This window comes from Humibacter antri, from assembly GCF_054777235.1.
In genome coordinates, this window is record NZ_BAAHAW010000002.1 from 1 (window position 1) to 56,789 (window position 56,789).

Below are 56,789 nucleotides of genomic sequence, written 5' to 3' on the forward strand. Positions count from 1 at the left end.
CGAACGCCGCCAGCTCACACTGGCAGCCTGACCAACCAACCACCTGTCCGGGAACAGGGGTCAACCTCAGGGGTCTGGAGGCGATTCGCGGTGCCCGACCAGGCATCCGCCGACACGATCAAGCCGATGGCGTACAACCAGGGCTTCTACAACCTGTTCCTCGCAATCGGCGCGCTCGTCGGCATCATCGCCTACGGGGTCGGACAGCACGTGATCGGGCTGACCCTCGTGTTCTTCACCCTCACCTGCATGGTGCTCGCCGCGGTGGTGCTGGTGACCACGGGAGCACGGTACATCCGTGCGGCGATCATTCAGGGCATCCTGCCGCTGGCCGGCATCGTGCTGATCTTTCTGAGCGACCCGATCACGGTGTGATGCCGGCGCCCATCCGCACCCACCGCGCACGCATCCGCTCGACCACGCTCGACCAATTGCGCCACTTCGTAGCGACAGCGCCAGGATTAGTGGCGCAATTGCCGAGACCTGGCGCAATAAGCGGGCGCAGGGCAGCGCACGGGCACAAGCGGCGAGCGGCGAGTGGCGAGTGGGCGCAGGGCAGCGCACGGAGCGGGCACGAGCAGACGCACAGAGCGGGCGGAAGCAGACGCACAGAGCGGGCGGAAGCAGACGCACAGAGCGGGCGGAAGCAGACGCACGGTAGGAACGCAGGCGAGCGCGAGCGTAGGCCGGGCGCGTCAGGCGAGCGGCCTCGTGGTGGCGCCGCGCACCTGCGGTGCGACGTGCTCCGGGCGGAAGCCGCGGCCGATCATCCGTGCCGCCACACGCTGCACCACAGGGAGCACCGCGGACAGCACGATGCGCCGCGGCTCGCCGAGCGGCGACGGCAGCAGTTGCACACCGGCACCATTGATCACGTGGTGCGCGGCCAGCTGCACGGCCTGCATAGCGCGAGTGGGTGGCATCCGTCTGCGCTGCACCCTGTCACACCCCGCATCGAGAGCGGATGCCCGTGGGCCGGCCACCGCGCCCGCCCCGCGCAGCAGCGGCGCGAGTCGGTTCGCGGTGGCGACGGCATCCTGCACGGCGAAGTTCACACCCACGCCGAACGCGGGCGACATCGCGTGCGCCGCGTCGCCGATGCACAGCAGTCCCGGTCGCCACCACGTCTCGAGCCGGTTGATCTGCACCGACAACAGCTTGAGCTGATCGAACGACTTCAGCTCGCCGACGACCGGCGCCAGGAACGGCGCCGTGTCGACGATCGAGGCGCGCACGGCATCGAGCCCCTTGCTGTGCAGCTCGTCGAAGCCGCCTTTCGGAATGACGAGACCCATCTGGTAGTAGCCCTCCCGCGGAATGGTCAGCACGAGGCGGTGCTCGTCGATGTAGCCCAGGGTGTCGGGCGGAGGCTCGGCGGGTTGCGGCAGACGGAACCAGACGACGTCGATCGGCGCGCCGAAGTCGGTGGACGGCAGTCCGGATGCCGCCCGCAGCACCGAATCCCGCCCGTCCGCCGCCACGGTGAGGGCGGCGTGCACCTCGACAGGGCCGTCTGGTCCGATCGCCCGCACCCCGGTCACGCGCCGCGCACCAGCGCCGGCCGCTGCGTCGGTGCGCGGTGCGTAGTCTCCGGGAGCCCCGTCTGTGACGAGCTCGGTGGCATCCGTGCGCATGAGCATCCGGAATCCCGGATACGCCCGCGCGTGCTCGGCGAGAAAGCCGAGAAAGTCCCACTGCGGCATCAGCACCAGGAAGTCATTTCGCCCACCAAGGCTGTCGAAGTCGACGGGCGTGATGCGGGTGCCGTCGACCACGGCGTCGAGCGTGGAGACGGAGGTGTGCGGCAGCGTGAGGAACGCGTCACGCAGGCCCAGCTCGTCGAGCACCTGCAGCGTGGACGGGTGGATGGTGTCGCCGCGAAAGTCCCGCAGGAAGTCGCCGTGCTTCTCGAGAACGGCCACCTCGACGCCCGCGCGAGCCAGGAGCATCCCGAGCATGACCCCGGCGGGGCCGCCGCCGACGATGCAGCAGTCGACGTCGATGCGGGCCGGCTCCGTCTCGGTTTGCTTCGACTTCGGCTGCTTGGACTTGGGCTGCTTCGCGTTCGGCTGCTTCGCCCGAGCGGAAGGCATCGCTACGAGATCACTTCGTCGGTCGGGCCGTCGGATCCGGGATGGATGTCGCGCAACGCCTCGACCAGCTCCGCGGCGTGCTGGGTCGAGACGATGACGCGCGAGAATCCGTCAGCGACCTCGCCCGAGTCGGGCAGGCGCTCCGGTGCCTCATCGCCGGAAGCGGCGGCGGCGGCGGAAGCGGCGGGGTCGTCCGCGACACCGGCATCCGGCTGGTCGATGTCGATCACCACGGCCGAGCGCTGCTTGCCCTTGAGCACGAGAAAGTCCTTGCCCCCGTGGAACTTCCACGTGCCGACGGCGAGCGTCAGCGGGATGCTGTTGCCCGGCGCGCGCACCCCGCGAATCCAGATCCACGGGTCGGCGGTGATGGCCACCGAGCGGATGTTGTCTCGCGGCACCACGAGGTCGTCGCGTCGCAGCGCGAGCACCTTCTCCGCACGGGTGAGGCGGATCTCGAGGCGATCGCGGTACACGTGAAAGTCGGCCATGCCCCTAGTCTGCCGGGTCGCGTTGACCCGGTCCGGTATGTGCTGGCAGCGACGCGAGACGTTACAGAACTGACGCCTCGAAGGGCACGGGGCTCTCTCACGGGTGGACGTCACTGAGGCGGAGCCGCAACGGTTCAGCGCCAAGGCCTCGACGAAATCCGGCCCGTGTTACAAGATGTGGGTCCTCGGCCGCCAACGTCGCCGGATCTGAGACATGCGGTTGCCGGCATGTCACAGAAGTTGCGGGTTGCCCGCAGGGAACCCTCATGTTCCGTGACACGGATGCCATCCTCGTGAAGCTCCGGCACACGGTGGTCGCGCGCCATAGGCTTCGGGACGTGGATATGAGGTTGCGTGCCGGCCTCGACAGCGACATCGAGTGGCTTGTGGAGTTGCGCGCCGAGGTGCTGCGCGAGGATCTGGAGCGCCTCGGCGCCTACGACGCGGTGCGCGTGCGCCAGCGGATGCGTGACGCATTCGTCCCGGCGAACACGCAGGTGATCGTCGTGGACGGTGCGGATGCCGGCTCGATCACGGTGCGCGCCGAAGACGACGTGCAGTGGATCGAGCACTTCTACCTGACGCCTTCAGCCCAGGGCAAAGGGCTTGGAACCGTCGTTCTACGCACTGTTCTGGCCTCCGATGATCCGCGGCCCTTCCGGCTGAACGTCTTGCAGGGAAGCCCCGCCCGTCGGCTCTACGAGCGCCACGGCTTCACTGTCGACACCGAGGACGCGGTCGATGTGTTCATGACGCGATCGCACGTTGCAAGGGATCAGGGCGCCCGTAAGACTCGCTAGCCAGTTCCGGCAAGCTGCCCTGCGACAAAGTTTCCATGACACTGAACATTCGGACGCTTCTGAACTAGTCGTTTCGACATACCCCTACCAGTCGTTTGGACCTACTCGTACCAAGTGTTTGGACGCATGTCCGCGCGGCTCATCCGGCGCGCACCGACATCCACCCTGCCGCCGCATAGCCCGCATCACGTAGGGTGAATCCGTGGTAGCCGCCCGTCGAACGCCGGGGTCGCAGACTTCACTCCGTGAAGCCAATCGCGGCCGCATCGTCGACGCCGTCAAGAAGTACGGAGGGCTCAGCCAGATCGAGCTCTCCGGACTCACCGGGCTCTCCCCCGCGACGGTCTCCAACATCGTCAAGGAGCTCAGCGGCGCGGGCGTGCTGAACACCGCGCCTGGCACACGCAGCGGTCGACGCGCGCAGCACGTCACACTGGCGCACGCCCTCGGGCTCGTCGCCGGCGTGCACTTCTCCACGCGCCACCTGCGCATCTCCATCTCCGATGTCGCGTACACGACCGTCGCCGAGTCGCACATGCCGCTCGCCAAAGACCATCGCGCCGACAACGAGCTCGACCGCGTCATGCTGCTGCTGGCCGACCTGCTCGACTCGGCCGGCGCAGGCATGCTCGACCTGCTCGCCGTCGGTGTGGCGCTGCCCGCACCGATCGACAAGCGCACCGGGCGCATCGCGCGGCGGGGCATCCTGCGCGGATGGGACGGCGTCGAGGTCGCCGACGTGCTGCAGCAACGGCTCAAGCGACCGGTGTTCGTCGACACGGATGCCAACGCCGCCGCACTGGGAGAGCTGCGGCTGGGTGCCGCCCGCGGCAAGGAAGACGTCGTCTTCATCGACGTGGGCGACCGCATCGGCGCGGGGCTCGTGCTCGGCGGGCGCGTCTACTCCGGTCACGGCGGCATGGCGGGCGATCTCGGGCACACGGTCATCCAGGAAGACGGCCCGGTGTGCGAGTGCGGCAACCGTGGATGCGTTCAAGCCATCGCCGGAGGCGACGCCTTGATCCAGAGGCTGCAGACCGGTGCCCGCGGCATCAAGCTCCAAGACGTGATCGTGCGGGCCATGTCGGGCGACGCGGATGCCATCCGCGCGATCGCCGACGCCGGCACCGCCATCGGGGTGGCCACCGCGAATCTGTGCAATCTGCTCGATCCGGAACGTGTCGTCGTCGGCGGCGAGCTCGGCCGGTCGGGCGAGCTGCTGCTGGGGCCCATGCGCCGCGAGGTCGAACGCGCCGTGCTGGCCGGCACCACGTTGGCACCTGAGATCGTGCAGGGTCAGCTCGGCGCAGGCGCGGCGGCGATGGGCGCTGTCGCGATGGCGGTCGACCGTGTCTCCATACAGCCCGAAGATTCCACGCCCATGGAGGACGCCGGGGAATGAAGGCGATCCGCGCGGGTTCGCTGCTCGCGGTCGCCGCCTGCGTATTCGCCCTCGTCGGGTGTTCCAACGCGGTGGCGCCCGGGGATACGTCGCATGCCGCCGTCGATCCGGCGCACGCGACGATCGGCTTGCTGCTGCCCGACTCCACGAACACGCGCTACGAGTCGGCCGACCGGCCGGCGTTCGAGGCGCGCATCCACGAGAAGTGCCCCGGCTGCAGCGTCGCGTACCAGAACGCGTCCGCCGACGCGGCTCGCCAGCAGCAGCAGGCCGAGTCGATGCTCGCGCAGGGGGTCGCCGTTCTGGTGCTGGATGCCGTCGACGGCGAGGCTGCGGCATCCATCGTCAACGAGGCTGTCGCCAAGGGTGTGCCGGTCATCGCCTACGACCGCATCATCGACAGCCCCGACCTGTCGTTCTTCGTCTCCGCCGACAACGAGCGGGTCGGCGTGCTCCAGGCGCAGTCGCTCGTGGACCGGCTGCACGAACTGAAGGTGCCGGCCGGATCGGGAATCCTCATGGTCGACGGAGCACCGACGGACAACAACGCCGGCGCCTACAAGGACGGCGCGCACTCGGTGCTCGACTCGTCGGGCTACACCGTGCTGGCCGAGTACGAGACCCCGGACTGGGCCGGATCGGAAGCGCAGACCTGGGTCGCCGGCCAGATCACCCAGTTCGGATCCCGCATCTCCGGCGTGTACGCGGCGAACGACGGCCTCGCCCAGGGCGCCATCGCGGCGCTGCAGGCGGCAGGCGTGGAACCGGTTCCACCTACCACTGGTCAGGATGCCGAGGTGGCCGCCGTGCAGCGCATCATCGCCGGAACGCAGTACATGACCGTATACAAACCGATCAGAGAGCAGGCGCGGATCGCGGCGGATGCCGCACTCACGATCGTGCGCGGCGGGCATCCTGAGGGCACGGCCACCACGAAGGTGTCGGGCAAGACTGTGCCGACCGTGACGCTCAAGCCGGTCACCGTGACGGTGCAGAACGTGAAGAAGGTCGTGATCGACAGCGGATTCCACACCGTCGCCGAGATCTGCACGCCCGCGTACGAAACCTATTGCAAGGAGCACGGCATCTCATGAGTGTGGGAGACGCTGCCCCGAGTGCTGACGCAGCCGGCCCGGCCGACGTGCTCGAACCCGTCGTCAGCATGCGCGGCGTCAGCAAGTCGTTCGGGCACATCCAAGCGCTGCGCAACGTGGACCTCGACCTCTACGGCGGCGAAGTCGTCGCGCTCGTTGGCGACAACGGCGCCGGCAAGTCGACGCTGGTGAAGATCCTGGCGGGAGTGCACCCGCCGGACGCCGGCACCATCGCCTACGAGGGGCGGCACGTCACCATCCCGTCGCCCGCGGCATCCCGCGAGCTCGGGATCGCCACCGTGTTCCAGGACCTCGCCCTCTGCGACAACCTCGACGTGGTCGCGAACCTCTTCCTCGGGCAGGAGCTCGGCAACGGGCCGCTCGACGAGGAGGCCATGGAACAGCGGTCATGGGAGCTGCTCCGTCAGCTCTCGGCGCGCATTCCCTCGGTGCGGATGCCCGTGGCCACGCTCTCCGGTGGCCAACGTCAGACCGTGGCCATCGCGCGCTCGCTGATCGGGGAGCCGAGCGTGGTCATGCTCGACGAACCGACCGCCGCGCTCGGCGTCGCCCAGACCGCCGAGGTGCTCAACCTCATCGAACTGCTGCGCGATCGCGGGCACTGCGTCGTGCTGATCAGCCACAACATGGCCGACGTACAGGCCGTCGCAGACCGGGTGATCGTGCTGCGCCTGGGGCGCGTGAACGGCCGGTTCCGGGCGCCCGACCTCAGCTACGAAGACATCATCGCGTCGATCACCGGCGTGCTGAACCTCGAGGAGGGCACGCCGGAGGACGACCCGCTCGACCGCTTCGGTCACCGGCCCGGGCCGACCGGTTCCGGTGGCGCACGGTCGGGCGATGCGCGGTCGGGCGGCGATCCCATCGGGGGCCCGTTCGGCGGCGCCTTCGGCGGTGCAGGTTCGGGCGGCGGCCCTCTCGACGGCCCCTTGGGCGGGCGCGACGACGGCAGAGGTGCCCGATGAACGCGGTCGATCGCGCAGCGGCCGCGCGCGGGTCGGCCCGAGACCGCACGGAGCCGAGTGGCGCCTACACTCTGCGCGACGTGGCATCCGGATTCGCGGCGCGGCTGCGCGACGGTGAACTCGGCTCGCTGCCCGTCGTGCTCGGCCTGATCGTCATAGCCGTGCTGTTCGAAGCGCTCAATCCGCGGTTCCTCGCACCAGGCAACCTCGTGAACCTCACGCTGCAGGCGACGCCGCTCGGGGTCATCGCGCTGGGAACCGTCGTCGTTCTGCTTGTCGCGCAGATCGACCTCTCGGTCGGATCGGTCAGCGGCCTGGCGAGCGCCGTGGTCGGCGTGTGCGCCATGCGGCTGCAGTGGCCCATGTTCATCGGAGTCGTCGCCGCCATCGCGGCTGGTGCGGCGATCGGGGCGTTCTACGGCTTTCTGCTCACCCGGTTCGGGGTGCCGAGCTTTCTGATCACGATCGCCGGTCTGCTCTCGTTCCTCGGCGTTCAGCTGGCGCTGCTTGGGCCGAACGGATCCATCAACATCCCGTTCACCGACCCGCTGGTGCAGTTCGCGAACACGTGGTTCCTGCCGCCGTGGGTGGCGTACATCATCGTCGGCATCGCCGCACTGGCCGTGCTCGGCACCGGGCTGGCGCGCAGGCGCAGACGGATGCTCGCACAACTGCCGGCGGAGCATCCGTCGGTCACGATCCTGAAGGCCGCAGCCCTGCTGGTCGCCCTCTGCATCGTCGTCTGGTACCTCTCGCTCGATCGCGGCACCGCGATCATGCCCGTGCTGTTCCTGCTGCTGGTCGTGGTCTTCTCTTACCTGCTGCGGCGCACGCGCTGGGGCCGCTCGGTCTTCGCGGTCGGCGGAAACGTGGATGCGGCGCGCCGGGCCGGACTGCCCGTCACCCGCACCCTGGTCACGGCCTTCATGATCTGCTCGGCCTTGGCGGCGCTGGGCGGAGTGCTCTCAGCTGCGCGGCTCGGGTCGGCGACGACGCTCACGGGCTCCGCCGACACGAACCTCAACGCCATCGCCGCGGCCATCATCGGTGGCACCAGCCTGTTCGGCGGCAGGGGCAGCGCGTGGTCCGCCGTGCTCGGCGTACTGGTGATCTCCGTGATCTCCAGCGGGCTGACGCTGCTGAACCTCGACGCGTCCGTGCGGTACATCATCACCGGCGCCGTGCTGCTGCTGGCCGTCATCGTGGATTCACTTTCCAGACGCTCTCGCGCGAGCCACGGGCGCGCGTAGGCGGCACCGCCCCGCCGTCCATGCGGAGGCCCAGTGTCCCGGCGGGGCCCGGCGTCCCGGCGGGGCCCGGCGTCCCGGCGGGGCCCGGCGTCCCGGCGAACGTCCAACGTCTCGGCGGAAGGCCGAGCCCAGCGAGACTGCACACCCACGCCGAAACAGCGGGGCTTACCCGACGTCTCGGGGTGGCTGTGCAGTCTCGTGGGTGGATGTGCGGTCTCGGGGTGGCCGTCCAGTCCCGCGGATGGCCGTGCGGTCTCGCAAGAGGTTCTGCCACTCGTCGACGGGTGGAGCCATTACCACCTTGCGCTCGATTCTCGAGGCTCCGCCCACCAGATTCCGGATGCCTGGATCGCGGCGATCGCGGCGGCACACGCGTGCCCGTTCCCACACTCGGCGGCGACTTCCGTCGAATCGACTGCGTCGGGTCGCAGCGCGGTTGGGAAGCCGCGGCGCTATCCGATGATTTCGACCGGTCCGGTGACCGTCACGTGAGTCGGGCAGTCGGCGGATGATCCGGGGATCTGGAACGTCAGCGTGATCGTCCCACCCGAGGCCAGGTCGTCGTTGTACGCCGAGGCCGCGACAGCGAGAGCCACGCCAGCACCGTCCGCACTCGCGGTGAAGGTCACAGGACCGTCGAAGACGGTCGCGCCCCTGACGACCAAGACGACGTGACCGTTGTAAGTCGTGCCGCCCGCCAACGCCGCGCGGAGCGCACTGTCGGTGACGACACCGTCGACCACGACGCCGCCGTCACCCTCGTTGGGCGACCAGCGCTGGACCGTGTCGTTCAACTCGGCGGGTGTGCACGTGGGCGTAGGAACGCTCGTCGGTGTGGGAGTCGTGGTCGGCGTCGGCGTCTGGGTCGGTGTCTGCACGGGAGCGGCGGCCTGTCCGCACTGGTTGCCCACGGGGTCTGCGTGAGCGGGCGCTGATGGCATGCCGCCGAGCATCAGTGCGCCGAACAGAACGAGAGTCAGCGTCGTCGTACCGGCCGCGCTCTTCTTCTTGCGACGTGCCGCGAGGTAGAGGGCCGCACCGGCGAGAACCACAACCACGGCGACGACGATCAGCGGTACCGACACGGTGGATCCGGTGTCTGCCAGGCACGGGTTCATGGACTGCTCCTGCTCGATTCCTGCTCGATTCGCGCCGCAGAAGCGGACGCCCCACAGTAGCGAGAGAACGAGTGGACAGCATCCACCCCGTTCGGGGGCGCGACCTGACAGCGCTCAGGGTGCGCGCGCATCCGCTCCCGGGTGGTCGAAGACGTCCGGCTCTGCCGTCGAACCGCCCGCGCCGCCGCCGCAGCAGCACCCGTCACCGCGGCAGCCCCCGACGCCACGACAGCACCCGCCACCGCGATGTGGAGCATCCGCGGGCAAGCACGGCTGACACTGCTCGATCTCGACGCCTCGGTGCGTCACATCATCACAGGCGCCGCGCTGCTGCTCGCCGTCATCGTGGATTCACTTCCCAGACGCTCACGCACGAGTCACGGCCGCATGGGTCGCGCTTCCCAGCCGCCCTGGCGAAGGTTCAAGGTCCCGATGGCGCGCAGCGTCCGCGGCGAAGGCTCGGTGTCTCGCCGGGACGCCCAGCGTCCCGGCGAAGGCCCAGCGTCCCGGCGAAGGCCCAGGTCGGCGAGACTGCACAGCCACTCCGAAACAGTGGGGTTTACCCCACGTCTCGGGGTGGCTGTGCAGTCTCGAGCACGGTTCCGCCACTCGTCGACGAGTGGAGCGTCCCCGCCTTGCGGCGGGCGGAGGTCGGGCAGGCAGGTGCACGGCGGGCGGGCGAACGCACGGAGGGCAGCCGGCTCACGGCGGGCGGGCGGGCGCTGCACGGCGGGCGGGCGGACGCACGGCGGGTTGCGGGCAGGCGGACGGACGGCCGCGGGCAGGAGCCCGTCCGACGGACGGCGGGCGGGCGGACGCACGGCGGGCGACGGGGCCCACGGCAGGCAGGAGGGCGGGCAGGCGCACGACGCACGGCAGGCAGGCGCGGACGCACGGTGGGCGGAGGTCGGGCGGGCGGGCCTGCGGACGAACCGCGGACGAGCGAACGAGCGAACCGCGGGCGAACGCGAGCGGACGGACGCACCGCGGACCGCGGCACGCCGCTTCAGCAGTCGACGAAGTCGGTTACTGAATTTCTCGATTGTGTTCAACATCTGAACGCAGTTGTGTTAGCGTGGCGTTTCGTTGCCGCACCCGAGGCAACACACGCGGCCCGGGCGGCCGCAGCACCACGGGACGAGGGCGTTCGAACCCACACGTGAAGAGCCTTGAGCAGCTCGAACGACGGATGCCTCGCCCCGCACAGCGAGAGGATCATCCGTGGCGAACGCCCCCCTTCTGGAAATGCGCGAGATCACCAAGCGCTTCCCCGGCGTGATCGCACTCTCCGACGTGTCGATGACCGTGGCACGCGGCGAGATCCACGCGATCTGCGGCGAGAACGGCGCGGGAAAGTCGACCCTGATGAAGGTCTTGTCGGGCGTCTACCCCTACGGCACGTACGAGGGTCAGATCGTCTTCGAAGGCGACGAGGTTCGCTTCTCGAACACGAAGCAGAGCGAGAGTGCCGGAATCGCGATCATCCATCAAGAGCTGGCGCTCATTCCCGAGCTCTCGATCACCGAGAACCTGTTCCTCGGCAACGAGATCACCCGGTTCGGCCGCATCGACTGGGTCGCGTCGCAGAAGCGTGCTCGCGAGCTGCTCGACCTCGTCGGGCTTCGCGAAGACCCCGACACGCCCATCAAAACACTCGGCGTCGGCAAGCAGCAGCTCGTGGAGATCGCGAAGGCCCTGCACAAAGACGTCAAGCTGCTCATTCTCGACGAGCCGACCGCGGCCCTCAACGAGAGGGAGTCTCAGCACCTGCTCGACCTGATCCTGGGCTTCAAGAAGTCGGGCATGACGTCGATCATGATCAGCCACAAGCTGAACGAGATCGAGCGGGTCGCCGACTCGATCACGATCATCCGTGACGGCAAGACGATCGAGACCCTGGATGTCGCTGCAGGCGGCGTGGACGAGGACCGCATCATCCGCGGCATGGTCGGGCGCTCTCTGGAGAGCCGTTTCCCGGAGCGCACGCCGAACATCGGCGAGACGTTCTTCGAGGTGCGCAACTGGAGCGTGCAGCACCCCGTGGACCCGGAGCGCCTCGTCTGCAAGAACGAGAGCTTCTTCGTGCGCCGCGGCGAGATCGTCGGGTTCGCAGGGCTCATGGGCGCCGGCCGCACCGAGCTCGCGATGAGCGTGTTCGGGCGTAGCTACGGCACGTACCTCGACGGTGAGATCTACAAGGACGGCCGCCGCATCAAGATCGCGAATGTGCACGACGCCATCCAGCACGGCATGGGCTACGTCAGCGAAGACCGCAAGACGCTCGGCCTGAACCTGCTCGACACCATCAAGCGGGCGACTGTCTCGGCCAGGCTCGACAAGATCTCTCGTGGCGGCGTCGTCGACGACCTGCTCGAGTACAAGGTGGCCGAGGAGTACCGGCAGGCGCTGCGCACCAAGGCGAACTCCGTCGACGAGGGCGTGAGCAAGCTCTCCGGCGGCAACCAGCAGAAGGTCGTGCTGGCCAAGTGGATGTTCACCGACCCCGACCTCCTCATCCTCGACGAGCCCACCCGCGGAATCGACGTGGGCGCCAAGTACGAGATCTACAACATCATCAACCAGCTGGCCGCACAGGGTAAGGGGATCGTGCTGATCTCCTCCGAGCTGCCGGAACTGCTCGGCATGTCGGATCGCATCTACACGATCTTCGAAGGCCAGATCACGAACGTGCTGCCGGCAGGCCAGGCCAATCCCGAATCCCTCATGGTCAGCATGACCTCCACCCGAAAGACCGGACAAGCAGCATGAGCAAGTTCTCCCAAGGCCTGCGCACCCTGACCGGGGGCCGCGGAATCAGCCAGTACAGCATGATCATCGCGCTGGTCGCGATCGTCGTCGTGTTCGAGATCTGGACAGGCGGCTACACGCTCGACCCCACGAACGTGATCAACATGGTGCAGCAGTACTCCTACATCCTGATCCTCGCGATCGGGATGGTCATGCTCATCATCGCCGGCCACATCGATCTCTCCGTCGGCTCGGTCGCCGCGTTCGTCGGCGTGGTCGTCGCGCAGTCGATGGCGATCTGGCACCTGCCCGCGGGCCTCGCGATGCTGCTCGGAATCGTGGTCGGCGCTCTCGTGGGCGCCTGGCAGGGCTTCTGGGTGGCATACGTTCGGGTGCCCGCGTTCATCGTGACGCTGGCCGGCCAGCTGATCTTCCGCGGCGCCAACCAGGTGGTCGGCAACTCGACCGCCGTGCCCACCCCGGCCTCGTACAACTGGATCGGCAACGGATTCCTGCCCGACTTCGGACCGGACTTCGGCTACAGCAATCCCACGCTCATCCTCGGCCTCATCGTCGTCGTGGCGCTGATCTGGAAGGAGCTGCACGACCGGCGCAAGCGCGTCAGGATGGGCGCTCAGACGCAGCCGGTGTGGGTGAGCGTCGTCAAGCTCGTGTTGCTCTGCGGCGTCACCATCTTCGCCACCTACCTGTTCGCCACCGGACGCGTCGGCACGAGCTTCCCGATCGTCGGCATCATCGCCGGGCTGCTCATCCTGCTCTACAGCTTCCTCACCTCCAGCACCGTGTTCGGCCGCCACATCTACGCCGTCGGCGGCAACCCCAGCGCGGCCGTGCTCTCCGGCGTGAAGTCCCGGCGTGTGAACTTCCTGCTCATGATGAACATGTCGGTGCTCGCCGCCGTCGCCGGCATGGTCTTCATCGGCAACGCACAGGCATCCGGACCGTTCGACGGCACCGGCTGGGAGTTGGATGCCATCGCCGCGGTCTTCGTCGGCGGCGCCGCGATCTTCGGCGGTGTCGGCACCGTCGCGGGGTCGATCATCGGCGCGTTCGTCATGGCCTTCCTCTCCAACGGCCTCTCGCTTCTCGGCCTCGACAGCTCGTGGGTGTCGATCATCCGCGGTCTCGTGCTCGTCGCCGCCGTCGCGTTCGACGTCTACAACAAGACGCAGGGCCGCCCGTCGATCATCGGCCTGCTGCTGCGCGGAGTCGGCATCGGCCGCAAGACGAAGTCGACCGTCACCGAAGAGGAGTTGGATGCCCAGCCGCAGGGCATCGACAAGCCCGCCGGCGAGCAGGTCGAGAAGGTCGACACCCTGTCGTAGTCCGCACACCGGCGGCGACCCGTCGGCGCGGGTCGGTCATCCACTCCCCATCCCCACCCGCTGTCCAGAGGCATCGGACGGCTCACGAGAAGGCGCGGCCCACTGGTCGCCCTGCAATCCACAAGAAGAAGGAACAACATGCGCAAGAAACTGCTCATCGGCCTCACGGCCGTGGCCATTGCCGGCCTGGCGCTGACCGGATGCTCGTCACGCGCCAGCTCCGACACGGCCAGCACCACGGTGAAGAAGGGCGACACCATCGGCGTCGCGCTGCCCCAGAAGACCTCGCAGAACTGGGTGCTCGCGAAGGCGTCGTTCGAGAAGGCGCTGAAGGATGCCGGCTTCAAGTCGGACGTTCAGTACTCGTCGAGCGTCGCCGACCAGCAGAACGTGATCCAGTCCATGGTCACCAAGGGCGACAAGGTCATCGTCATCGCCGCACAGGACGGCAGCCAGCTGGGCACGCAGGTCGCTCAGGCGAAGAAGGCCGGCGCGACGGTCATCGCGTGGGACCGCAACATCATGAACACGAAGAACGTCGACTACTACGCGGCCTTCAACAACTACAAGGTCGGCCAGCTGCAGGCTCAGGCGCTGCTTGACGGCATGAAGGCCAAGAAGCCGAACGGTCCCTACAACATCGAGATCTTCGCCGGCGCGAACACCGACGCGAACGCCACCGTGTTCTACAACGGTGCGATGAGCGTGCTCAAGCCGCTGATCGACAAGGGCGAGCTGAAGGTGCCGTCGGGCCAGACGACCTTCCAGCAGGTGCAGACGGACAACTGGGACCCGAAGAACTCCCAGGTGCGTATGACCAACATCATCACCAAGACGTACTCCAACGGCACGGTTCTCGACGGCGTGCTCTCCCCGAACGACACCCTCGGCCGTTCGATCATCACGGCCGCGCAGCAGGCCGGTCTTCCGGTGCCGGTGGTGACCGGTCAGGACTCCGAGACCGCGTCGATCCCGCTCATCATGAAGGGCGTGCAGTACTCGACCATCTACAAGAACACCGACGAGGAGGCGAAGGCGGCGGTCGACCTGATCGACGACCTCGCCAGCGGCAAGAAGAAGCCGGCCGGCGTCGTGTACAACGACAAGACGAACGCGTACAACGGCACGATCACCGTTCCGTACAAGGCGCTCACGCCGATCCTGGTCACCAAGGCGAACGCCGTCACGGCATACGCCAACAACCCGACCCTCGAGCAGCTGGCCACGGCCAACCAGTAGTCTCGCGCGTCACCTCGGGGCCGTCCGCGTTCGCGCGGGCGGCCCTTATGTGTGTGGGGTCGGCCCGCGTGCTCCGGCCCGCGTGCTCCGGATCGGCCCGCGTGCTCCGGATCGGCCCGCGTGTGCGGCGTCGGCCCGCGTCCTCCGGTCGACCCGCGTGCCCCGAGGTGATGAACCGAGGCCGCCCGCGCGGCCCGCCGACACTACAGACAGGTCAGGGAGACCACGATCGCCGCCGACACTACGAAACGGCCGTCGACACTACCAATTCTCCGGCCAGACTACGGTCAACGACCGTAGTGTCAGTGCGAAATCCCTAGTGTCGGCGGAGCATCGCGCTGCTCGCGCCGGGAGCCGCTCTGGCCGGCCGGCTACTCGGGACGGGCAGCTGCTGCGGCGCGGGCGGCCGCGGGGAGGGCGTCGAGCACTCGGTTCAGCGCGGCGTCGTCGTGCGCTGCGGTGACGAACCAGGCCTCGTAGACGCTCGGCGGCAAGGACACGCCCCTCTCGAGCATCGCGTGGAAGAACGGGCCGTAACGGTAGGCATCCTGTGCCTGCACCCCGGCATAGTCGACGGCCGGCGTCTCGCGGAACTGGATGCTGAACAGGTTGCCCGCGCGCGAGACGAAATGCGGAACACCGGATACCGTCAACGCGGCATCCACCGCCGCGGAGATCACTGCGGCAGCCCGGTCGAGGTGCGCGTAGACCTCCGCATCGGCAAGTCGGAGCGTGGCGAGCCCTGCCGCCACCGCGACCGGGTTTCCGGAGAGGGTGCCCGCCTGGTACACCGGGCCGACGGGTGCGAGCCGCTCCATGATCTCGCGCCGAGCGCCGAGTGCTGCCAGGGGCATCCCGCCGCCGATGACCTTGCCGAACGTCACGATGTCGGGCAGGTAGGTCGGCGACACGAGATGGCGCGACCCGTCGTCCTCTTCGCGGATCGTGAACGCGTCGAGCGCCCAGTACCCCGCAGGACCGACGCGGAAGCCGGTGAGCACCTCGTCGAGGATGAGCAGCGCGCCGTGGTCGTGGGCCGTGTCGGCGAGAAACCGGTTGAAGCCAGGAGCGGGTGGAACGACGCCCATGTTGGCCGGGGCCGCCTCGGCGATGATCGCAGCGACGCGGTCGCCGTGCTCTTCGAAAACCTCGCGCACGGCGCCGCGATCGTTGTACGGGATCGCGACGGTCTGCGCCGCGATCGGCGCGGGAACGCCTGCAGACGCGGGCAGGGCGAGGGTCGCGAGACCGCTGCCGGCATCCGCGAGCAGACCGTCAGAGTGGCCGTGGTACAGGCCGGAGAACTTGACGACGAGGTCGCGGCCGGTGAAGCCGCGTGCGAGCCGGATGGCCGTCATCGTCGCCTCGGTGCCCGTCGAGACCAGCCGCAGCTCCTCGATGAGGCGTGTCGTCACGAGCGACCGGCCGGGCAGCAGGTCCGCACCGGGCGTGACCGAGAGCCGGCCGATCACGAGTTCGGCGAGGTCGGACTCGGCCGGGGTCGACGCCCCGAAGCTCAGGCCGCTGGCCGCCGCATTCTGCACGGCCGCCACGACCTCCGGATGCGCGTGCCCGAGAATCGCCGGACCCCACGACGCCACCAGGTCGACGTACTCGCGACCGTCGACGTCTGTCACGTACGGTCCGCGCGCGGCGACCAGAAATCGCGGTGCGCCGCCGACGGAACGGTACGCCCGCACCGGAGAGTTCACCCCGCCGGGAATCACACGCTGGGCGCGTTCGAACTCGCGCTCGTTCGCGTCACCCGCGAATTCCACCGCGTCAGCGCCGCCGGCGACGAAGCTCCCGTCGGCGCGGCTCGCGTCCGCGTGGCTTGCATCGGCGCGGCTCACGTCCGCCCGACTCACGTCCGCGAGGCTCGCATCCGCCCGACTCACGTCCGCCCGGCTCGCATCCGCCCGGCTCGCATCCGCGCGGCTCACGTCCGCCCGACTCACGTCCGCCCCGCTCGCATCCACCCCGCGCGCATCCGCCCGGACCCCGTCGTACCGGTCCGCGTCGGCCGCGCCTACCTCAGCCATCCGGCCACCTCGACCGCCCAGTAGGTCAGCACCGCGTCGGCCCCCGCTCGCCTGATGCTCGTGAGCGTCTCCAGAACGGCACGATCGCGGTCGATCCATCCATTCGAGGCGGCAGCCTCGATCATGGAGTACTCCCCGCTGACCTGATATGCCCACACCGGAATATCACTGCTCTCGGCGACATCGCTGAGCACGTCGAGGTACGACATCGCGGGCTTCACCATGAGGATGTCCGCACCCTCGTCGAGATCGAGCCGCGCCTCGCGCAGACCCTCGCGCCGGTTGGCGGGGTCCTGCTGGTAGCTGCGGCGGTCGCCTTGCAGCTGCGAGTCCACCGCCTCCCGGAACGGGCCGTAGAAGCCCGACGCATACTTCGCCGCGTATGCGAGCACCGCGGTGTCGGCGAAGCCCTCGCCGTCGAGCGCGTCCCGCACCGCGGCGACCTGGCCGTCCATCATGCCGCTGAGGCCCAAGATCTGCGAGCCGGCGTGCGCCTGCGCCAATGCCATGTCGCGATAGCGCTCCAGCGTGGCGTCATTGTCGACGCGGCCCGCGGCATCCAGCACCCCGCAATGGCCATGATCGGTGAACTCGTCGAGGCAGAGGTCGGTCTGCACCACCAGTGCCTCGCCGACCTCGGCGACCACCACACGGGTCGCAGCATTGAGGATGCCGTCGGCATCCGTCCCGCCGCTGCCCACGGCATCCCGCGTCTCCGGCACGCCGAACAGCATGATGCCGCCGATGCCGGCAGTGGCGGCCTCGTTCACCGCACTCTTCAGGCTGTCGAGCGAGTGCTGCACGACGCCCGGCATCGAGACGATGGGCCGAGGCTCGCGAATGCCCTCCCGCACGAAGACCGGCAGGATCAGCTCGGCAGCGTGCAGCCGCGTTTCCGCCGTGAGCCGGCGCATCGCCGGTGTGGCGCGGAGACGGCGGGGGCGAACAGTCGGGTGCAGCACGTCGTTCACCGCTCCAGCCTATGGGCGCGCCCTGTGGGCTCGCCGGGGGCCAGCGGGGCGGCGGGCATGGCCGGTGAGACGCGGGGCGTGGCCCGGCGTCACCGCGGAGCGCGGCCCGGCGGCACCGCGGAGCGCGGCGTCACGGCGGAGCGCGGGGTGCGAGCGCGGGGTGCGGAGCGTGGGGTGCGGAGCGCGGGGATGCGGAGCGCCTGGCGTGGGGTGCGGAGCGCCCGACCCGGAGCGCCCGACCCGGAGCGCGGCCGGGCGCCGCCCGGCGCAGTGCGTGCCGCACCGCGTCGCTACGATCGAAGGCGTGAGTGCGGCGGGATCGTGAGCGAGGCATCCGGCACCGAACCCGATCCCGCGAACGGGCCGAACGGTCGCATCGGTCTTGCGGTCGCGGCGATCAGTCTGGGTACGCTTCTGAATCCGCTGAACTCCTCGATGATCGCTGTGGCGTTGGTCGATCTGCAGAAGACGTTCGTGCTGGGTATTGCAGAGGCAACGTGGGTGATCACCTCGTTCTATCTGGCGTCGGCGGCGGGTCAGCCGTTGATGGGGCGTCTTGGTGACCGGTTCGGGCCGCGTCGGCTTTTCGTGTTCGGCATGTGCGTGGTGATCGTGGTCAGCGCGCTGACACCGTTGGCACCTTCGTTCGCGTGGGTGTGCGTCGGCCGGGTGGGGCTTGCGATCGGCACGGCCACCGCGTTCCCGTCGGCCGTGGCGATGGTGCGACCCCTCAGCACACGATCCGGGGTGTCGACGCCGCGGTTGCTCGGCCGCATCCAGATCGCGAACACCGCAGGTGCTGCGATCGGGCCCGTGCTCGGCGGCCTCCTGGTGACCACACTCGGCTGGCAGGCCATCTTCGCCGTGAACGTTCCGCTGGCCGCTCTCGCCCTGATCGGCACCCGGATGCTTGCACCGGCCGATGCGAAACGCCGCCGGCAACGCGTACGCACCCTGCTCGTGCAGTCCGACATCCCCGGCATCGCACTGTTCATCGGGATGCTCGTCGCACTCCTCGTCTTCCTCCTCGGACTGCAAAAGCCCCTCTGGTGGTTGCTCGCCCTCGCCGTGCTGGCGGGCATCGGATTCGTCGCCCGCGAGTTGACGGCATCCGTACCGTTCATCGACCTGCGCATGCTCGCCGCCAACCGGTCCCTGATGATGGTGTACCTGTGCTTCGCCGTCTTCAACCTCGTGTACTACACGGCGTTCTTCGGTCTTCCGCAGCTGCTGCAGGACCACGGCGGGTACAACGCCGGCATCACCGGACTACTGATGTTCCCCCTGGCCGCCGTGACGATCGGGCTCACCCCGCTCGGTGCACGCTGGATCGAGAAACGCGGGCTCAGGTTCACGCTGATCATCGGCGGGCTCGGCCTCATCGTCGGCACGGCACTGCTCGCCGTCGCGGCGTTCACCCTCACACCTGTCGTCATGCTCCTGATCACGGCGGCGATGGGCGCCCCCTACTGCATCGTCAGCATCGCCATGAACCAGGCACTGTACGCGTCGGCCCGACCCAAGGATGTCGGTGTCGCCGCCGGCATACTCCAAACCTCCCGCTACGTCGGCGCCATCTCAGCCACCACGGTGCTCGGCATCGTGTTCGCCAACGGTTCAGGGCCCCACGCCGGCACAGAATGGATCACCGTCATCGCCATCGCCACCGGCCTCGCCATCGTGCACGCCCTACTACTGGGCTCATGGCACCCACGCGAATACCAAGAACCCGCGAACACGTAGGCGAACGGACCGCACGGGCGGCCCGGTCGCACCGGCGGCTCAGTCGCGGAGGAACCGCTCCATCGCCTGCAGCGTCATCAGGTCGTCGTCGACGCCGCCGCCCTCGTGGCCGTTGTGGGTCCACACGGCGATGTCCTTCTGGGCCGTGTACGCGTTGAAGGCCGCGAACACGGTCGAGGGGGGACAGACGGCATCCATCAAGGCGACGCTCGCCTGAAGAGGGGCGCTGGCCCGCCGTGCGAAGTTCACTCCGTCGAAGTAGGAGACCGTTCGACGCACGCTCTCCCATTCGCACCGATACGACGCGACGTGCTCCCGCAGCTCGGAGTAAGGGCTGGCATCGGTGATGGTCGTGGCACGAGCGATGTCGCAGAGAAAGGGCACCCTCGCGACCACACCGCGCAGCCCCTGCGTGAGGCCGGCGACCGCGAGCGACAGGCCGCCGCCCTGACTGACGCCGAAGACGGCGACACGGTCGGGGTCGATCTGCGGAATGCTGCGGGCGGCATCCACAGCGCGCACCGCGTCGACGATGAGACGACGGAAGTAGTAGGTGTCGCGGTCGCCGACTCCGCGCGTGACGAAGCCGGGCACCTGCCGACCCGACGTGTCCGTGTCGGGCGTGACGCCGCGGGATCCCGACCAGCCCTGCCCGCGAGTGTCCATCTCGAGGTGCGCGTAACCGGCGGATGCCCAGAGCAGGTTCTCGACGGCATCCCCGCGCCCGCGCCCGTAACCGTGGTACTGCACCACGGCCGGCAGTCGCCTCTGGCCGCATCCTGCAGGCACACGCAACCAGGCCCGGATGCGCTGCCCCGCGTAGCCGGAGTACGTCACGTCGTACACATCGACCGTTCGCAGCGGCGAAGCGACCCGTTCTGCCGACACCGCGATGTCGTACGACCGGCTCGCCGCGAGGGTGTCCGCCCAGAACTCGTCGAAGTCGTGCGGATCGGTGACGGCACCGGTGAACGAGCGCAGTTCGCGCTCCGGAAGGTCGACGAACATCACCGTTCCTTCAGCGCGTCGACGAACCACGAGGTGATGGTGGTGGGGTGCGTGATCGCGGTGCCGACGACCACCGAGAAGGCTCCGGCGTCGAGCGCTGCCCGCGCATCCGCAGGGGTGTGGATGCGTCCCTCCGCGATCAGCGGCACCGTCAGCCGCGGCGCGAGTTCGGCGATCAGCTCCAGGTCGGGGCCGTGCGTCTTTGCGCGCTCGCCCGTGTAACCGGCGAGGGTGGTTCCCACGATGTCGGCACCGGAATCCTGCGCGGCGAGCGCGTCGTCGAGGCTTCCGCAGTCGGCCATCACGAGTGCATCGGTCTGCTCGTGCAGAGCCTCGACGGTCTCCGCCAGCGTGCGGCGGTCGGGACGGGCGCGTCGTGTGCCGTCGATCGCGACCACCTGCGACCCGGCAGCCACGACCGCGAGCGCGTCGTCGAGGGTGGGCGTGATGAAGACGTCGTCGCCCGACACCTTGAGCAGTCCGATCATGGGCAGGTGCACCTGAGACGTGATGAGCCGGATGTCGTCGAGGCCCTGGGCGCGGATGCCCACCGCGCCGCCTCGTTCGGCCGCCAGCGCCATGCCGAGCATCGCCTCCGGGGTGCGGAGCGGCTCGCCGGGGTACGCCTGACACGAGACGACGAGCCTGCCGCGCAGCGACTCGACGAGGGCGGGCGGGTGCGGGTTCGTCACTTCAACTCCTGGAACGCGAGGTGGGCCGCGCCGGCCAGCGCGGCGTCGGGGCCGAGCTCCGCCGGCACGATGGGTACGGACGCGAGCGAGGGCATGGCATCCGCGCGGGCTGCGGCGAGCAGCGCGTCCCACCAGAAGTCCCCGGCGCCGCTGAGTCCGCCGGCCACGACGACGACATCGGGGTCGACCGTGTTCACGAGCCCGCCGATCGCCGAACCGAGAGCGGTGGCTGCCACGTGCACCGCCTCCGCCGCGATCGGGTCGGTGTCGACCCTGGCGACGACCGCTCGGGCGTCGCCGACAGACACGTGTCCGCCGGCCCGCTGGTACGCCGCGTGGATCGCCGGACCCGCGGCGATCGCCTCGAGGTGGCCGATGCGGCCGCAGGAGCAGACCAGGCCGGCCGCGGCCGACGCCGGAATGTGCCCCAGGTGACCGCCTGCGCCGTGTGCGCCGAGTGCCGGTGCGCCATCGGTGACGATCGCACCGCCGACCCCGGTTCCGGCTGCGACGACGAGCACAGTGGCTTTGGCACGTCCTGCGCCGTAGACGGCCTCGCCGACCGCGTGCGCGTGCACGTCGTTCACCACGCGCACGGGCAGCCCGAATGCGCCCCGGAACGCGCCGGCGACATCCGCTCCTGCCCATGCCGCCAGCGTGCCCGTCGCGGAGCTCACGCGCCCGTTGCGGTCGATCACTCCGGCCGAGCCGACGCCGATCGCCGCGATCCGGCTCTCGGCGGTGAGCTCGACGGCGAGCCTGAGGGCATCCGACAGGATGCTCTCACTCCCCTCCATCGCGGGCGTCACGACATCGCCGCGCACCTGGAGCCGCCCCTGCTCGTCCACGACGCCCACGGCGATCTTCGTGCCGCCGATGTCGATCGCCAGGGCGAGCGGTCCGGCCATGTCAGGCCACCGGGACGGCGAGACCGGCGCGCTGGAGGTATCCGCCGATCGTCTCGAGCTCCGACTCGTTCAACTGCACCTGCGGGTCGGCGGTGCGGCCGGTCTCGATGACGCCCTGCAGCACCAGGCCGGCCTTGAAGGCGCCGATCGCCGACGAGTTGCCGCCCATCTCCCGGCTGTCGGCGCCGACGTTGACGAAGTCGAAGAGCTCGATGAGGCGCTCCTGCTCGCGCCGCGCCGCCTCCCAGTCGCCCGAGCGGGCGGCACGGTACAGGTTCACGTATCCCGCCGGATCGACATTGCCGAGACCGGGCACCACGCCGTCCACACCGAACCACAGCGCCGTGTCGACCAGAAGCTCGCTGCCGGTGAAGATGCTGAAGTCGTCGAACCGGCCGTCGCCGCGCGCGTCGAGAACCAGGTGACGCAGGCTCGCGTCGTCGCCCGAGGAGTCCTTCACGCCCGCCAGCACGCCCTCCGCCGCCAGCGAGAGCACCAGGTCGCGTCCGAGCTTGGTCTGCACGCAGACCGGAATGTCGTACGCCCACAACGGGGTCGGGCTCGCCTCTTTGATGAGGCGGAAGTGCCGCTCGATCTCCACCGGATGCGTGCGCGTGTAGAACGGCGCGGTCGCCACGATGCCGTCGACGCCGAGCTCGTCTGCCACTCGAACGTGCTCGAGCACGCGCGGTGTCGTGGTGTCGATCACCCCGGCGAGGATCGGCACCCGGCCCGCCACGTGCTCCACGGCCGTCTCCAGCACGAGCCGGCGCTGGTCGTTCGTGAGATACACGACCTCGGAGCTGGAGCCCAGCACGAACAGGCCGTCGACGCCGCCGTCGATCAGGTGATCGAGAAGACGGCGGTACGAGACGACATCCACCTCCCCAGCCCGGGTGAGAGGCGTGCATACCGGGGGGACGACTCCGGTGAGCTTGGGCATGGTGGTTCTCCTTGGTGCCTCGGCGCTGTGCCTCAGGCGTTGATGCATTCGTTGCGGAAACGGGGTGAAAGGTCCGGCGCGCCTCAGGCGTGCAACAGGCTCGGCGCGGCGCCGAGCAGCTTGCGCGTGTACGCGTCGCTGGGATTGTCGAAGATCTGCTCGGCGTCGCCGCGTTCGACGATCACGCCGTCGTTCATGACGCAGATCGTGTCGGAGACGTGCCTGACGGTCTGGATGTCGTGGGAGATGAAGACCATTCCGAGGCCCAGCTCGCGTTTGAGCTTGCCCAGCAGGTTCAAGATCTGTGCTCGCACCGAGACATCCAGTGCGCTCGTCGGCTCATCGGCCACGATGATCTGCGGGTCGAGGGCCAGGGCGCGCGCGATCGCCACACGCTGGCGCTGCCCGCCGGAGATCTGGGCGGGGACGACCGATGCCGAGTTCGGCGGCAGGCCGACGACGTCCAGCAGCTCGTATGCCCGGGTCTCCCGGGAGCGCCGGTTGCCGATGCCGTGCACCTGCATGGGGTCGAGCAAGGTGTTCAGCACCGTCATGCGCGGGTTGAGCGCCGTCGCCGGGTCTTGGAACACGACGCTGACGGCACGACCGAAGTCGGTGCGTGCCCTGCGCCCGCGCACCGGTTTGCCGCGGAAGTGCACCGTGCCGGCGGTCGGCTGCTGCAGGCCGACGATCACCTTCGCCAGAGTCGACTTGCCGCAGCCCGACTCCCCGACGATGCCAACGGTCTGTCCCACGGAGATGTCGAGGTCGACACCGCGCAGGGCGCTCACGCTGCCGTGCTTGAACACGCTTCCGCCGGTACGGGTGCGGTAGGTGACCTGCACATCGCGCAGTTCCACGATCGGCTCGTTCATCGTGCTGCTCCGTTCGCCGGCGCCTTCTGCGCCTCGTCTTCCTCTTCGGCGAGGAGCACCGCTTGCGGCGTCGGGATGATCCGCGCCGCGAAGAGGTGCTCCTCGGAGCCCGGGATGGCGGCGAGCTCCGGCCGGATCGTGGGATCCGCGTTCGGGTCGAGTGAACGCGGTGCGAACCTGTCACCGGCTGGGAAGTCGATGGGCGAGGGCACCGTGCCCGGAATCTGGTGCAACATCTCCGCCTGGTCCTCGATCGAGAGCACCGAGCCCAGCAGACCGCGGGTGTACTCGTGCCGCGGGTCGAGCAGCAGGCTCCTCGTCGGCGCCGTCTCGACCACCTGGCCCGCATACATCACGGTGACCCGGTGGGCGAGGGATGCCACGAGTGCGAGGTCGTGACTGACGAACACCATCGAGAACCCGAGGTCTTCGCGCAACGTGTCGAGCAATTCGACGACCTGCTTCTGCACCGTCACGTCGAGCGCCGTGGTCGGCTCGTCGGCCACCACGAGCTTCGGGTCGCGGGTGAGCGCCATGGCGATCAGCACGCGCTGACGCTGGCCACCGGAGAGCTCATGCGGGTAGCTGCTCAGCGTGCGGGCCGGGTCCAGTCCCACGAGCTCAAGCAGCTCCTCGGCGCTCCGCGTGCCTCCCCGGCTGGTCAGCTGCTTCATCTGCGAACGGATCTTCATCGATGGGTTCAGCGAGCTGAGCGCATCCTGGTAGATCATCGACATCTCGTGCCCGCGCAGCGCGTTGCGCTCCTTCGGCGAGAGCGTCAGCAGGTCCACCCCGTTGAAGAGGATCTGTCCGCTCACGTGGGCGGAGCGGGGCAGCAGCCCCATGATCGCGAGGCTCGTGATCGACTTGCCGCAGCCGGATTCGCCGACCAGCGCCATGGTCTCCCCCGGTCGCACCGAGAAGCTCACGTCGTCGACGATCGGGATGTCGCCGTAGCGCTCCGGGAACCGGATGCTCAGGTTCCGCACCTCGATGACGGGCGACTGGGTTCCGCTGTAGACCTTGCGCGGCGCTCTGGCGAGCTCCACCTCGCGCAGCTTCGCCAGGTGCTCGTCGAGGCTGAGCGCGCGTGTCGGTTCGGCGTCCGTCTCCTCGGCGTGCCCCGCTATCGCCTCTTCGGCCTCCTTGATGAGGGCCGCGGTGCGCTCGGGTGTGACGACCGGCGCGGTCTTGCGCTTCTTGACCCGGCGCAGGGCCGGGTTCGCCATGGAATCCGTCACGCGCTCCGCGATGATGTTGAGGCAGATCACGGTGAGCAGGATGAACAGGCCGGGGAACACGGTCGCCCACCAGCCGCCGGTGAACATCATCGCCCTGCCGTCCTGGATGACATTGCCCCAGCTGGGTGTCGGCGGGCGGATGCCGGCGCCGACGAACGACAGGCTCGCCTCGAAGACGATGGCGTCGGCGACAAGCAGTGTGGAGAACACGAGCACGGGGGCCGCGCAGTTGACGATGACGTGCTTGGAGACGATCCACCAGGTGCGGGCGCCGATGACCTTCTCGAAGGCGACGTAGTCCTCGCTGTACTGCTCGAGCACGTTCGCCCGCACCACGCGGGCCACCATCGGCATGTAGACGAATCCGATGGCGATGATCAGCGACGGGATGCTGCCGCCGAAGATGGTGACGAACAGCGCGGCCAGTGCGATGCCGGGGAACGCCATGATGATGTCGAGGATGCGCATGATCACGCCACCGCCCCACTTGGGCAGCGTGGCGGCGGCAGCGCCGATGACGGCGCCGGCGACCAGGGAGATCGCGGCGGCGCCGAGCCCGATCGAGAGGGAGATGCGCCCGCCGTAGAGGATGCGGGAGAAGATGTCGCGCCCCTGCAGGTCCTGGCCGAACCAGTGCTGAAGGCTGGGAGCGGCGGACGCCGTGCCGTGCTGCAGCTGTTCGGTCGCAAGCGGGTTCTGGGCGATCAGCGGAGCGAAGATGCAGGCCAGGGCGAGCAGCACGATGAATCCCAGGGAGATCCATCCCGACAGGCTCATTCCCCTCAAGCGCAGCCCGGGCTTGCTGAGGCGTTCTGTGGTCTTCTTACGGAGGATCATCATGCGGCAGCGCTCCTCAAGCGCGGGTTCACAGCGAGGTAGAGGATGTCGACGATCATGTTGACGACGACGAATCCGATGGCGATGACGATGACGACGCCCTGCACCACGAACGGATCGGAGTTGATGACGGAGTTGATCATGGTCTGTCCCATGCCGGGAAGCGCGAACGTGGTCTCGATGATGACCGCGCCCCCGATCAGGTAGCCGATCTGCAGGCCGAGCACGGTGAGCGGATTGATCAGTGCGTTGCGCAGCACATTGCGTCCGATGACGACGATGCGGGGGAGTCCGTTGCCCATCGCCGTTCGCACGTAGTCGCGGTCGAGTTCCTCGACCATCGACGTGCGCACGATGCGGGCCAGCGCGCCGGCGATCGGCAACGCGAGCGAGACCATCGGCAGCACCATGTAGAGGAAGAACTGCCCAAGGTTCTCCTGCGGATTCACGTATCCGCTCGGCGGGAAGATCTTGACGTCGACCGAGAACCACTGCACGAGCAGCAGGGCGACCCAGAACGACGGTGCCGCGACGAACGCCAGCGTGGCGAAGCGGATCACCTTGTCCGGCCAGCGGTCGCGGAAGAGGGCTCCCGTGATGCCCAGGAGAAGTGCGAGTACGACGGCGACCAGGATGCCCAGGCCGGTCAGCTGCAGCGTCAGCGGCAGCGCGGTGCCGATGATCTGGGTGACCGGCTGGTGGTTGAGCAGGCTGTAGCCGAGGTTGCCGCGGAAGATGTTCGCGACGAAGAAGAAGTACTGGACGATCAGCGGCTGGTCGAGCCCGTTCGCATGCCGGAACTGCTGAATCTGCGCCTGCGTGGGATTCCCGCCCTGGCCGGCGAGCGCGGCGATGGCCGGATCCGCTCCGGAGAACTTCATGACGATGAAGACGAAGAGGATGACGCCGAGTAGCAGCGGGATCAGCAGCAGGATGCGCTGAATGATCAGTCTGACGAAGAGTGCCACGGAGAACTCCGATGTTGCAGTGGTGGAGATGAGCGGGAGGGCGACGAGGCGGAGCCGCCGCCCTCCCGCCGCGGATCAGGAGGTGAGCTTCGCCTGACGGAGGTCGATGCCCGGAATCGGCAGGGCCGGCACGCCGGTCACCTTGTTGGGGTACCAGGCGGTGAGCATGTCGACGAACACCACCGGATAGATCACTGCGTTCTTCGCGATGGTGTCGAGGTTCGCCTGGATCATCGAGTTGCGCTTGGTCTCATCCGGCTGCTGCGCGGCCTTGTCCATGGCGGCGAACAGCGCCGTGGCCGCCGACGACGTGTCCCACTTCGTGTACTTCATCCAGAGACCGCCCTTGGTGTAGTTGTACCGCATCAGGAGGTCGGGGTCGGTGCCGAACTGCTCGGGGTTCGAGCTCGCGATGACGACCTGGTACGAAGCATCCTGGTCCATCTTCGTGAACAGCGCGGCGGTCGCCTGGGGCTCCTGAGTCACCGTGAACCCGAGCGCCTCCCAGCCTTCCTGGATGACGTTCAGCGAGTTGACCACATACGACGTGTTCGTCGCCAGGATGGTGATCTTCAAGCTGGTGTCGACTCCGGCTTCCTTGAGCAGCTGCTTCGCCTTCGACAGGTTGTGCGTGTAGACGGTGCTGGCGGGCTTGAACCCGGATGCCTTCGGCAGGAAGCTCTGCGGCTGATCGCCGTAGCCGCTCAGTCCCACCTTGATGAGCTTGTCGACGTCGATCGCGTAGAACAGCGCCTGCCGCACGCGCTCGTCGTCGAACGGCTTCTGCGCGGTGTTGAACATCATGAACACGTTGTCCATGCCCTTGGCCTCGCCGACCTTCATGCCGGCGCCGGTGAGCGATGAGACATTCGTGGTCGGCACGTTGTCGGTGACGATTGCGGCACCACTGAGCACCTTGGCGACCAGGGCGTTCGGGTCGGTGATCGAGAACCAGGTCATGGTCTGGAAGTTCGGCTTGAGCGAGCCGTTGTAGTCGGTGAACGCTTCGAACGCGGTGCTCGTGCCGAGGTTGTTCTGCGACACCTTGTAGGGGCCGCTGCCGATGATCTGGCCGGTGCCGGTGGCAACGGCCGCCCAGTTCGTGTAGGCGTGCTTCGGCACGATCTTGACCATCTCGAGACGCTGCACGCCGAGCGGGAACGGGTAGTTCAGGTGCAGCGAGACGGTGGAGGCGTCCACCTTCTTCACCGAGTCCAGCCATCCGGTGAAGAACTCGTTCAGGAGCACGGTCGGGTCGAGAATGCGCTCGAAGCTGTAGACGACGTCGTCTGCGGTGACCGGGGTGCCGTCGTGGAACTTCGCACCCTTGCGGAGGCTGAACTTCCAGGTGGTGGCCCCGGGGTTCGTGGGCAGCGCGGTGCCCAGCGCCGGACTTGCCTTGCCTGTCACGAGGTCGGTGGTGACCAGTCCCTCGTAGATGTGCCGGTTCGCGGCCATGACGAAAGCCGACGCGGTCTGCGACGGGTCCCAGCTCTGGTTGTTGCCGTAGCCGACCACGGCGTTGATGGCGCCGTTCGGCCCCGAGTAGCCGGCTCCCGAAGAGGTGGCCTTCGCGCTCGAGCCCGTCGTCGAGGCCGGGCCGGTGCAGGCTGCCAGCGTGGCGCCGATGGTGGCTGCCGCCGCTGCTGCGCCTGACCACCGCAGCAGGGTGCGTCGTGTGAACTCTCTAGACTCGGACGGTCCGAAAGGCTTCGACATCTGTCTTCTCCTTGCTCGTCTTTGAACTTCGGCGACGACGTGATCGCGACGCCTGGGGCACTGTTGGTTGAGGGATGTCGGTTGTCGGACAACCGATGTCGTGTTACTTTAGTGCCACCCTTCCGATTCGTCAATTGCGAACGGCTGCGGCGAAGAAGACGGGAAAGAGGGGTACCGATGGCCAAGCCGGTTTCGCTTGCGAGAACCAGTCTCGTGACCGAAGTTCAAGATGCGATCAAGGACCTCATCTACGAACGGCACCTCAAGCCGGGCGACCCGCTGCCGACCGAGCACGAGCTGGCCGAGACGCTCGGCGTGAGCCGCAACTCGCTGCGCGAAGCCCTCAAGGTGCTCGAGGCGACCGGTGTCGTCGTCATCCGGCGAGGCTACGGGATGGCCGTGGGCGAGATGAGCCTGAAGGCACTGATCGCAGAGCTCGTCTTTCACGCGCGGCTGTCCGTTCAAGAGGGCACCAAGGAGCTGCGCGACCTGATGGATCTGCGAGCAGCGCTCGAGGGCGCCCTCATCGTGCGTGCGATGGAAGCGATGAATGAGGACGACCTCGATCGCATCGACGCCGCAGTCGTCGCCATGGAGCGTGCAGCGGGCGAGGGCCGGTTCTCCCCTCCCGACGACCGCGTGTTCCACGAACTGCTCTACCGCCCGCTCGACAACCCCTTCATCTCGCAACTCTTGGCCGCATTCTGGGACGTCTTCGACCTGCTGCAGGATCACCTGCCCTCCAGCGCTCAGACCCCAGCAGAGATCGCGGCGCAGCACCGGGAGATCCACGACGCGCTCGTCCGTCGGAATGCCGAGGCCGCGACGGCTGCGCTGCAGGCGCATTTCCACGGCATCGCGCAGCGACTCGACCTGGATTCGGAAGTCGCCGCGCCGGTCGCCTGAGCAGCTTCTCGAGGTCGGGCCGCCCACGAGGTGGAGCCGCCCACGAGGTGGAGCCGCTCACGGCGTGGGCGCTTACGCCTTCCCGCGGTTGCGGCGCCGTACAGGGCGCGGTGCCTTGCCTCCGACGAACGAGCGGCTCGCGTCCACGACGAAACCGCCCTGCCGCAGTGCCTGCCGACCCACGAGCATCCTGAAGCCCATCTCGTCGCGGTTCGTCAGCGTCGTCTCCGCCCGAACACGGTGCCCGCACAGCTCGAGCTCGACAAGCACGACGTAGCGGTGCTCCACGTGCCCCGACGAACTGCGCACCAGCCGGCGGTCGTAGATCGGGCACTCGACGACCACGGCGTCTCGGTCGGAGTCCTGCCACGGGCGAACATGGAACCGCACGCGAGCCCCGTCGTCGAGTTCTTCGATGTCGAACGCGTGCAGCGCCGAACTGCGGGCGCCGGTGTCGAGTTTCGCCTTGACCCACGGCACTTCGATGGCGGGCAGGGCAACCCACTCGCGCCACCCCACGACGGTGCTTGAATGGATAGTCTCGCCCATCCCCCCATCTTTTCAGGAGCCCACGTTGAAGTTGGCCATTCTGTCGCGGGCGCCGCAGTCGTACTCCACCCAGCGTCTCCGCACCGCCGCCGCAGACCGTGGCCACCGCGTGAAGGTGCTCGACACGCTGCGGTTCTCGATCGACCTCTCCGGCGACGAGCCCGACCTGCAGTACCGCGGCAAGCTGCTGTCGGACTACGACGCGATCCTCCCTCGTATCGGCAGTTCCATCAGCTACTTCGGCACGGCCGTCGTGCGGCAGTTCGAGCAGATGGATGTCTACACGCCGAACACCGCGAACGGCATCACCAACTCGCGCGACAAGCTGCGTGCCAACCAGATCCTCTCCCGTCACAACATCGGCATGCCGGCGACCGCGTTCGTGCACAGCAGGGCTGACGTGCGCACCGCGATCGAGTCGGTCGGCGGAGCCCCTGTGGTGATCAAACTCCTGGAGGGCACGCAGGGCATCGGCGTCATCCTCGCGCCGGAGGCCAAGATCGCCGAAGCGATCATCGAGACCCTGCACTCGACGAAGCAGAACGTGCTGGTGCAGTCGTTCATCGCCGAGAGCAGAGGTCGGGATGTTCGTGCGCTGGTCGTCGGAGACCGGGTCGTGGCCGCGATGCGGCGGGTGGCCAGCGGCGACGAGTTCCGCTCCAACGTGCATCGCGGAGGCTCCGTGCAGCGCATCGACCTGCCGTCGGAATACGAGCAGGCCGCGGTGCGCTCCGCGCAGATCATGGGCCTGCGCGTCGCCGGTGTGGACATATTGGAGGGCGACGCCGGACCGCTCGTGATGGAGGTCAACTCCTCACCCGGGCTGCAGGGGATCGAGACCGCGACCGGACTCGACGTGGCCGGCGCGATCGTCGACTACATCGACAACCAGGTCGCGTTTCCCGAGATCGATGTGCGTCAGCGGCTGACCGTCTCGACCGGATACGGCGTGGCCGAACTCGCGGTCGGAGCGGATGCCGACGTCGTCGGCAAGCGGCTGCGCGATTCCGGGCTCGACGAGCGCGACATCACCGTGCTCACACTGCACCGCGGCGCCACGGTCATCCCGAATCCGCGCGGCAACACGGAGCTCGAGGCGGGCGACCGGCTGCTCTGCTTCGGCAAGCTCGAGGAGATGCGGTCGATGATCCCCGCACGCAGGCGGCGTCGCACGAAGGTGCGCAAGCTCCCGAAGGACGCGCTGCAACTGGAAGGGTGAGCTGCCGGCTCTGCGTCACGCGTGCGGCACGTGATCGCTCAAGCGTAGAGAGGCATCAGCTTCGCCTGCTCCACGAGCCAGGCACTGAACGCCCATGGCGTGCCGCGCAGTGCTGCACCCAGCTCGTCGGGTGCGACCGCCGCCGTCTCGGCGACCTCGGCCGGGTTGACCGCGGGCTCGCCCACCGCCCGCGCCACATAAACGGGACAGATCTCGCACTCGACCACCCCATTGGCGTCGACGGCCCGATAGCGGAAGTCGGGCAGCACCAGCTCGAGGTCGACCAGACGGATGCCCAGCTCATCTCGCGCGTGCCGGCTCACGGCATCCGCGACCTCTTCGTCCGGAGCGGGGTGCCCGCAGAACGCGTTCGTCCACACGCCGGGGAACGTGAGCTTCGACAGGGCGCGGCGCGTCACGAGCACGTGCCCGTCGTCGAGCAGCACATGACACGAGAAGCCGAGGTGCAGCGGGGTATCGGGTCCGTGAACGGAGGCCTTCTCGGCGGATCCAGTGCGGTTGCCACGGTCGTCGAGCAGCACGACGCGGGTGGAATCGACGGTCACAGGGTCGAGTCTGCCAGTACCGGAAGCGCCGTCGAGCACCCCGGTGCTTCGACCTCCCAGCAGCGTCACGGACAGACCCGCCGCGCGGCGGACTGCGCGACCACGTCGACGAGCGATTCGGCGGAGCGATCCGGCGCGACGACATCCACACGCAGGCCGAAGCCCCGGGCATCCCGAGCGGTGCGCGGCCCGATCGCGGCGACCAGCGTGGCCTCCGGCACGGGGCCGAGTTGCTGCTGCACCTGTTCGGCGACGCTGCCCGAGGTGATCAGGATGGCCGTGATGCGGCCGGATGCCACGTCTGCGACGACCTGCTCCGGCACGGGAATGCCCACTGTGCGGTAGGCGACCACCGATTGCACCTGATGCCCCATGGCGGTGAGCCCGTCGGTGAGCGTGGTCTTCGCGATCTCGCTGCGCAGCGTGAGCACCCGCAGCGGAACCACGCCTCGCGTGACGGCCGGCCACTCCTCGAGCATGCCGGCGGCCGAGCTGTCGTCGTCGGGCACGAAGTCCGCTCGGTAGCCTGCGGCGAGCAGCGCGGCTGCGGTGGTCTCACCCACCGCTGCGATCCGCGTGCTCTGCGGGATGCGTGCCCGATGCGCCGACAGCACGTCGACCGTCGTCGCACTGGTGACGGTCACCCAGTCGAAGTCACCCGCGGCGAGCGCCGCCAACGCGCTCTCCAACGCCGCCTCGTCGGAGGTGGCGGCGAAGTTGATCATCGGAGCGACGACGGGCGTGCCGCCGTGCGAACGGATGTCTGCTGCGACGGAGTCTCCCCAGGGTCCGCCGCGCGGCACGAGCACGCGCCAGCCTGCCAGCGGCTTCGGACCCTGCGTCGGTATCGGGCCGGTGGCGCCCGCGGTCATCGGGCGTCACCGCCTCGCGCATCCGACGCGTCGCGAGCCGGGGCCTGTCCGGCCGCTGCCCCGTCGCCCAACGGCGCCAGCTCTGCGGCTCCGCCGGCGAGGAGCTCGTCTACGACGCGCTGCGCGGCATCCTTCGCGGCCTCCAGCAGTGCGGCCTGACCGTTGCCCTCGAGGCTGGCGGCGTGGGACGAGGTGAGGCGCTGCGTGCCGTCAGGCCTGTAGACGGAGGCGGTGAGGAACAGGAGGCCGTCCTCGATCAGCGCCGTCGTGCCGAGCGGGGCGGCGCAGCCCGCCTCGAGGCCGGCGAGCACCCCGCGTTCCGCGGCGACGTTCGCCCGCGTGGTCGCGTGGTTCACGGCTGCGAGCGCCTTGGCGAGCGCACGACCCTGTGGCGAGGCATCCTTCTCGCGGCGGGTCTCGAGCGCGAGTGCTCCCTGCCCTGGAGCAGTGGGCCAGTCCGCGAGCTCGAGGTGCTGTGACGCGGCATCGGCTCGTCCGAGGCGGCTGAGTCCCGCGGCAGCGAGCACTATCGCGTCGAGCCGCCGCTCCTCGTCGACAGCGTCGAAGACGCGGCCGAGGCGGGTGTCGATGTTGCCGCGGATGTCGATGACGTTCAGATCGGCACGCACCGACTTCAGCTGCGCGACCCGGCGGGGCGATCCGGTACCGACGCGCGCGCCGTCCGGCAGAGTGGCGAGTGTGAGGCCGTCACGGGCACGGAGCTCGTGACGGATGCAGAGCACGTCGCGGGCGTCCGCTCGCCTCGGGACGGCCGCGAGGACGATCTCCGGATGCTCTGCGGTCGGCAGGTCTTTCAGCGAGTGCACGGCGACGTCGATCTCGCCGCGCAGCAGTGCGTCGCGCAGGGCAGACGTGAAGACCCCGGTGCCGCCCAGCTGCGAGAGCGACTCCGTCGTCGTGTCGCCGTGCGTGGTGATCGTGACCAGCTCGACGTCGAGACCGGATGCCTTCGCCAACGAGTCGGCGACTTGCCGCGTCTGCGCCAGGGCGAGCGCGCTGCCACGTGTTCCGACCCGCAGCGCCGTCATCGGGCCGCGACCTTCTCTCTGCGGGCGCCGACCGGCTCGTGGTCGGGCCAGGGGCCGAGCTCGGTCACGTGCGGTCGTTGGTCGGCAGGCACGTCGTTCAGTCGCTCCTCGATCAGATCGACCAGACCCGAGACGAATGCCGGCTGCGTGCCAGGTGTCGGCACACGCACAGCCCGCAGCCCGTTCTCAGTGGCCGTCGCGACCGCCTCGTTGTCGAGGTCCCACATCACTTCCATGTGGTCGCTGACGAATCCGAACGGCACGATGATCACCGCCTTCGTGCGCCCGTCGACGGCGAGGTCGGCGATGGCGTCGTTGATGTCGGGTTCCAGCCAGGGCGTGCGCGGGTCACCGGAGCGCGACTGGTAGACGAGGGACCATGGGATGTCTGCGACCGCCGCGCCGGCATCCGGACCCGTCGCCTCGCCGATCGCTCGGGCTGCCCGCGCTGCCGAATTCCGTGCCGCCTGCAGTGCCTCGGCGCTCAGTGTCTGGGCGCTCAGTGCCTCGGCACCCGAGATGGCATGCGCCACGGCGCAGTGCTGCGCCACGTAGGCGCCGCCGGTGCCGAACTGCGGGCCGGAGGCCTCCGCCGCGGCGGACGGAATGGAGTGCGTCACGAACAGCACGTGAATCTCATCGCGGGTCACCGCATCTGCTGCCGCTTCGGCGGAGCCGTCAGCACCACGCCCCGCCCCTGCGTCGGCGGTGAGCTCGGCGACGGCGGCTTCGACACCCTCGATCAGCGGCGTGACGAAGCCGGGGTGGTCGAAGTACTCGCGGATGCGGTCGATCGACACGATCTCGGTGAGTCCGGTCTCGGCCAGCGCCTGCTCGAAGTCCTCGCGATACTGTCCGACGCCCGAGTACGAGGTATAGGCACTGGTGACCAGGGCGAGCAGACGATCGTGACCCGCCTCGTGTGCTTCGCGAACGGCATCCGTGAAGTACGGCTTCCAGTTGCGGTTGCCCCAGTGGATCGGAAGGTCGATGCCGCGACGCGTCAGCTCCGCCTCGAGGGCGGACTTCAGCTCGCGGTTCTGGTCGTTGATGGGGCTCACGCCACCGTGGTGGCGATAGTGGTGCGCGACCTCTTCGAGTCGCTCATCCGGGATACCCCGTCCGCGCGTCACATTGCGCAGGAACGGGATGACGTCATCCTGACCCTCCGGGCCGCCGAAGCTGGAGAGCAGGATCGCGTCGTATGTCGTCATTGCAAGACCTCGGGAATGGCTGTCACAGGAATGCGCCGACCCGTATAGAAGGGAACCTCTTTGCGCACGTGCCTGCGGGCATCCGTCGCGCGGAGATCGCGCATCATGTCGACGAGATCGACGAGATTGTCTGACTCCATCGGCAGTAGCCATTCGTAGTCGCCGAGAGCGAAGGCGGCGACCGTGTTGGCCAGTACCGAGCGGAAGGCCGCGCCTTTCCGACCGTGGTCGGAAAGCATGCGACTGCGCTCGGCGTCGGGGAGAAGGTACCACTCGTAGCTGCGCACGAACGGATAGACCGTGAGCCACTCCCGCGGCTCGATGCCCTCGAGGAACGCCGGCACGTGGGCCTTGTTGAACTCCGCCCCGCGATGCACGCCCATGGCGTTCCACGTGGGGAGGAGGTCGCCCAGCAGCGTCGTCCTCTTGAGTCTGCGCAGCGACGCCTGAAGCTGCTCCGCCACCGGGCCGTGCATCCAGACCATGATGTCGGCGTCTGCCTTCAGCCCCGAGACATCGTAGAAGCCCCGAACCGTGACGCCGTCGGCCTCGACCTCGGCCACCGCGGACGTGAGTTCCGACGTCGCCGGCTCGACTTTCGACTCTTCGAGGTCGAGTGGACGCCGCGGATCGCGTCTCAGCACCGCCCACAACGTGAAACCGTCGGGCTGCTCGGCCGTCGACCCGCGCTCGTCGGGCTTCGAAGCGGCATCCGTCGGGTGTTCGGATGCTTCGGGAGTGCTGTTCTGAATGGGGGAATCGGACGCCGCGTCGGCGGCCGCCGGGTGTGTCATGGCAACCAGTCTCCCCCGTTGTCCGCTGAGCAGCAAAAGGAGGAGGCGGTCGATGACGTACCCGGCGCCGCACTGTACGCAGCTGCCGTCCCGTCAAGCCCTTGGCGGCGGGCACGTTTGGACGCATGCTGAACAAACCTGACGAAATCACTGGGATGAACCGAATAAAACTGCGCTTCGTGGTGTTGATAGATACAAATGTCTGAATCGTTGAAGAACTCCAGCCGTATCGCGGAGCAGTCCTCCACGAGTACGACCCCTCGCCGTAAGCGCCCGAGCCGCGCCAAGGCGAAGCCGATCATGGATGCCCGCGCCAAGGTGATCTCTGCGTTCCCGTGGGCTCAGAACCTTTCGTACCTCGAGCAGCAGCAGTTCGCGGACGAGCTCGCCCACCACCCGCGCGACCTCCCGAACGGACAGCTCGAGGCGCTGATCCTCTCCTGGAAGAACCGGGCGCGCCGCGCCGCGTGACCCGGCCCCCGACGGCGCGGCCCTGGTGCGACGTGGCGCCGGATCTCGTCCTGCGTGGCGCCGGATCTCGTGCTGCGGCCGTCGCGCGACGTCGCGTCGCATGCTGCGCGTCCGCTTTCGGCAACCTTGCGTCGCGTCTCGCGCGTCCTGCCGAAAGCCGTGGCGGCACCCTCGAACCGAGGTGTCCCGTGAGCCCGTACGCCAGTTCGTCGGCCGGCTCTCTGCGGGTGGCATCGGCGAGGTGGGTCCGCGTCACGCCGGTTGACCGCGCGCCCATTCCGGCCTCGCGCAGCACCAGTTCGCGTTGTGTGGGGTCGACTGACGGCAGTCGGGTGTCGTCGTCGTAGGTCTGCAGCATTGCGTCGTACATGCACCGATCATGTCGATCGCGAAGCAGCGGATGCCCGCGACTGCGATGGTCTGTGCAGAAGTCTCCGGGTGGCTCCGTGGGGACGAAAAGCGTCCATACCGGCAGTCGGTCGAGCACGATCATCGATTTGGACCTATCTTCGACACTGATCGACACAGTCTTTCCGTCCCCAGCATCGGAGTTCCCGTAGATCCGCACAGGGAACGGTACGTGTCGTTGATATGTTCGAATCTATGCCGTAGATTGGGAGCATGCTCAGCAACGTCGAACGGCTCACGGACACGACCTCTCGTGTCTGTGCAGCTTTGTCGTGCGGCAATGCCGGTTCCGCGGGCGGGTACCGCGATTCAACGCACGCGAGCGCAGATTCAACTCGCGCGAGCGCCGATTCAACACGCACGAGCGCAGAAGGTCGCACGCTGATCGAGTCCATCGACGCGCTCGCCGACCAGGTGCTGGCTCGATTGATCTCGGATGCCTCTCGCGCACGTGCGGAATTCGACACAGTACTCACCGCCGCTGCCGGCGTGGCGGCGAAGCGATCCGAGCGCGCTCTGGGTCATGCCGGGCTCGCGCAACGAAACGGCCACCAGAATGCGGTTCGCTTCGTGCAGTCTCTTACCGGCGCGAGCCGAGGCGAAGCATCCCGTCAGGTACGGATGGGTGGCGCCATGGGCGAAGTCGACGCCGCCGAACGAGCGCGACGGAGTGCCAAGGAGATGAGCGGCGCGCTTCTCGTCGATGGTGGCGGGTCAGACAGCGACGGACTCGGTGGCGACGGACCCGAGGGCGGCCCATCCGATGGCAACGCAGGTGACCTGCGTGTGGGCTCCGCCGCGAACTCCATTCCCCTTCCTTGGAGCCACCCGATCGTCGCAGCCGTGAGTGCCGGCATCCTGTCGCCTGCTGCCGGCGATGCGATCGCTCGCGGACTGGGGGAGCCGAACGCGACCTGCGAGGCTGAGGCGATGCGACTCGCGGCGAGTGCGCTCGTCAACGAGGCGAGGTCGACTCATGTCGATGAGCTCTTCGGTCTCGCACGACGTAAGCGTGATGAGATCGACCCGTTGGGCGTGCGCGAAAGATGGCAGCGGCGGTATGACAACCGCTCCTGGACCATGCGCCGCAATCACGATGGTCAGCTGACAGCACATGCCGTCTTCGACGATGAGTCCGGCGTCTTCGTGACCCAGCTGCTCGACCTTGCTCTGAGCCCGCGGCGAGGCGGTCCGCGATTCGTCTCCGAAGATGACCGCCGCTGGTCGGATGAGCTCGCCGCCGATCCGCGCAGCAACGAACAGTTGGCACTCGACACGATGATGGAGGTCTTGCGCGGCGGCGCCGCAATGGATGATTCCACAACGCTCCGCACGCACCGACCCGCCGTTCGCGTCATGGTCACCCGCGACGATGACGCGCCCGATGGAGTTGCCTTCGGCATCGGACACCTCGAGGGGAGCGTTGACGCCGTGCCGCTTTCTGTCATCGAGACGCACCTCTGCAACGCGGGCACCATCGACGTTCACACCGACGAGGCCGGGAATGTACTCGATCTCGGTCGCGAGAGCCGCCTGTTCAACGGACGGCAGCGCGTCGTGCTCCGCACCCGGGACGGAGGATGCGTCTGGCCGGGATGCGACCGGGCGCCCTGGAGCACCGAGGCGCACCACATCGATGCCTGGGCCGCGGATCACGGCCGGACCGACATCGCCGACGGCGTGCTGCTCTGCAGATTCCACCATCTGCTGCTCCACAACAACGGCTGGAAGATCAGCAGAGACAATACGCAGTACCTGCTGATGCCGCCGAAGAGCGTTGATCCAGCTCGCACTCCGATCGAGCTCCACACGAAGTCACCAGGATGGGCGCATCACCGAAGAGTCGCGAAGCGACGACCGCCCGGAGCGCGCTCGGTCGCGGAACCGACGCCAGTCGGCGGTGCGAGGTAGCGGGAAGCCCCGCAGGGCGGGCTTGCGCACCGGCATGGGCATCACGACGTACGTGCAGCTGGACTCGCATCCAACCCGACGTACGTGCCACCGGGTTCGCGACCACACGCCTACCGCGTTGTCACCGACTACTGCACCGTCGGCGACGACACCACAGTTGGCTGCTGCAGCATGACGCCCTCGAAGAAGGCGGTCAGTTCATCGGTGGCCGTCAGCGGAAGAACGTGCGCGACGTACTGGTCCGGGCGCACGACCACCACGACTCCGTCACGAGACAGCTCACGTGTGTCGAAGATGTCCTCGCCAGGCCCCGCCGCATACACCTTCTCCCAGTCGGTCAGGCCGAAAGGACCGGTCTGCGGCATGAAGACGGCCGGCACCTTCGCGATGTCCACCTCGTCATAGTTCTGCTGGTAGATCGCCTTCACGTCGAAGACTGCGTCAACGTCGTCGCCAGAAGGGGTGAACCGCCGCAGTGGCGACTCGGCGGCATCCTGCAGCCATCCTGCCCAATCGGCGAGAGCCGACGGTTCGCCCGCAGTCCCTGCATCAGCGAAGGCGTAGATGCGCCAGCGTCCGTCCGCCTTCGCGTGGTGACCCAGATGCTGGATGTTCCCATCGCACACACCCACCACCTCGGCCGATTTGAAGCGCTTGCCGATCGGGAACCCGACCGCCAGCGCTTGGTGCGTCGGCTCGCCGGTGATGATCGACGGCTTGTATTGCGTGAGGAATCCGGACGGGAAGTCCGACGTACGCAGGTAGAAGTCCGCAAGTTCCTGCGGGTCTGCGAAATCCTCCGGTCTGCGCGCCATCATGCTCGACCACTCGCGGTCGAAGTCGATGAGCTCCTGCGCGACGGGCTGACGCTCTGCGGAGTAGGTGGCCAGCAGCGACTCGGGGCTGCGGCCGGAGAGCACGTTGCCGAGCTTCCAGCCCAGGTTGAAGCCGTCCTGCATCGACACGTTCATGCCCTGGCCGGCCTTGGCACTGTGGGTGTGACAGGCATCGCCCATGAGGAAGACGCGCGGGGTGCGATCCGATCCCTCCGGCACCTCGTCGAACTTGTCGGTGACTCGGTGCCCGACCTCGTAGACGCTGCTCCACGCGACCTGCTTCACGTCGATCGAGTACGGGTGCAGAATCTCGTTGGCCTTCGCGATGACCGCCTCGATCGGAGTGTGCCGCACTTTGTGATTGTCGTCGTCAGCGACCTCGCCGAGGTCGATGTACATGCGAGAGAGGTAGCCGCCCTCGCGGGGAATGTGGAGGATGTTCCCCGCCTCGGCATTGATCGCGCACTTGATGCGCCAGTCGGGGAAGTCGGTGTTGACCGTGACATCCATCACGCCCCATGCATGCCGCGCGAACTCGCCGAGGTGCTTGCGCCCGATCGCATCGCGCACCCGGCTTCGCGCCCCGTCGCCCCCCGCGACGTACCTGGCGCGCACGACCCGCTCTTCGCCCTCGCGCTCGCCCGCGACGTAGCGGATGCGCACCTCGACCGGGTAGTCGCCGATCTCGTGAACAGTCAGTCCGAGGAACTCCACGCCATAGTCAGGCACGATGCGGCCCGGACCGTGCGCGGCGGCCTCGGCGAAGTAGTCGAGCACCCTCGCCTGGTTCACGATCAGGTGCGGGAATTCGCCGATGTGCTTGGCGTAGTCCTCGGTGCGCGAGGTGCGGATGATGTCGGCCGGGTTCTCCGGGTCGGGGCCCCAGAAGTTCATGTAGGCGATGTTGTACGCCTCGGCGGTGATGCGCTCCGCGAAGCCGAACGCCTGGAACGTCTCGACGCTGCGCGGTTGGATGCCGTCGGCCTGCCCCAGCACGAGGCGCCCGTCGCGCTGTTCGATGAGGCGTGTCGTCACGTCGGGAAACTGCGCCATCTGCGCCGCCAGAAGCATGCCCGCCGGTCCGGAGCCGACGATCAGCACGTCGACATCGTCGGGGATGTCTGCGGACCGATCGATCCCGGCACCCGCAGCCGGCAGAACGGTCGGGTCGCCTGAGACGTACCCGTGGTGGTGGAACTGCATGGAGTGGATCCTTCCTCGGACATCGGTGTCGAGGTTGTGGTGAAGGTCTTCGTGTTCTATATTCGAACACTGAGTTCTACTATTGAACAAATCATAGATTTGAGGCGCCCATGCCGCAACCGACCCCACTGCGATGGCCGCTTTCGGCGTGCGGCCAATCGGAGACACGTCGGCCGTGCGGCCCGGAAGCGGCCGCTCTCGGGTTCGGCACCGGCGTGTCTCCGATCGACCGCCCGCACGGCAGCACACGAGGATGACGCGCGTGGGAATAGAGGGCGCACCCGACACAGCAACCCGGGCACCCGACACACCGTCCGGCACACCCGACACAGCGGCCCCCGCACACCCGACACACCCGACACCGCGACCGGCGCCAACACAGCGACCGGCGCGCCCGACACCGCGACCGCGGCACCCGGCACCACGACCACCACAGCACCCGGGGCACCCGACACCATGACCGGCATAGCACCCGGGGCACCCGACACGCAGTGCCCGGGCCACACATTCGGCCCCGGTCCCGCCGCACCGGCGTCGCAGACGCTGAGTCGCGGCATCCGCATTCTGGAGGAGCTCGCCGACGCGCGCGCGCCGCTCGCCGTCGACGAGCTCGCCCGGCGGCTCGGTGTGCATCGCTCCATCGTCTATCGGCTGCTGCGAACCCTGGATGACCACGGCCTCGTCCTGCGCGAAACCGACGGGCGCTACGCGCTCGGCGCGCGGCTCGCAGCGCTTGCGATGGCGGCCGTTCCCGATCTTCAGGCCGCGAGCGTTCCGGAGCTGAACGCCGCAGCCGATGAACTGGGCATGACCTGCTTTCTCGCCGTGCTCGATCACGACGAGTGCGTCACTCTCGCGAGCGTCGAACCGCGGCACGCGGTTGCGTCGGTGGCGCAGCGCCCGGGAGCGAGGCATCCGGTGTGGGCGGGCGCGCCGGGCAAGGCGTTGCTCTCGATCATGCCGGAGAGCGAGTGGCCGACCGCCGTGCCGGCCCACATCGTCACCGATGTCGCGGCAGTGCGGGAACGCGGCTGGGCCACCAGCCACGACGAGGTCATCCCGACGCTGAAGTCCGTCTCGGTGCCGCTGCGGCTTCGCGGCAGGCGCCGCGCCGCCATCGCCGTCGTCTATGTGGGCGAGGCGATCGAGCCGGAGCGGATCGCGCGCCGCCTGCGCGACGCGGCAGACGCCATCCGTGACGCCCTCGGCGAGTAGGTGCACCCCACGGTATGAGGGCATCCCACCATGTGGGGCACTCATACGAGTAGGGCACCCCACGGTATGAGGGCGCCCCACCGCGCAGGGCGCCCCACACGCTCGCCTACGCCTTCGACAGGCCGTAGATCGGACTCGCGTTCTGCTCGTCCTCGTGCTCCGGACCCAGCGGGATGCCGGTGCGGTCGCGCAGCAGCAGGGTTGCCGCGAGTCCCACGAGCGTCATCCCCGCCAGATACCAGGTGATGCCTGTGGTGGAGTGGGTGGACTGGAAGATCGCCTGCGCGATCATCGGCGAGAACGCTCCGCCGACGATCGCTCCGATCGCGTACGAGATCGAGACACCGGAGAACCGGATGGAGGCCGGGAAGAGCTCGGCGTACATGGCCGCCTGCGGCCCGTACGTCAGCCCGAGACCGATCGTCAGGCTGGCCAGGGCGACGAAGAGCGACCAGGGTGTTCCGAGGTTGGTGAGCGGGAACAGCAGGAAGACGCCGATCAGCTGAAGAATCCAGCCCAGGATGTACGTGTTGCGGCGCCCGATCTTGTCGGACAGCCATCCCGCTACCCAGGTGGCGATCAGCCAGGTCACGCCGGAGGCCGCGACCACCCAGAAGACCGGCCCCGGATCGAGGCGGATGGCACCCTTCGGGTCCGTCGCGTAGTGCTGCACGTACCCTCCGGTGGTCATGTAGCCGACTGCGTTGTTGCCCGCGAACACAAGTGCGGCGACGATCACGACCAGCAGGTGGCGACGGAAGAGCTGCACGATGGGCATCCGCGTCTCCTCCTTGCGCTCGGCGATCTCCTGGAATACGGGGCTCTCATCGACCCGCCTGCGCACCCAGTACCCGACCGCGATCAGTACGACCGACAGGAGGAACGGCACGCGCCATCCCCACACGAGGAAGGCTTCACCCGGCGCGATGAGCGCCATGAGCGCGAGCACGACGGATGCCAGCAGCAGCCCGATCGGCACCCCGATCTGGGGCGACGCACCGAACACGCCGCGCTTCTTCTTGGGTGCGTGCTCGACCGCCATGAGAACGGCGCCTCCCCACTCGCCTCCCGCGGAGATGCCCTGGATGACGCGCAGCAGAATGAGGAGTGCGGGTGCCCACACGCCGATCACGGCGTGTGTCGGGAGCACGCCGACCAGGGTCGTCGAGACGCCCATCAGCAGGAGCGTCATCACCAGCATGGGCCGCCGGCCGATCTTGTCGCCGAAGTGCCCGGCGAGGAACGCACCCAGCGGCCGGAACAGAAAACTCACGCCGACGCTGAAGAACGAGACGATCTGGGCGAAGTCCGGGCCCATGGGCTCGAAGAAGAGATTCGCGAACACGACTCCCGCCGCGAATGCGTAGATGAAGAAGTCGTACCACTCGACGGTGGTTCCGACGACGGTCGCGACGACGACCCGTCGCCGGTCGACTGCTGTTGCAATGGTGCCTGTCGGGGTGAACCCCGATTGAGCTGAGGTGCTCATGTGTCTGACTCCCTTGTCATGGATTGCCCCCCACGCTGCTGCAGGTGGACTTGGCGACACTCCCCCGCTTCCCAGCGGGCGGAACTGCGGACGGTGCCGGCGCGGCGCGGCCTTGTTCGATCGGGACTTGACCAACCCTGCTGGATGCTTGACCCAGCACGCTTGCGGTTCGGCTTCACGTCGTGCCGAGGGTCACTCGGCATGCCGATCATATACGATTTGAGATACAATGCAATGGCGCACCGATGCGGACTGCGCCTGACGGAACTGCGCCTGAGAAGGAGAATGCAGGTCATGACCAGCGAAACCATCGCAGCGAACGCGACTGCACCGGATCCGCGATTCGCCGCGCTCCCGTCACGCCCAGGCAAGATCGTCGCCGTCCACCTCAGCTACGCATCGCGTGCTCGGCAGCGTGGGCGCCGCCCGGCCGCCCCCTCCTACTTCTTCAAGCCGTCTAGCTCGGTGCAGGCATCCGGCGGGGAGATCGTGCGTCCGGCCGGCACCGAACTGCTCGCGTTCGAGGGCGAGATCGCTCTCATCATCGGCACGGATGCTCGGAACGTCTCGCCCGCGCGAGCGTGGGATCACGTCGCCTGGGTCACGGCCGCGAACGACTTCGGGCTGTACGACCTTCGCGCCAACGACAAGGGATCCAACGTGCGCTCCAAGGGTGGTGACGGGTTCACACCGATCGGAGCCCGGCTCATCGACGCGCGCGCGATCGATCCACAGGCGCTCCGACTGCGCACCTGGGTGAACGGCAGGCTCGTGCAGGACGACACCACCGATGGCCTGATCTTCCCGCTGGCGCAGTTCGTCGCCGACCTCTCCCAGCACTTCACACTCGAGGCGGGAGACGTCATCCTCACCGGCACACCCGCCGGCTCCTCCGTGGTGCAGCCCGGCGACGTCGTCGAGGTGGAGGTGGATGCACCCGGTGCGGCGGGGCATCCGTCGTCCGGTCGCCTCGTGACCGAGGTGGTCGAGGGCGTCGCAGGGTTCGACCCCGAGCTCGGGTCGTTGCCGGCGGTCGACGACACGCAGCGCGAGGAGGCCTGGGGATCGAGGGAGGCGGCAGGGCTCGCAGCCGCCGAACCGGCGCTCTCGCCGGCATCGACAGGCACCCCTTCCGAGGAGACCGAACAGTGAGCGAGACTCTGCTGACGACCGGTTCGGCGGATGCCGTCGGCAAGTCCCCGGCCGGCAGCAAGTCGGAACAGGCCTACGCCTACGTTCGCGAGCGGATCGTCGACCACCGCTACAGCCCCGGCTACCGGCTCGTGCTCGGCACCATCGCTGACGACCTGTCGATGAGCGTCGTTCCCGTGCGCGAGGCGATCAGGCGCCTCGAGGCCGAGGGCTTCGTCACGTTCGAGCACAACGTCGGCGCGCGCGTCGCGCTGGCCGACGAGTCCGAGTACACCTACGCGATGCAGACGCTCGGCCTCGTCGAGGGCGCGGCGACGGCACTCTCCGCGCCCCTCCTGAAGGATGCCGATCTCGACCGCGCGCTGGAGATCAACGAGCGCATGCGGCGCATGCTCGACGAGCTCGACCCGCACGAGTTCACTCGCACCAACGAGCAGTTCCACTCCGTGCTGTTCGAGCCGTGCCCGAACCCGCACATCCTCGATCTCGTGCAGCGCGGCTGGGGGCGGCTGCGTGGCGTCCGCGACTCCACGTTCTCGTTCGTGCCGCAGCGCGCCAGGCATTCGGTCGCCGAGCACGAGGAGATCGTGCGGCTCATCCGCGCCGGTGCGGACGCGCTCGACATCGAACTCGCCGCCCGGCGCCACCGCTGGCGAACTCTCGATGCCTTCCTTGCGGCCCGCCACCCGGCGGGGACACCGCCGGTCGAACCTGTCGAAACCGTTGAAGGGCGGTTTCGACAGGCTCAACCCGCGGCAGGCGGGACGCTCTAGGCCCGGCGGCAGGCGGGACGCCTTAGGACCAGCAGCAGGCGGCACGGCCTAGGACCGGCAGCAGGCGGTATATCCCTACGAAGCCCACCAACACGAACCACCTCGACTCCACCCGGAGGAACCATGACCGACACCACCACCGAGCTCGACGCGCGGCACGTTCCCGCCGATCTGCCCGAGCACATCCAGCACTACATCGACGGGGAGTTCGTCGACTCGGCCGATGGCGACACGTTCGACGTGCTCGACCCGGTGACGAACGAGACGTACGTGCGCGCTGCGGCCGGCAAGAAGGTCGACATCGACCGCGCCGTCGCCGCCGCCCGTCGTGCATTCGCCGAGGGCCCGTGGCCGAGGATGCTCCCCCGCGAGCGCTCGCGCGTGCTGCACCGCATCGCCGACATCGTGGAGTCGCGGGATGCCCGTCTCGCCGAGCTGGAGTCCTTCGACTCCGGCCTTCCGATCACCCAGGCGCTCGGCCAGGCGCGTCGTGCGGCGGAGAACTTCCGGTTCTTCGCCGACCTGATCGTGGCGCAGGCGGACGACGCGTTCAAGGTGCCCGGCCGCCAGATGAACTACGTGAACCGCAAGCCGATCGGCGTCGCCGGCCTCATCACGCCGTGGAACACGCCGTTCATGCTCGAGTCGTGGAAGCTCGGCCCGGCACTGGCCACCGGCAACACGGTCGTGCTGAAGCCGGCGGAGTTCACGCCGCTGTCCGCATCCCTCTGGGCCGGCATCTTCGAGGAGGCCGGCCTCCCGAAGGGCGTGTTCAACCTGGTGAACGGACTAGGCGAAGACGCCGGCGACGCGCTGGTCAAGCATCCGGATGTTCCGCTCATCTCCTTCACGGGAGAGAGCAGCACCGGGCAGCTGATCTTCGGCAACGCCGCACCGTTCCTCAAGGGACTCTCGATGGAGCTGGGCGGCAAGAGCCCGGCCGTCGTCTTCGCCGACGCCGACCTCGACGCCGCCATCGACGCCACGATCTTCGGCGTCTTCTCGCTGAACGGCGAGCGCTGCACCGCCGGGTCGCGCATCCTGGTGCAGCGCGAGGTCTACGACGAGTTCGTCGAGCGCTACGCGGCGCAGGCGAAGCGCGTGGTCGTCGGCTACCCGCACGAGAAGACCACCGAGGTGGGCGCGCTCGTGCACCCCGAGCACTACGCGAAGGTGATGAGCTACGTAGAGCTCGGCAAGCAGGAGGGCCGGCTCGTGGCCGGCGGCGGTCGACCGGATGGCTTCCCCACCGGCAACTTCGTCGCACCGACGGTCTTCGCGGATGTCGCACCTTCGGCACGCATCTTCCAGGAGGAGATCTTCGGTCCGGTCGTGGCGATCACGCCGTTCGACACCGACGAGGAGGCCCTCGAGCTCGCCAACGGCGTGAAGTACGGACTCGCCGCATACGTGTGGACGAACGACCTGAAGCGCGCCCACAACTTCTCGCAGTCGATCGATGCCGGCATGGTGTGGCTCAACTCCAACAATGTGCGCGACCTGCGCACGCCGTTCGGCGGCGTGAAGGCATCCGGTCTCGGGCATGAGGGCGGCTACCGCTCGATCGACTTCTACACCGACCAGCAGGCCGTGCACATCACGCTCGGCCCCACCCCGAACCCCACCTTCGGCAAGAACTGACCCAACCCGTTCCCGCTGGTTGAGCTTGTCGAAACCAGCATCGCTGATTGCCACTCGTGCCGGTTTCGACAAGCTCAACCAGCGGGACAATTCACACGCAAGGACGCTGACCATGACCCACCGCGACGACATGACGCTGACCTCGTCGGGCTTCTACGTCTCCCAGGAGGCGCCGATCGAGTGCACCGACCCCACACCGACACCGCAGGCGCCTGCGCCGGACATCCTGCGCTGCGCCTACATGGAGCTGGTCGTCACCGACCTGAAGCGATCCCGCGACTTCTACGTCGATGTGCTCGGCCTCACCGTGACCGAGGAAGACGAGAACACCGTCTACCTGCGCTCGCTCGAGGAGTTCATCCACCACAACCTCGTGCTGCGTCAGGGCGACGTGGCCGCCGTCGCCGCGTTCTCGTACCGGGTGCGCACACCCGAAGACCTCGACAAGGCGGTCGCCTTCTACACGGAACTCGGATGCCGCGTCGAACGTCGTGCGGACGGCTACACGAAGGGGATCGGGGACTCGGTGCGCGTGACCGACCCGCTCGGCTTCCCGTACGAGTTCTTCCACGACGTCGAGCACGTGGAGCGCCTCGCGTGGCGCTACGACCTGTACACGCCAGGTTCGCTCGTTCGCCTCGACCACTTCAACCAGGTCACGCCCGACGTGCCGCGCGCCGTGAAGTTCATGCAAGACCTCGGCTTCCGGGTCACCGAAGACATCCAGGACGAGGAGGGCATCGTCTACGCGGCATGGATGCGCCGCAAGCCCACCGTGCACGACACGGCCATGACCGGCGGTGACGGACCGCGGATGCACCACGTCGCGTTCGCCACGCACGAGAAGCACAACATCCTCGCCATCTGCGACAAGCTCGGCGCCTTGCGGCGCTCCGACTGCATCGAGCGCGGCCCTGGGCGCCACGGCGTCTCGAACGCGTTCTACCTCTACCTGCGCGACCCCGACGGCCACCGAGTGGAGATCTACACGCAGGACTACTACACCGGCGACCCCGACAACCCGGTGGTCACCTGGGACGTGCACGACAACCAGCGCCGCGACTGGTGGGGCAATCCGGTCGTGCCGAGCTGGTACACGGATGCGTCACTCGTGCTCGATCTCGACGGCAACCCGCAGCCGGTTCTCGCCCGCACCGAGGCATCCGAGATGAGCGTCACCATCGGCGCCGACGGCTTCTCGTACACTCGCGAGAACGAGGAGTCCATGCCGGAATGGAAGCAGGGGGAGTACAAGCTCGGCCACCAGGTGTGACGGCGGTCTCATCCCCGCGGCGGTGAGACCGCACGCGCACCCGAGACCGCACACCCACCCGGAGACGGCACGAACGCCCGGGGCCGCGGGCAAAACCCGAGACCGCAACGCACCCCCCGAGACCGATCGCGCACCCCCAGACCGCGGGTGAATCCCAAGACTGCACGCCAAACCCGAGACCGCGGGTAAGTCGCGAGACTGCACGCACACCCCGAGACTGCGGGTGAATCCCGCTGTTTCGGGGTGTGCGTGCAGTCTCGCGGACTTCGCGGCGATCCGGCGGCGCGGTCCGGTGGCGCAGACCTCCGGCGGCGAGGTAGCGCAGGACCGGGCGCTCGCCTTACCGCGAGCGCAGCATCCGCACGGCGAGCCACACCGTGCCGGCGATCGCGGCGACGACACCGGCTGCAACCGCGGCGAGACCCAGCGGGTTCTCCTCGGCTGCGGTGCGGATGCGCCGCGGCACGTTCAGCTTGTCCTGCAGGGCATCGAGTGTCGCGGCGAGTTCTGCGCGGGCGGCCGCCACGTCGGCGGCAGGGCCCGACCCCGTGCCCGCCTCAGCATCCTTGCGCGCTCCCGGCGAGACGTTGCCCGACTCCACAGGTTCAGTGGTCATAGTCGCCCAGCCCCTTCACCGCGTTGACGTCCTTCTTGATGCTCTCGATGGTCTCGGTCGGTGCGGGCGGCATGCCGCGCTTCAGCACCGAGAGGCCGACGAGGCCGATGATTCCGGCGAGGATCAGCAGGCCTGCCGCGACGATGAGCGCCGCAAGCCAAGCCGGCAGCGCGACCGCGATGCCGAGCACTGCCGCAGCCACGAGCGTGCCGAGCATGAAGAACAGAAGCGCAGCGGCCACGACGAACAGGCCGATGCCGATGCCCATGTTGACGGCCTTGCGCACCAGCTCGGCCTTGAGCTGTGCGAGTTCCGCCTTGAGCAGCGCGACGACGAGTCCCGGCAGATCGCGCAGCAACTGGATCAGCGAGCGCTTGTCGCGCAGCCCTCGGTCCCCGATGCTCGACGGCCGTGTGCTCGACTGCCGCGCACTCGACGACTGTGCACTCGACGACTGTGCGTTCGGCGATCCTGAACCCGGCTCACGAGCGCTCTCGGACATCAGGACGCCTGCCCGCCCGATCCTGCCCCACCGGCGTCGGCGGAGCGCCGTCGCACGCCACCCGACTTCGAACCGCTCGCTTTCGAGGTGCCCGACTTCGTGCCGGAAGCCTTCGACCCCGCCGGCGACTCCTTCACGTCCGATGTCGAACCCGACTTCGACGCCGACCCGTTCGAGCCCGACGCGCCCGACTTCGAGCCCGATCCGTTCGACTTCGATGCCGAACCGTTCGACTTCGTCACCGCACGCTTGACGCTCTCCGTCACGGCCGTGCCCAGGTCGCCGATGCGATCGGCCGCGTAGTCCTGCGCCGCGTGAACCTGCTTCTGCACGACGGGCGCCTCCCACACCTTCAGCCAGGCGGACTTGATCTGCTCGTACCTCTGTCGTCCGGCCCGAGTGCCGAGCACGTACCCGGCTCCCAGCCCGACGACGAAGAGAACCTTGCCCTTCATGGTGCCCCCGCCCCTGCAGTGTTCGTCTTGCGACTCCCGGTCGGCCCGGTCAGCCGTTTCCGGTCAGCGTCTTCCAGCGTAGTGCGCGGATGCGTTCGGCGGCCTTGCGGGCATCCGGCACCACCGAGGCGAGCCCTGTTCCCGTCAGCCAGGAGCCTGTCACCTCGATTCCGTCCACCCCGTCGACCGCGCTTCGCACTCGGTCGACGCGCTCCCGCTGCCCCTGCGCGGCAGGGGGAGAAGCGTTCGTCCAGCGCACCGCATCCGATCCGACGACATTAGATTCCGCTAGCGGAATATTCAAGAGGGTTGACGCATCGGCGAGGGCGCGCAAGCGGATGCCCGACTCGTCCATGCCCGCCAGCGGGCTCGGAGACCCGGCTCGCCCGTAGGAGAGCCTGAGAACGTGGCGACGGGCGGGGAGCTGCTTCGCGACCCACGGCCACTTCGCCGTGACGTGGGTCAGTGCCTTCGCCGCAACTTGACTCTGCGGCACGGACTCGGCCACGAGCATCCCGGTGCCCCGTGGCGCCGCGTCGAGGCGGTCGTCGTCGACCACGAGCGTCACGATGTCGACCGTAGACGCCTGCGGCCAGCCGAGGTCGACAAGCGATGACAGCGAGTCGGATGCCTGCCCCAGCAACCCGAGGGCCGCATCGGCGGGCGCCGCCATCAGCACGACGTCGGCGTCGAGCGTCTCTCCACCGGCGAGCTGCACGAGCCAACGCCCCGGTCGGCGCGGCTCCTGCGTCGATTCGCCCTGCGTCGATGGGCCCTGCGTCGATTCGACCCGCTTCGATTCGCCCTGCGTCGAAAGGCCCTGCGTCGATGGGCCGGGTGCGTCACCGAACGCCGCATCGACCGAGGCGGCGAGCGCTTCGGTGTCCCCGGGCACGTCGGAGGCGCTGCTGGACTCCGGGCCGCCGCTCGCCGCCTCACCGCCGGGACGCAGCCCGACCACTTTCGTTCCGGTGCGCAGCACGGCGCCGCGGGCACGAGCATCCGTCGCCAGCACGTCGACGAGTCGCGCCATGCCGCCGATGAGACCACCGACAGCTGAACCGGCCTTCGCCTTCTCGCGCAGCACGGAGACGCCGCCGGAAAGCGAGCCGGTGCGCGTGATCGCCTGACTCAATCCGGGCGCGGCGACCGCGACGTCGAGCTCGTCGGGCGAGGCCGAATACACGCCCGTGGTCACCGGTGCGACCAGGTTCTGCAGCACCGCCTCCCCCATGCGCCTCCGCACGAGCCGGCCGAGATTGCGCTCCTCGCCGATCTTGAGCACGGGGATCAGTCGGTCCAGGTACGCGCGGAACGCGCCGCCCCAGCCGATCGCGGCGATCACGTCGCTGGCCAGCGGCGAGCTCGGGATGCCCAGAAGCCCGGCCTTGGGCATAGGCACGGCGCGTCCGGGGAGTTGGAGCCAAGCGCCGGCGGCAAGGGGCGTCGCGACGGCATCGGCGAGACCGAGCTCGTCGAGCAGCTCGGCCACATGTCCACCGCGAGTGGCGAAGCTCTCTGCACCGGCATCCAATCGGATACCCGCGACCTCGTGCCGCGCGACGCTTCCGCCGAGTTCCTGCCGCTCTTCCAGCACTGTGACGTCGAAGCCGGGACGCGCGATCTCGCGCGCCGCGACCAGCCCGGCGGCGCCTCCGCCGATCACGACCACACGAGTCGGGTGGTCGGTGATCGCGCGTTCGAAGGCTTCGCGCACCTTGCGCGCCTCATCGTCCGCCATGGATGTCTCGCCTCCCGTTCACAGGCCCCGAGCCCCCCAACCGCAACGCCCCGCCCTCGTCGTTCACGTCGTGAAGTCCACCCTTTCGGGCCGCGCTTGAGGGCCGACTTCGCGACGTGAGCCGGATGCGGGTCTGAGCCGTGGCCGGGCGACCATGCCGTCGGCTCATGCGGGCAGTCCGTGCACGAGCTCGACGATGCGTGTCAGAACGGCGGGGTCCGTCCCGGGCGGCACCCCGTGGCCCAGGTTGACCACGTGGGACGGCGCACTGCGGCCTCGCTCGACCACGTCGCGCACGTGCGCCTCGATGACCGGCCACGGGGCATCCAGATAGGCGGGATCGATGTTGCCCTGAAGCGGAACGATGTTGCCGAGCCTCCTGCTCGCCTCATCGAGCGGCACCCGGTAGTCGACGCCGACCACGTCGGTTCCGATGTCGTGCATCGCTCGTAGCAGCTCGCTGGTGCCGACTCCGAAGTGCACGATCGGCACGTTGCGCTTTGCGGGCCCGCCCGTCGCCTCGCCTGTCGGCTCGTCCGGATCGGGGTACGAGAGATCACGCACGTGCGACAGCGCCCGAGCGGATGCCGGTGCGACGTGCCGCGTGTAGTCCTCCAGCGAGAGCGCGCCCGCCCACGAGTCGAACAGCTGGGCGGCGCTCGCGCCCGCAAGCACCTGTGCGCGCAGGAACGTGCCGGTCACATCCGCAGCCCACGCCATCAGGGCGTGCCAGGCGTCCGGTTCCGCGTGCATGAGCGTGCGAGCGCGAATGTGGTCCTTCGACGGACCGCCCTCGACGAGGTACGCGGCGAGCGTGAACGGCGCGCCGGCGAAGCCGATCAGGGGAACGTGCCCGAGCGCGGCCAGGCCGCTGACCGTCTGCCGTACGCCCTCGACCACGGGAGCGAGCGCATCCGGATCGAGAGCGGGCAGCGCCGCGATGTCTGCCGCCGTGCGCACCGGCGCCTCGAGCACCGGCCCCTTGCCCGGCACGATGTCGATGTCGAGGCCTGCGAGCTTCAGCGGAACGACGATGTCGCTGAAGAAGATGGCCGCATCGACCCGGTGTCTGCGCACGGGCTGCAGCGTGATCTCGCTGGCGAGGGCGGGGTCGAGGCAGGCATGCAGCATGCTCGTCCCGATGCGAAGCTCGCGGTATTCGGGCAGCGAACGGCCCGCCTGCCGCATGAACCACACCGGCAGCACGGCCGGTCGGCGCCCGGAGTATGCCGTGAGGAGCGGCGATCTGGACGTGCGCCCTGCGACAAGCGGATGCTCCGCCCCGAGCTCCCGAGAAGACGCGGGCGCCTCCGAAGGCTGGGCCGCCTGGGCGCTCGGCGTGTGCCGCGTGGCCGGCGTGTGCTGTGTGCTCGGCGTGCTCTGCGTGGCCGGTTCGGGTGACGTCACACGCTCGATTCTCGCACCGCCCGCTGAGCGTCTCGCCCGTGCCGCCCGCGCACCCAACCGCTCGTGTCTGCGCCACTTTGCGGTGATTGCGCCACGTCTTCTGGCGCAATGACTGCAACCTGGCGCAGACAAGCGAGAAGGAAGCGGCCGGAGCCGCTTGCAGCCCTCGCACGAACGCACAGACACACCGGCGTACCATCGAACGCGTGCTTCTCTGCTTCACCGCGAGCCATCGCACCGCCGAATTCGAATTGCTCGAGCGGCTCGAACGACACGCGGGTGACGTCGACGCGGCGCTGCGAGCGCGCTCGGATGCCTTCGCGGGGTCCGTCGTGCTGGCCACCTGCAACCGGTTCGAGGCCTACCTCGACGTGACGGATGCCGCAGCCGCCGATGCCGCCCGCCTCGCGCTGACCACCATCGGCGCCGCCACCGGCGTCACGCCCGACGAACTGCAGGCATCCACCGCCGTCGTACGCGACCACGGCGTCGCCGACCACCTCTTCTCGGTGGCGAGTGGTCTCGAGTCGCTGGTCGTGGGCGAGGGTGAGATCGCGGGCCAGGTGCGCCGAGCGCTCGAGAAGGCCCGCAGGCACGGTAGCGCGACCACCGAGCTCGAGCGGCTCTTCCAGAACGCGTCACGCGTCTCGCGTGAGGTGAAGAACGGCTCCAAGGTCGGCTCCGCGGGTCGATCCATCGTGCGGCTCGCGCTGGAACTGGCGAGCAGCCGGATCGCGGACTGGGCGAGTGCGAACATCCTGCTCGTCGGCACCGGCAACTACGCGGCTACGACGCTCAAGGCGCTCCGTGACCGCGGTGCCGAGAACGTGCGGGTATGGTCGCGCACCGGACGCGCGCAGGCGTTCGCGGTGAAGCACGATGTCGATGCGGTGGACCGCGACGGACTTCTCGAGGCGGTGGCGGCATCCGAGCTCGTCGTCACGTGCAGCGCCGCTCCGACGGTGCTGCTCGATCGCGCGCTCGTCGAGCGGGCGAGCCATCGACCGGACTCCGTCGTGCACCGCCTCGTGATCGATCTCGGCCTGCCGCGCAACGTCGACCGCGACGTCGCCTGGGTGACCGGCACCGAGCTGCTCGACCTCGAGACGATCGGGCTGCACGCACCGCTGGAGGACTTCACGGCCACGGAGCGTGCCCGCACGATCGTCGGCGACGCCGCTGCCGAGTTCGCGGCCAAGGGCGACGAGCGCGAAGCCGAGCCCGCCGTGGTCGCTCTGCGCGCGCACGTGTTCGGTGTGTTGGAGGCGGAGATCGAGCGCGTCAGAAGGCGTAGCGAATCGCCGGAGCAGGCCGAGCAGGCCGAGGCGGCGCTGCGCCATCTGGTCGGAGTGCTGCTGCACACGCCGTCCACGCGGGCGCGCGAACTGTCGCGCGACGGCGACGCAGATGCCTTCATCGCCGGAGTGAACGCCGTCTTCGGTCTCGATTCGGAAGCACGGCCGACCCTGCGTATCGTTGCTGAGACGGGCGAGGCATCCTGATCCGCGCGACACGGATGCCATTACCGCACTCACCGGAACTGAGCTCACAGGAACTGGGCCCACCGGGATTGGGCTCACCGGAATTGGGCTCACCGGAACAGGCCCGGGCAACACGAAGCTCGACAGAACGAACAACCCGCGGAACGCCGTCGCCGGGCGACGAACCGCTGTCAGAGACGACGAGGGAACGGAACTCCAGATGACTTCCGAGACGACGACCGATGCCGGCCTGCTGGCTCTGCCGTTCCAGACGCGTGAGATCTCCACGGATCGGCTGCGGCTACGCCCGCTGACGAAGAGCGATCTGGAGAATCGCAGCGAGAACTACCAGAAACGCACCGACGTCGTGCGCTACCTGCGCTGGGAGGTGCACGACCACGACGAGCCGGCGAAGAACCTCGAGAAGCGCATCGCTCTCGAGCGGCTGGCCCACGACGGCGACGGTCTCATCTTCGCGGTCGAGTTGTGCGCCACCGACGGCTCGGATGACCACCGCGTGATCGGCGACGTCAGCCTGTTCGTGAAGAGCGCGAAGGATGCCCAGGTCGAGATCGGCTGGGTCTTCCATCCGGCCGTACACGGTCGTGGTTTCGCCACGGAGGCCGCCAACGCGCTGCTGAAGGTGGCGTTCGACGAGTTGGGCGCGCACCGCGTCTATGCGGAGTTGGATGCCGCGAACGAGGCATCCGCTCGACTGTGCGAGATTCTCGGGATGTCTCGCGAGGCCCTGCTGCGCGACCGCGACCACGTGGACGGTGAGTGGCGCGACGTCGCCATCTTCGGCCTGCTGGACCGCGAGTTCATGGCCGCCCAGACCGTCAGCGCCTGACGGCCGAGCAACTCGGGCGCGCCGGGACCGGGGTGTGTCTGCCCGGGCCGTGACCGGCATCCGGTGCACCATGGGTGGATGAGCGATCAGCAGGGGTTCCCCGAGCCGTTCGGTGAAGATCCGGGCGCGGGAGGTGCGGGCGGATCCGGCGGTCCGGAAGGACCGAAGCGGGGCATCCGCGGGCGTACCGTCGCCATCATCGTGCTGGCGGTCGTGGTCGTGGTGCTGCTCGTGGTGGTCGCCTCGCTCGTCTTCGCGCAGAGCGGCAAGGTGACGCCGACATCGAGCCCGACCGTCACGACATCCAGCCCAGCCCCGAGCGGGAGCGGCACTCCGAGGCCGACCCAGACTTCCGGCGCCCTCGCGACCTGCTCGGTGAGCGACCTCTCCGTCACCCTCGGCTCGTTCAGCGGTACCGCCGGCAGCGACTACGTGCCCATCGTGTTCACGAACACGTCGTCGAAGCCATGCGGACTTCACGGGTTTCCCGGCGTCTCGTTCGTGGGCAAGGGCAACGGCACTCAGCTCGGCGCCGCGGCCGACTGGGACCAGTCCAAGCCGATCGTGCAGAACACGCTGCAGCCCGGCTCGGCCGTGGCCGCGAATCTGCGCATCGTGCAAGCCGGCAACTACGACTCGAGTCAGTGCCAGCCGCTGGCCGCCGACGGACTTCGCGTCTATCCGCCGCACTCGACGAAGTCGGTCTTCGTGAAGGATGCCGACCTCACCGCGTGCCAGAACGACAAGGTGCACCTGCTCACCGTGGTTTCACCCGTCGCGCCGCAGTGACGTAACCGGCCGGCCGATGGCACGATCGGCCGGCGAGCGCACGATGCGTCGGACGAATGGGCGGCATCGATCCGGCCCATCGTTCGTTGTCCGGCGCATCGTGCGCTGTGAAAGGCACCCATCGCGGGGACGCTCTTCCCGCGCCTCGTGAACCGATACCGAGCGGATGCCGAGTTCGACTGCGCTGCGGAGGACGCGTTCCTGAACAACCGTGGCGGTCATGCGACGCCCAGGTACGCCTCCTTGATCGCCGAGTCCGTCAGCAGTTCCCGGCCCGTTCCGCTGTGTGTGATCGTTCCGGTCTCCAGCACGAACGCGCGGTGGGCGCGGGCGAGCGCCTGATTCGCGTTCTGCTCCACGAGCAGGATCGTGGTGCCCTGCTCATTGATCTCGGTGATGATCCGAAAGATCTGCCTGATGAACTGCGGCGCGAGTCCCATCGACGGCTCATCCAGCAGGAGCAGCCGAGGACGGCCCATCAGGGCCCGCCCGATGGCGAGCATCTGCTGCTCGCCGCCGGACATCGTTCCGCCGGCCTGCGTCTTGCGTTCCTCCAGTCTCGGGAAGAGCGCGAAAACGCGGTCCAGGTCCGCCTTGACCCCGGTGCGATCCTTGCGCGCGTACGTGCCCATGTCGAGGTTCTCGAGCACTGTCATCCCGGGAAAGATCCCGCGGCCTTCCGGCGACTGCGAGATGCCGTTCGCCACCCTGATGTGCGCCTTGGTCTTCGTGATGTCCTCGCCGTCGAACCGGATGGACCCCTTGGTCAGGTTCAGCAGGCCGGAGATGGCCTTCATCGTCGTGGTCTTGCCCGCGCCGTTCGCGCCGATGAGTGAGACGATCTCGCCCTCTTCGACGGTGAACGACAGGCCGTGCAGCGCCTCGATGCGGCC

General features: G+C 68.4%; 48 protein-coding genes and 3 pseudogenes (1 of these 51 running past the window's edge). 23 read left to right on the forward strand and 28 right to left on the reverse strand.

Features of this window, described 5'->3' with window-relative positions:
• Positions 1-27 precede the first annotated feature (27 nt).
• Complete coding sequence (locus ACYVDK_RS00710; RefSeq protein WP_460517337.1) at positions 28-375, forward strand: DUF1304 domain-containing protein; 348 nt, start codon at positions 28-30, stop codon at positions 373-375.
• A gap of 320 nt (positions 376-695) precedes the next feature.
• Here the strand turns inward: ACYVDK_RS00710 and ACYVDK_RS00715 are convergent, their stop codons facing one another.
• Together ACYVDK_RS00715 and ACYVDK_RS00720 are read right to left on the reverse strand one after the other, a co-directional pair.
• A complete protein-coding gene (locus ACYVDK_RS00715; RefSeq protein ID WP_460516499.1) occupies positions 696-2,093 on the reverse strand; it encodes an FAD-dependent oxidoreductase in 1,398 nt (465 codons plus the stop codon).
• A gap of 2 nt (positions 2,094-2,095) precedes the next feature.
• Entirely contained in the window at positions 2,096-2,584 is a 489-nt protein-coding gene (locus ACYVDK_RS00720) for a hypothetical protein (RefSeq protein ID WP_460516503.1), read from the reverse strand.
• Positions 2,585-2,928: 344 nt separating this feature from the next.
• Between ACYVDK_RS00720 and ACYVDK_RS00725 the strand changes: the two genes are divergently transcribed.
• The 5 genes from ACYVDK_RS00725 (at position 2,929) to ACYVDK_RS00745 (ending at position 8,116) form a co-directional block, all read left to right on the forward strand.
• Positions 2,929-3,384, forward strand: a complete 456-nt coding sequence (locus ACYVDK_RS00725; RefSeq protein ID WP_460517340.1) for a GNAT family N-acetyltransferase — start codon at positions 2,929-2,931, stop codon at positions 3,382-3,384.
• A 202-nt stretch (positions 3,385-3,586) separates the two neighbouring features.
• Positions 3,587-4,786 (forward strand): ROK family transcriptional regulator, encoded by a 1,200-nt coding sequence (locus ACYVDK_RS00730; protein WP_460516506.1) that lies wholly within the window; start codon positions 3,587-3,589, stop codon positions 4,784-4,786.
• Positions 4,783-5,880, forward strand: coding sequence for a type 1 periplasmic-binding domain-containing protein (locus ACYVDK_RS00735; protein ID WP_460516509.1), 1,098 nt, complete (start codon positions 4,783-4,785; stop codon positions 5,878-5,880). The genes ACYVDK_RS00730 and ACYVDK_RS00735 overlap by 4 nt, the downstream gene beginning before the upstream one ends.
• Positions 5,877-6,866, forward strand: coding sequence for a sugar ABC transporter ATP-binding protein (locus ACYVDK_RS00740; protein ID WP_460516512.1), 990 nt, complete (start codon positions 5,877-5,879; stop codon positions 6,864-6,866). Before ACYVDK_RS00735 ends, ACYVDK_RS00740 begins: the two co-directional genes overlap by 4 nt.
• Positions 6,863-8,116, forward strand: coding sequence for a sugar ABC transporter permease (locus ACYVDK_RS00745; protein ID WP_460516515.1), 1,254 nt, complete (start codon positions 6,863-6,865; stop codon positions 8,114-8,116). The genes ACYVDK_RS00740 and ACYVDK_RS00745 overlap by 4 nt, the downstream gene beginning before the upstream one ends.
• Before the next feature lie 452 nt (positions 8,117-8,568).
• Here the strand turns inward: ACYVDK_RS00745 and ACYVDK_RS00750 are convergent, their stop codons facing one another.
• Positions 8,569-9,234, reverse strand: coding sequence for an LPXTG cell wall anchor domain-containing protein (locus tag ACYVDK_RS00750; RefSeq protein ID WP_460516518.1), 666 nt, complete (start codon positions 9,232-9,234; stop codon positions 8,569-8,571).
• A gap of 1,245 nt (positions 9,235-10,479) precedes the next feature.
• Here ACYVDK_RS00750 and mmsA point away from each other — a divergent pair.
• The 3 genes from mmsA (at position 10,480) to ACYVDK_RS00765 (ending at position 14,567) form a co-directional block, all read left to right on the forward strand.
• Positions 10,480-12,003, forward strand: a complete 1,524-nt coding sequence (mmsA, locus tag ACYVDK_RS00755) for a multiple monosaccharide ABC transporter ATP-binding protein (protein WP_460517343.1) — start codon at positions 10,480-10,482, stop codon at positions 12,001-12,003.
• The gene (gene mmsB, locus ACYVDK_RS00760) at positions 12,000-13,328 is read left to right on the forward strand and encodes a multiple monosaccharide ABC transporter permease (RefSeq protein WP_460516521.1); all 1,329 of its coding nucleotides are present in this window, start codon (positions 12,000-12,002) and stop codon (positions 13,326-13,328) included. The genes mmsA and mmsB overlap by 4 nt, the downstream gene beginning before the upstream one ends.
• Before the next feature lie 138 nt (positions 13,329-13,466).
• Complete coding sequence (locus ACYVDK_RS00765; RefSeq protein ID WP_460516524.1) at positions 13,467-14,567, forward strand: substrate-binding domain-containing protein; 1,101 nt, start codon at positions 13,467-13,469, stop codon at positions 14,565-14,567.
• 371 nt (positions 14,568-14,938) lie between these two features.
• On the opposite strand, the gene ACYVDK_RS00770 is transcribed toward ACYVDK_RS00765, so the two are convergent.
• Positions 14,939-16,345: a glutamate-1-semialdehyde 2,1-aminomutase gene (locus ACYVDK_RS00770; protein ID WP_460517346.1), complete on the reverse strand. Its 1,407-nt coding sequence runs from the start codon at positions 16,343-16,345 to the stop codon at positions 14,939-14,941.
• On the opposite strand from ACYVDK_RS00770, the pseudogene ACYVDK_RS00775 reads away from it, so the two are divergent.
• Positions 16,290-16,472: pseudogene (locus tag ACYVDK_RS00775) on the forward strand (hypothetical protein); the annotation flags it as partial. The gene ACYVDK_RS00770 and the pseudogene ACYVDK_RS00775 overlap by 56 nt on opposite strands.
• Here the strand turns inward: ACYVDK_RS00775 and ACYVDK_RS00780 are convergent.
• Both ACYVDK_RS00780 and hemB read right to left on the reverse strand, forming a co-directional pair.
• Positions 16,463-16,708, reverse strand: a pseudogene (locus tag ACYVDK_RS00780) (pentapeptide repeat-containing protein); the annotation flags it as partial. The pseudogenes ACYVDK_RS00775 and ACYVDK_RS00780 sit on opposite strands and share 10 nt — an antisense overlap.
• On the reverse strand, positions 16,597-17,523 hold the full coding sequence (hemB, locus tag ACYVDK_RS00785) for a porphobilinogen synthase (RefSeq protein WP_460517349.1): 927 nt from the start codon (positions 17,521-17,523) through the stop codon (positions 16,597-16,599). The pseudogene ACYVDK_RS00780 and the gene hemB, both read right to left, overlap by 112 nt.
• A 378-nt stretch (positions 17,524-17,901) precedes the next feature.
• On the opposite strand from hemB, the gene ACYVDK_RS00790 reads away from it, so the two are divergent.
• Positions 17,902-19,323 carry an MFS transporter gene (locus ACYVDK_RS00790; protein ID WP_460516527.1) on the forward strand — a complete coding sequence of 474 codons (1,422 nt, stop codon included), beginning with the start codon at positions 17,902-17,904 and terminating at the stop codon, positions 19,321-19,323.
• Positions 19,324-19,362: 39 nt separating this feature from the next.
• Here ACYVDK_RS00790 and ACYVDK_RS00795 read toward each other — a convergent pair whose 3' ends face one another.
• The 8 genes from ACYVDK_RS00795 to ACYVDK_RS00830 form a co-directional block, all read right to left on the reverse strand.
• On the reverse strand, positions 19,363-20,331 hold the full coding sequence (locus ACYVDK_RS00795; protein WP_460516530.1) for an acetylxylan esterase: 969 nt from the start codon (positions 20,329-20,331) through the stop codon (positions 19,363-19,365).
• On the reverse strand, positions 20,331-21,023 hold the full coding sequence (locus ACYVDK_RS00800; protein ID WP_460516532.1) for an N-acetylmannosamine-6-phosphate 2-epimerase: 693 nt from the start codon (positions 21,021-21,023) through the stop codon (positions 20,331-20,333). The genes ACYVDK_RS00795 and ACYVDK_RS00800 overlap by 1 nt, the downstream gene beginning before the upstream one ends.
• Positions 21,020-21,931 (reverse strand): ROK family protein, encoded by a 912-nt coding sequence (locus ACYVDK_RS00805; protein ID WP_460516535.1) that lies wholly within the window; start codon positions 21,929-21,931, stop codon positions 21,020-21,022. Before ACYVDK_RS00805 ends, ACYVDK_RS00800 begins: the two co-directional genes overlap by 4 nt.
• 1 nt (position 21,932) lies before the next feature.
• Entirely contained in the window at positions 21,933-22,874 is a 942-nt protein-coding gene (locus tag ACYVDK_RS00810) for a dihydrodipicolinate synthase family protein (protein ID WP_460516538.1), read from the reverse strand.
• Positions 22,875-22,957: 83 nt separating this feature from the next.
• Positions 22,958-23,749 (reverse strand): ABC transporter ATP-binding protein, encoded by a 792-nt coding sequence (locus tag ACYVDK_RS00815; RefSeq protein ID WP_460516541.1) that lies wholly within the window; start codon positions 23,747-23,749, stop codon positions 22,958-22,960.
• Entirely contained in the window at positions 23,746-25,830 is a 2,085-nt protein-coding gene (locus ACYVDK_RS00820; protein WP_460516543.1) for a dipeptide/oligopeptide/nickel ABC transporter permease/ATP-binding protein, read from the reverse strand. Before ACYVDK_RS00820 ends, ACYVDK_RS00815 begins: the two co-directional genes overlap by 4 nt.
• Entirely contained in the window at positions 25,827-26,795 is a 969-nt protein-coding gene (locus tag ACYVDK_RS00825) for an ABC transporter permease (protein WP_460516546.1), read from the reverse strand. The genes ACYVDK_RS00820 and ACYVDK_RS00825 overlap by 4 nt, the downstream gene beginning before the upstream one ends.
• A gap of 75 nt (positions 26,796-26,870) precedes the next feature.
• Complete coding sequence (locus tag ACYVDK_RS00830) at positions 26,871-28,514, reverse strand: ABC transporter substrate-binding protein (RefSeq protein WP_460516549.1); 1,644 nt, start codon at positions 28,512-28,514, stop codon at positions 26,871-26,873.
• A 213-nt stretch (positions 28,515-28,727) separates the two neighbouring features.
• Between ACYVDK_RS00830 and ACYVDK_RS00835 the strand changes: the two genes are divergently transcribed.
• Positions 28,728-29,420 (forward strand): FadR/GntR family transcriptional regulator, encoded by a 693-nt coding sequence (locus ACYVDK_RS00835; protein ID WP_460516552.1) that lies wholly within the window; start codon positions 28,728-28,730, stop codon positions 29,418-29,420.
• 72 nt (positions 29,421-29,492) lie between these two features.
• On the opposite strand, the gene ACYVDK_RS00840 is transcribed toward ACYVDK_RS00835, so the two are convergent.
• A complete protein-coding gene (locus tag ACYVDK_RS00840) occupies positions 29,493-29,969 on the reverse strand; it encodes an ATP-dependent zinc protease family protein (RefSeq protein WP_460516555.1) in 477 nt (158 codons plus the stop codon).
• A gap of 25 nt (positions 29,970-29,994) precedes the next feature.
• Here ACYVDK_RS00840 and ACYVDK_RS00845 point away from each other — a divergent pair, with 25 nt between their 5' ends.
• Positions 29,995-31,188, forward strand: a complete 1,194-nt coding sequence (locus ACYVDK_RS00845; RefSeq protein WP_460516558.1) for a RimK family alpha-L-glutamate ligase — start codon at positions 29,995-29,997, stop codon at positions 31,186-31,188.
• A 38-nt stretch (positions 31,189-31,226) separates the two neighbouring features.
• Here ACYVDK_RS00845 and idi read toward each other — a convergent pair whose 3' ends face one another.
• From idi to hemQ, 5 genes are all read right to left on the reverse strand, one after another.
• On the reverse strand, positions 31,227-31,754 hold the full coding sequence (gene idi, locus ACYVDK_RS00850) for an isopentenyl-diphosphate Delta-isomerase (protein ID WP_460516561.1): 528 nt from the start codon (positions 31,752-31,754) through the stop codon (positions 31,227-31,229).
• Between the two features lie 65 nt (positions 31,755-31,819).
• Positions 31,820-32,626: a uroporphyrinogen-III synthase gene (locus ACYVDK_RS00855; RefSeq protein WP_460516564.1), complete on the reverse strand. Its 807-nt coding sequence runs from the start codon at positions 32,624-32,626 to the stop codon at positions 31,820-31,822.
• Positions 32,623-33,675, reverse strand: a complete 1,053-nt coding sequence (gene hemC, locus ACYVDK_RS00860; protein ID WP_460516567.1) for a hydroxymethylbilane synthase — start codon at positions 33,673-33,675, stop codon at positions 32,623-32,625. Before hemC ends, ACYVDK_RS00855 begins: the two co-directional genes overlap by 4 nt.
• Positions 33,672-34,889 (reverse strand): ferrochelatase, encoded by a 1,218-nt coding sequence (locus ACYVDK_RS00865; protein ID WP_460516570.1) that lies wholly within the window; start codon positions 34,887-34,889, stop codon positions 33,672-33,674. Before ACYVDK_RS00865 ends, hemC begins: the two co-directional genes overlap by 4 nt.
• On the reverse strand, positions 34,886-35,683 hold the full coding sequence (gene hemQ / locus ACYVDK_RS00870) for a chlorite dismutase family protein (protein WP_460516573.1): 798 nt from the start codon (positions 35,681-35,683) through the stop codon (positions 34,886-34,888). Before hemQ ends, ACYVDK_RS00865 begins: the two co-directional genes overlap by 4 nt.
• A gap of 198 nt (positions 35,684-35,881) precedes the next feature.
• Here hemQ and ACYVDK_RS00875 point away from each other — a divergent pair, with 198 nt between their 5' ends.
• A complete protein-coding gene (locus tag ACYVDK_RS00875; RefSeq protein ID WP_460516576.1) occupies positions 35,882-36,154 on the forward strand; it encodes a hypothetical protein in 273 nt (90 codons plus the stop codon).
• Positions 36,155-36,775: 621 nt separating this feature from the next.
• Positions 36,776-38,473 carry an HNH endonuclease signature motif containing protein gene (locus ACYVDK_RS00880; protein ID WP_460516578.1) on the forward strand — a complete coding sequence of 566 codons (1,698 nt, stop codon included), beginning with the start codon at positions 36,776-36,778 and terminating at the stop codon, positions 38,471-38,473.
• Positions 38,474-38,601: 128 nt separating this feature from the next.
• Here ACYVDK_RS00880 and ACYVDK_RS00885 read toward each other — a convergent pair whose 3' ends face one another.
• Positions 38,602-40,512, reverse strand: a complete 1,911-nt coding sequence (locus ACYVDK_RS00885; protein WP_460516580.1) for an FAD-binding monooxygenase — start codon at positions 40,510-40,512, stop codon at positions 38,602-38,604.
• Between the two features lie 456 nt (positions 40,513-40,968).
• Between ACYVDK_RS00885 and ACYVDK_RS00890 the strand changes: the two genes are divergently transcribed.
• Entirely contained in the window at positions 40,969-41,727 is a 759-nt protein-coding gene (locus tag ACYVDK_RS00890) for an IclR family transcriptional regulator (protein ID WP_460516583.1), read from the forward strand.
• Positions 41,728-41,833: 106 nt separating this feature from the next.
• On the opposite strand, the gene ACYVDK_RS00895 is transcribed toward ACYVDK_RS00890, so the two are convergent.
• Positions 41,834-43,216, reverse strand: a complete 1,383-nt coding sequence (locus ACYVDK_RS00895) for an MFS transporter (protein ID WP_460516586.1) — start codon at positions 43,214-43,216, stop codon at positions 41,834-41,836.
• Positions 43,217-43,510: 294 nt separating this feature from the next.
• Here ACYVDK_RS00895 and ACYVDK_RS00900 point away from each other — a divergent pair.
• The 4 genes and pseudogenes from ACYVDK_RS00900 to hpaD all read left to right on the forward strand — a co-directional run.
• Positions 43,511-44,329 (forward strand): annotated as a pseudogene (locus tag ACYVDK_RS00900) (fumarylacetoacetate hydrolase family protein); the annotation flags it as partial.
• 35 nt (positions 44,330-44,364) lie between these two features.
• A complete protein-coding gene (locus tag ACYVDK_RS00905) occupies positions 44,365-45,141 on the forward strand; it encodes a GntR family transcriptional regulator (RefSeq protein ID WP_460516589.1) in 777 nt (258 codons plus the stop codon).
• 123 nt (positions 45,142-45,264) lie between these two features.
• The gene (hpaE, locus tag ACYVDK_RS00910) at positions 45,265-46,782 is read left to right on the forward strand and encodes an aldehyde dehydrogenase (protein ID WP_460516591.1); all 1,518 of its coding nucleotides are present in this window, start codon (positions 45,265-45,267) and stop codon (positions 46,780-46,782) included.
• 112 nt (positions 46,783-46,894) lie between these two features.
• Positions 46,895-48,055: a 3,4-dihydroxyphenylacetate 2,3-dioxygenase gene (hpaD, locus tag ACYVDK_RS00915; RefSeq protein ID WP_460516594.1), complete on the forward strand. Its 1,161-nt coding sequence runs from the start codon at positions 46,895-46,897 to the stop codon at positions 48,053-48,055.
• A 340-nt stretch (positions 48,056-48,395) separates the two neighbouring features.
• On the opposite strand, the gene ACYVDK_RS00920 is transcribed toward hpaD, so the two are convergent.
• The 5 genes from ACYVDK_RS00920 to hemE form a co-directional block, all read right to left on the reverse strand.
• Positions 48,396-48,671: a DUF3618 domain-containing protein gene (locus tag ACYVDK_RS00920; protein ID WP_460516597.1), complete on the reverse strand. Its 276-nt coding sequence runs from the start codon at positions 48,669-48,671 to the stop codon at positions 48,396-48,398.
• Positions 48,661-49,173 (reverse strand): phage holin family protein, encoded by a 513-nt coding sequence (locus ACYVDK_RS00925; RefSeq protein WP_460516600.1) that lies wholly within the window; start codon positions 49,171-49,173, stop codon positions 48,661-48,663. Before ACYVDK_RS00925 ends, ACYVDK_RS00920 begins: the two co-directional genes overlap by 11 nt.
• The gene (locus ACYVDK_RS00930; protein WP_460516603.1) at positions 49,173-49,628 is read right to left on the reverse strand and encodes a hypothetical protein; all 456 of its coding nucleotides are present in this window, start codon (positions 49,626-49,628) and stop codon (positions 49,173-49,175) included. The genes ACYVDK_RS00925 and ACYVDK_RS00930 overlap by 1 nt, the downstream gene beginning before the upstream one ends.
• 49 nt (positions 49,629-49,677) lie before the next feature.
• Positions 49,678-51,369 (reverse strand): protoporphyrinogen/coproporphyrinogen oxidase, encoded by a 1,692-nt coding sequence (locus ACYVDK_RS00935; RefSeq protein ID WP_460516606.1) that lies wholly within the window; start codon positions 51,367-51,369, stop codon positions 49,678-49,680.
• Between the two features lie 165 nt (positions 51,370-51,534).
• Complete coding sequence (gene hemE, locus ACYVDK_RS00940; protein WP_460517352.1) at positions 51,535-52,785, reverse strand: uroporphyrinogen decarboxylase; 1,251 nt, start codon at positions 52,783-52,785, stop codon at positions 51,535-51,537.
• A 197-nt stretch (positions 52,786-52,982) separates the two neighbouring features.
• Here hemE and ACYVDK_RS00945 point away from each other — a divergent pair, with 197 nt between their 5' ends.
• The 3 genes from ACYVDK_RS00945 (at position 52,983) to ACYVDK_RS00955 (ending at position 55,896) form a co-directional block, all read left to right on the forward strand.
• Positions 52,983-54,278 (forward strand): glutamyl-tRNA reductase, encoded by a 1,296-nt coding sequence (locus ACYVDK_RS00945; RefSeq protein WP_460516609.1) that lies wholly within the window; start codon positions 52,983-52,985, stop codon positions 54,276-54,278.
• Between the two features lie 199 nt (positions 54,279-54,477).
• A complete protein-coding gene (locus tag ACYVDK_RS00950) occupies positions 54,478-55,107 on the forward strand; it encodes a GNAT family N-acetyltransferase (protein WP_460516612.1) in 630 nt (209 codons plus the stop codon).
• 78 nt (positions 55,108-55,185) lie between these two features.
• A complete protein-coding gene (locus tag ACYVDK_RS00955; RefSeq protein ID WP_460516615.1) occupies positions 55,186-55,896 on the forward strand; it encodes a DUF4232 domain-containing protein in 711 nt (236 codons plus the stop codon).
• Positions 55,897-56,114: 218 nt separating this feature from the next.
• On the opposite strand, the gene ACYVDK_RS00960 is transcribed toward ACYVDK_RS00955, so the two are convergent.
• On the reverse strand, positions 56,115-56,789 hold the 3' portion of the coding sequence (locus tag ACYVDK_RS00960; RefSeq protein WP_460516618.1) for an ABC transporter ATP-binding protein. The gene runs 42 nt beyond the window's last position; 675 of the gene's 717 nt are visible here — the last part of the coding sequence; the start codon falls outside the window, past its right edge — the gene reads right to left on this strand; it ends in the stop codon at positions 56,115-56,117.

What these genes read in the sequence shown, in the direction of transcription:
- ACYVDK_RS00950 (WP_460516612.1), top strand. Translation starts at nt 54,478, where the DNA reads ATGACTTCCGAGACGACGACCGATGCCGGCCTGCTGGCTCTGCCGTTC.
- mmsB (WP_460516521.1), top strand. Translation starts at nt 12,000, where the DNA reads ATGAGCAAGTTCTCCCAAGGCCTGCGCACCCTGACCGGGGGCCGCGGA.
- ACYVDK_RS00935 (WP_460516606.1), bottom strand. Translation starts at nt 51,369, where the DNA reads ATGGCGGACGATGAGGCGCGCAAGGTGCGCGAAGCCTTCGAACGCGCG.
- ACYVDK_RS00815 (WP_460516541.1), bottom strand. Translation starts at nt 23,749, where the DNA reads ATGAACGAGCCGATCGTGGAACTGCGCGATGTGCAGGTCACCTACCGC.
- ACYVDK_RS00810 (WP_460516538.1), bottom strand. Translation starts at nt 22,874, where the DNA reads ATGCCCAAGCTCACCGGAGTCGTCCCCCCGGTATGCACGCCTCTCACC.
- ACYVDK_RS00740 (WP_460516512.1), top strand. Translation starts at nt 5,877, where the DNA reads ATGAGTGTGGGAGACGCTGCCCCGAGTGCTGACGCAGCCGGCCCGGCC.
- ACYVDK_RS00865 (WP_460516570.1), bottom strand. Translation starts at nt 34,889, where the DNA reads ATGACGACATACGACGCGATCCTGCTCTCCAGCTTCGGCGGCCCGGAG.
- ACYVDK_RS00720 (WP_460516503.1), bottom strand. Translation starts at nt 2,584, where the DNA reads ATGGCCGACTTTCACGTGTACCGCGATCGCCTCGAGATCCGCCTCACC.
- ACYVDK_RS00735 (WP_460516509.1), top strand. Translation starts at nt 4,783, where the DNA reads ATGAAGGCGATCCGCGCGGGTTCGCTGCTCGCGGTCGCCGCCTGCGTA.
- ACYVDK_RS00715 (WP_460516499.1), bottom strand. Translation starts at nt 2,093, where the DNA reads ATGCCTTCCGCTCGGGCGAAGCAGCCGAACGCGAAGCAGCCCAAGTCC.
- ACYVDK_RS00930 (WP_460516603.1), bottom strand. Translation starts at nt 49,628, where the DNA reads ATGAAGGGCAAGGTTCTCTTCGTCGTCGGGCTGGGAGCCGGGTACGTG.
- ACYVDK_RS00820 (WP_460516543.1), bottom strand. Translation starts at nt 25,830, where the DNA reads ATGATGATCCTCCGTAAGAAGACCACAGAACGCCTCAGCAAGCCCGGG.
- ACYVDK_RS00885 (WP_460516580.1), bottom strand. Translation starts at nt 40,512, where the DNA reads ATGCAGTTCCACCACCACGGGTACGTCTCAGGCGACCCGACCGTTCTG.
- mmsA (WP_460517343.1), top strand. Translation starts at nt 10,480, where the DNA reads ATGCGCGAGATCACCAAGCGCTTCCCCGGCGTGATCGCACTCTCCGAC.
- ACYVDK_RS00875 (WP_460516576.1), top strand. Translation starts at nt 35,882, where the DNA reads ATGTCTGAATCGTTGAAGAACTCCAGCCGTATCGCGGAGCAGTCCTCC.
- ACYVDK_RS00840 (WP_460516555.1), bottom strand. Translation starts at nt 29,969, where the DNA reads ATGGGCGAGACTATCCATTCAAGCACCGTCGTGGGGTGGCGCGAGTGG.
- ACYVDK_RS00830 (WP_460516549.1), bottom strand. Translation starts at nt 28,514, where the DNA reads ATGTCGAAGCCTTTCGGACCGTCCGAGTCTAGAGAGTTCACACGACGC.
- ACYVDK_RS00880 (WP_460516578.1), top strand. Translation starts at nt 36,776, where the DNA reads ATGCTCAGCAACGTCGAACGGCTCACGGACACGACCTCTCGTGTCTGT.
- ACYVDK_RS00765 (WP_460516524.1), top strand. Translation starts at nt 13,467, where the DNA reads ATGCGCAAGAAACTGCTCATCGGCCTCACGGCCGTGGCCATTGCCGGC.
- ACYVDK_RS00920 (WP_460516597.1), bottom strand. Translation starts at nt 48,671, where the DNA reads ATGACCACTGAACCTGTGGAGTCGGGCAACGTCTCGCCGGGAGCGCGC.
- ACYVDK_RS00745 (WP_460516515.1), top strand. Translation starts at nt 6,863, where the DNA reads ATGAACGCGGTCGATCGCGCAGCGGCCGCGCGCGGGTCGGCCCGAGAC.
- ACYVDK_RS00890 (WP_460516583.1), top strand. Translation starts at nt 40,969, where the DNA reads ATGACCGGCATAGCACCCGGGGCACCCGACACGCAGTGCCCGGGCCAC.
- ACYVDK_RS00805 (WP_460516535.1), bottom strand. Translation starts at nt 21,931, where the DNA reads ATGGCCGGACCGCTCGCCCTGGCGATCGACATCGGCGGCACGAAGATC.
- ACYVDK_RS00955 (WP_460516615.1), top strand. Translation starts at nt 55,186, where the DNA reads ATGAGCGATCAGCAGGGGTTCCCCGAGCCGTTCGGTGAAGATCCGGGC.
- ACYVDK_RS00750 (WP_460516518.1), bottom strand. Translation starts at nt 9,234, where the DNA reads ATGAACCCGTGCCTGGCAGACACCGGATCCACCGTGTCGGTACCGCTG.
- ACYVDK_RS00855 (WP_460516564.1), bottom strand. Translation starts at nt 32,626, where the DNA reads ATGACCGCGGGCGCCACCGGCCCGATACCGACGCAGGGTCCGAAGCCG.
- ACYVDK_RS00725 (WP_460517340.1), top strand. Translation starts at nt 2,929, where the DNA reads ATGAGGTTGCGTGCCGGCCTCGACAGCGACATCGAGTGGCTTGTGGAG.
- hpaE (WP_460516591.1), top strand. Translation starts at nt 45,265, where the DNA reads ATGACCGACACCACCACCGAGCTCGACGCGCGGCACGTTCCCGCCGAT.
- hemB (WP_460517349.1), bottom strand. Translation starts at nt 17,523, where the DNA reads ATGCGCCGGCTCACGGCGGAAACGCGGCTGCACGCTGCCGAGCTGATC.
- hpaD (WP_460516594.1), top strand. Translation starts at nt 46,895, where the DNA reads ATGACCCACCGCGACGACATGACGCTGACCTCGTCGGGCTTCTACGTC.
- hemC (WP_460516567.1), bottom strand. Translation starts at nt 33,675, where the DNA reads ATGACGGCGCTGCGGGTCGGAACACGTGGCAGCGCGCTCGCCCTGGCG.
- hemQ (WP_460516573.1), bottom strand. Translation starts at nt 35,683, where the DNA reads ATGACACACCCGGCGGCCGCCGACGCGGCGTCCGATTCCCCCATTCAG.
- ACYVDK_RS00795 (WP_460516530.1), bottom strand. Translation starts at nt 20,331, where the DNA reads ATGTTCGTCGACCTTCCGGAGCGCGAACTGCGCTCGTTCACCGGTGCC.
- ACYVDK_RS00895 (WP_460516586.1), bottom strand. Translation starts at nt 43,216, where the DNA reads ATGAGCACCTCAGCTCAATCGGGGTTCACCCCGACAGGCACCATTGCA.
- ACYVDK_RS00925 (WP_460516600.1), bottom strand. Translation starts at nt 49,173, where the DNA reads ATGTCCGAGAGCGCTCGTGAGCCGGGTTCAGGATCGCCGAACGCACAG.